The sequence below is a fragment of the Variovorax sp. GW821-FHT10C12 genome, from assembly GCF_059415405.1.
Window position 1 is genome coordinate 2558054 of the sequence record NZ_JBWKNE010000001.1, and the last position, 55840, is coordinate 2613893.

A 55840-nucleotide genomic window follows, 5' to 3' on the forward strand; every position below is an offset into this window, starting at 1 on the left:
TCGAACTCGATGGCCTGCCACTCGGCGTCGGTGTCGCGCGGCAGGTAGTCCATGCGCGCGGTGATCACGCTCACCGTGCCCGGCACCAGCTCCGCGGGCCGCGCGCGGCGGGTGCCGTGCGTTGCCATGTATTGCATTTCTCCATGGAACCCATGGGCCAGCCATTGCATCAGACCGTCTTCGGCGCTCGACAGATCGACGCCCGCGATTCCGATTTGGGAGAATCCGAGTTCCCGGGCCAAGGCCTGAATACGAGCAACGAGTGGATGGCTGACGATCACTTGCCGATTGTAGAAACGCGCACCCTGCGCTGGCAGGGCGAAGACGACACCGACGCGCTGGCGCGCGCGCTCGCCGCATCGCCCGCGTTGCGCGACGCATTCATCGCGCTGCAGGGCGACCTGGGCGCCGGCAAGACCACCTTCGTGCGCCACCTGCTGCGCGCGCTCGGCATCACCGGGCGCATCAAGAGCCCCACCTACGCGGTGGTCGAGCCGCACGAGGCGCCCGACGGGCTGGCCATCTACCACTTCGACTTCTACCGCTTCGCCGATCCGCGCGAATGGGACGACGCGGGCTTCCGCGACATCTTCGCGGGCCCGGGCCTCAAGCTGGCCGAGTGGCCGGAAAACGCCGCGGGGCGCACCCCACCTGCCGACCTAGCTATTAAAATAGAAGCAATGACCGACGACACCCGCAGCGTGACCCTCCTGGCGAACACCCCTCGCGGCAGCGATCTGCTGGCGTGCCTGGCCGCATGAAGGCGACCGGCCTGAAACGGCGCGTGCTGCTGCAAGGCGGCAGCATCGCGCTGATGCTCGGCGTGCACCAGATCGCGCGCGGCGCCAGCATCCTCGCCGTGCGCGTGTGGCCCGCCGCCGACTACACCCGCGTGACCATCGAGTCCGACGCCCGCCTCAACTCGCAGCAACTCGTGGTCGGCAGCCCGCCCCGGCTGGCCGTGGACATCGAGGGCATCGACCTGAACACCGAGCTGCGCGACCTGGTCGGCAAGATCAAGCCCGGCGACCCGTACATCAACGGCCTGCGCATCGGGCAGAACGCACCGAAGGTGGTGCGCATCGTGTTCGACCTGAAGCAGACCGTGCGCCCGCAGGTGTTCTCGCTGGCACCCGTGGCCGCCTACAAGCACCGGCTGGTGCTCGACCTGTACCCCGAGCAGGCCATCGACCCGATGGAAGCGCTGATCGCCGAGCGGCTGCGCGATGCGCCCAAGAACGGCAGCAGCACCACCACCACCGCCCCCAGCAACGGCCCGGTCGTCGCCACCGCCCCACCCACCCCCGCCGCACCGTCGCCGGCCCCCGCGCCCGTGCGCCCCGCCATGCCGCCCGTCGACCCGCTGGGCGACCTGATGGCGCAGCAGGCCGCGCGCCCCGCGCCCTCCGGGCCCGCGCCGGCCCTGCCCCCTGGCGGCATGCCGCTGCCACTGCCGCCGGCACCGCCGCCCGTGGTGGCTGCAGCGCCTCCTCCGGCGCGCCCCGTGACGCCGCCCGGACCGCCGCCGCGCGCCACGGCCAGCCGCACCGACCGCATCATCATCGTGGCGCTCGACCCCGGCCACGGCGGCGAAGACCCCGGCGCCATCGGCCCGAACGGCACGCGCGAGAAAGACATCGTGCTGCAGGTGGCGCACCGCCTGCGCGACCGCATCAACGCCGCCAGCGTCAACGGCAGCCCGATGCGCGCCTTTCTCACGCGCGACGCCGACTTCTTCGTGCCGCTGGGCGTGCGCGTGCAGAAGGCGCGGCGCGTGCAGGCCGACCTGTTCGTGAGCATCCACGCCGACGCCTTCACCACGCCCGCCGCGCGCGGCGCGAGCGTGTTCGCGCTGAGCCAGAGCGGCGCCTCCAGCAGCGCCGCGCGCTGGCTGGCCAACAAGGAAAACGACGCCGACAAGGTCGGCGGCGTGAACGTGGGCAACCACGAGGCGCAGGTGCAGCGTGCGCTGCTCGACATGAGCACCACCGCGCAGATCAACGACAGCCTGAAGCTCGGCGGCGCGATGCTCGGCGAGATCAAGGGCATCGGTGCGCGGCTGCACAAGGCGCAGGTCGAGCAGGCCGGCTTCGCGGTGCTGAAGGCGCCCGACATCCCGAGCGTGCTGGTCGAGACCGCCTTCATCAGCAACCCCGAGGAAGAAGCCAACCTGCGCCGCGCCGACTACCAGGAAAACCTGGCCGACGCGCTGATGCGCGGCATCCAGCGCTACTTCGCGCAGAACCCGCCGCTCGCGCGCAGCCGGCAGCTGTGACCTAGAAGCCCGCCACGCGGGCGACCCACGCGGCCAGATAAAGGCCGACGCCGAAGACCGCGTGCGTCACCATGCTCTGGAACCGCGCCATCGCCGGGCGCGGCGTGCGGCGCGCGGCAAAGCCCGCGCCCATCGCAGGCTGCATCACGCAGAACGGCACGAGCACCGTGCCGATGCCGACGATCAACGCAGGCACCAGCGTCGGCTGGCGCGCCCACGCCAGCCCCCAGCCCGCGAGCAGCACGGCCGCGAACGCGATGCCGAGCAGGTAGTGCGCTGTCCAGCCGATGACGCCCTCGCCCGCCACGCGCGGCGACTTGCCGATGGGGTCGTGAAAAAAGCGCCCACGCGTCAGGTGCACGAGCCAGCGGCCGACGAGCGCATAGTCCAGTGAGGGAATGCCGAACAGGCGCTGACGCAGCACGGCCCACAGGTCCATCACCACGGTCGCGCCGGCGCCGATCCACAGCGTGCGCAGCGCGCATTCAAGAACTTCAGACATGGCCACGCTCCCGAACCGGTGCGCGCGCCGCGATCATCCAGCAGGCCGCGACAAAGCGCACGTCGTCGCCCTGCACATAGGGCGCGAACGCGGCATGCAGCGTCTCGACGACCTGCGCGCGCGTCGCGGCATCCACCTCCTGCAGGACCAGCCCGACCGGCCCGAGCCGCGTGAAGTAGTCGGCCAGCGCCGTCGCGGGGAACGCGCACTCGACCTCGAAGGGCTGGATGTCGACCTCGCCCCATCCGCTCGCCTCGAGGATGCCCTCGACCCGCGCGCGGTCGGCAAACGCGAACTGGCCCGGTGCGTTCGGCAAGCGCGGCGGCAGGCCGGGCAGCAGCGGCGCGGCGGCGCGCTCGGCCGTGGTCATGAACGGGTTGTCGGCCCCGCCGCGCCAGGCGATGCAGCGCAGGGCCGCGCCGTCGGTCGCCGCGTGCCGCAGGTTCGCGAAGGCCCGCACCGGGTCGTCGAAGAACATCACGCCCAGGCGCGAGATGACCGTGTCGAACGCGGCCGGCTCGAAGGCGTGGCCCTGCACGTCGGCGCAGACGAAGCGGGCCGACGGGAGCACCTCGCGCGCAGCGCGGGCCTTCGCCGCCTCGATCATCGGCGCCGAGATGTCGACGCCGAGGCACTCGCCCGCCGGGCTGAGTTGCCGCGCCACGGCGAGCGTCGTGCGGCCGGTGCCGCAGCCCACGTCGAGCACGCGGCGGGCGCCCACGGCGCGCGCCGCGTCGCTCAGCCGCGCTTCGAGCGGCTGGAACATCGCGTCGAGCACGGCCTGCGTCCGGACCCAGGCGCTGCCGGCGTGGCCGTTCCACAGGGCGGCCTGCTCGGCATTGGCGGGAGATGTGTCGTCCATGATCGTTTTCCTTCAGGTGCCTTCAAGCGGCGAGAGCTAGACTGTGCCAATTCAAGTCGACTTGAAGTCAAGAGGGGCCGGCACATGGACATTTCGGAAGTCGCGCAACGCGCCGGCGTTCCCGCCTCGACGTTGCGCTTCTATGAAGAAAAAGGGCTGATCGCCTCGACCGGCCGGCACGGCCTGCGCCGCGTGTTCGCGCCCGAGGTGCTGGAGCGGCTGGCGCTCATCGCGCTGGGGCGCGCCGCCGGTTTCTCGCTGGAGGAAATCGGCCACATGTTCTCGCCCGAGGGCAAGCCGCGCATCGACCGGCAGGTGCTCGCGGACAAGGCGCAGGACCTGGACCGCACGATCCGCCAGCTCACGGCGATGCGCGACGGCCTGCGGCATGCGGCGGTCTGCCCCGCGCCCAGCCACATGGAATGCCCCACGTTCCGCCGCATCCTGCGGGCCGCGTCGTCGGGTGCGCTGGAAGCCCCGAAGAAGAAGGCGCCGAAGCCGCGCATCCCGTAGCCACACGTGCTTTCAGGCCTTGCGTCCCGCAACACGCGCCCTGTCCCACGCGGTGCGGCCCACGACCGCGCACAGGCAAGCGCGGCAGGCTCCTACACCGCGAAATGCATACTTTTGACCATGATGGGCCATCACTCTCGAAAGGTGGACCTCATGTTGAAGACACGTCTCTGGATCGCCGCTGCAGCTGCCACTTCGGTCATGACGCTGGCAGGTTGTGCGAGCGGTCCGAACCAGAACCTCGGCACCGGCATTGGCGCACTCGGCGGCGCGGCGGTGGGCCATGCGATCGGCGGCAACACGGGCAGCACGCTCGGCGGCGCGGCCATCGGCGGCATCATCGGCAACCAGGTGGGCCGCAACGTCGACGAGCGCAACTACTACAACCAGCAGCGCTACCCGCGCGGCAGCGGCTACTACCCGGACAACGGGCCGCGCTACTGATTGATCGTTCCAACCCTCAACGAAAAAACGCGCCCTCGGGCGCGTTTTTTCTTGGGGGGCGAGCCGGGAGCCGCTCAGGCCTGCGAGGCCGCCGCCCGCGCCTTCTCGGCCTTCGAGGCGCGCCACGCGCCGAAGATGGCCAGCAGGCCGGGTACGAAGATCAGCGCCCAGATGATCTTGTCCAGGTGCTGGCGCACGAACGGCAGGTTGCCGAAGAAGTAGCCCGCGGTGGCAATGCCCAGCACCCAGAGCAGCGCGCCGCCCACGTTGTAGGCCGTGAACTTCGCGCGGTTCATCTCGGCCACGCCGGCCACGAAGGGCGCGAAGGTGCGAATGAACGGCATGAAGCGCGCCAGCACGATGGTGATGCCGCCGTAGCGTTCGTAGAAGCTGTGGGCTTGGTCGAAGGCCTTGCGGTTGAAGAAGCGCGAGTTCTCCCACTGGAACACCTTGGGCCCGAAGTAGCGCCCGATCGAGTAGTTGCACTGGTCGCCCAGGATGGCCGCCGCGATCAGGATGCCGCAGGCCAGCGGAAAGCTCATGAGCCCGATGCCGCACAGCGCGCCGACGATGAACAGCAGCGAGTCGCCCGGCAGGAACGGCATGACCACCGCGCCGGTCTCGACGAACACGATCAGGAACAGCAGCGCGTAGACCCAGGGGCCGTAGGCGACCACGAAGGCCTCGAGGTGTTTGTCGACGTGAAGGATGAAGTCGACGAGAAAGCTGATGATTTCCATGGGCGCGGATTATCCTTGTTGGCATGTCGCACCTTTTCCGAATCACCCCATGATCCAGATCCGCGAAGCCCTCGATACCGACTGGCCCGCCATTTGGGCCGTCCTCGAACCGACGTTCCGCCGCGGCGACACCTACACCTACCCGCCCGATGTGACGGAAGAACTGGCCCGCCATTCGTGGATGAAGGTGCCCACCCTGACCTTCGTGGCCTGCAACGACGAAGGCGCCGTGCTCGGCACCTATGTGATCCGCCCCAACCAGCCCGGCCAGGGCGCGCACGTGAGCAACTGCGGGTATGTGGTGTCCGAGGCGGCGCGCGGCCTGCGCGTGGCCTCGGCGCTGTGCGAACACTCGCAGCAGCAGGCCCTGCGCATGGGCTTTCTGGCGATGCAGTTCAATTTCGTCGTCTCCACCAACGAGCGCGCGGTGCGGCTGTGGCAGCACATGGGCTTCGCCATCGTCGGCACCTTGCCGGGCGCATTCAGGCATCCGCAGCTGGGCTTCGTGGACGCCTTCGTCATGTACAAGCAGCTGCAGCCTTTCCCCGGCGCGGCATGAAGAAGATCGAGCCCCGGCTCCTGCAGGCCTTCGTCGCCGTGGCCCGCGAGGGCTCGGTGTCGCGCGGCGCGCAGCGCCTGTTCCTCACGCAGCCGGCCGTGAGCCTGCAGCTCAAGGAACTGGGCGCGCTGGTCGAGCTGGAGCTGTTCCAGCGCACGCCCACCGGCCTGCTGCTCACGCGCGACGGCGCGGCGCTGCTCAACCACGCCGAACATGCGCTCGAGAGCCTGAACGATTTTGCGGTGGCCGCCGAGCGGCTCAAGGGCGGCGTGCGCGGCTCGCTGCGCATCGGCACCATCCTCGACCCCGACTTCACGCGGCTCAGCCCCTTCCTCACCGAACTGGTGGCGCTGGCGCCCGAGCTCGAGACCGAGCTGCATCAGGGCACGAGCGGCGACGTGCTCGCCCAACTGCTCAACAAGGAACTCGACATCGGCTTCTACCTCGGCGACCCCGAAGCGACCGACCTGCCGCAGGCCAGCGCCGCCTCACGGCGCCACGACGGCGCGCTGTTCCATTCGCAGGTGCTGGCGCGCTTCAACTACCAGGTGATCGGCCCGAGCGGCTGGGCGCCGCAGGTGCTTGGCCGCGACTGGCCCGAGCTGGCCTACCTGCCGTGGGTGCTGGCACCGGCGACCTCCTCGCATTCGCGGCTTCTGGCGCCAGTGCTGCAGGCCCACAAGCTGGTGCTGAAGAAAGCCGCGCAGGCCGACCAGGAGATGTCGATGCTGGCGCTGGTGCGCGCCGGCGTGGGCATTTCGCTGGCGCGCGATGCGCTGGCGCTGCAGGCCAGCCAGCGCGACGGCCTGGTCATTGCCGACCGCGTGAGCATCGGCTGCGACCTGCGCTTTGTCTGCCTGGCCGGCGCGCTCAAGCGGCCGGAAGTGGACTGCGCATGGCAGGCGCTGTCGCGCGTCTGGCGACAGGCCTTCTGAACGATCAGGCGCGCGCCCGGCCGTCGCGCGCGGCCGCCGGCGCCGCCGCAGCCCCGCCCTTCTTCGCCACGCGCCAGCCCTTGGGCATGAGCGCCAGCATCAATGCGGCCAGCAGCGCCGCGCTGCCCAGCGTGTACAGCCCCGCGGCCGAGCCGCCGTGGTTCTGCTCCACGTAGGTCCGCAGGTTGGGCGCCACGAAGCCGCCCAGGTTGCCGATGGAGTTGACCAGCGCGATGCCCGTGGCAATGCCCAGGCCCGACAGCCGCTCCGACAGGAAGGCGTAGAAGATCGGCGTGCCCGACAGGTAGGTCGACGCGCCGATGGACAGCGCCGCGATCGCGAAGATCGGCGAGCCGTGCGCCGACAGGCACACGCACACGCCGAAGATCGTGTACAGCGTGGCCACGGTGACGCGGCGACGATCATGGTACCGGTCAGACCAGCGCGTGACGAAGTACACGACGAACAGCGCCAGCAGCCACGGGATACTGGTGACGAAGCCGACCAGCAGGCCGATCTTCTGGCCCAGGATCTGCCCCACCTGGGTCGGGAGATAGAAGATGAGGCCGTAGGCGGCGATCTGCACGATGAAGAAGTTCAGCGCGAAGAACATGACCCGCGGATTGCACAGCGTCTGCCACACGGTCTGCGGGCTGTCGGCCGACTTCTCCGCCGCTTCCTGGTCGAGCACGGCCTGCAGCGCGTTCTGCTGTGCACTCGTGAGCCAGGGCGCGTTGTGCGGCCGGTCGACGATGACGAAGAAGGCCACGATGCCCACGACCACGGCCATCAGGCCCTCGATGAGGAACATCCACTCCCAGCCCTTGAGGCCGCCGATGCCGTTCATGTCGAGCAGCGCACCGGAGATCGGCCCGCCAATGACGAGCGCGCCCGCAAAGCCGAACAGCAAAATGCCGTTGGCCTGCGCACGCACCTTGGCGGGGAACCAGTAGGTCAGCGTGAGCAGCACGCCGGGGTAGAAGCCCGCCTCCGCGATGCCGAGCAGGAAGCGCAGCACGTAGAAGGAAGTCTCGGTGGTCGCGAACATCATGGCCGAGGCCACGAGCCCCCAGGTGACCATGATCCGGCACAGCCAGATGCGCGGGCCGACGCGCGACAGGATCACGTTGCTGGGCACTTCGAAGATCGCGTAGCTCACGAAGAAGATGCCGGCGCCGAGCGCGAAGGCGCTGTTGCTCAGGCCGGTGTCGATCTGCAGCGCCTGCTTGGCGAAGCCGACGTTCACGCGGTCGAGGATCGACATGATGTACATGACGATCAGCATGGGCAGCAGGCGCCAGCGCGCCTTGTGGATGGCGCCTGTGACCAGCTCGCCGTAGGGACTCGTGGTTGTCATTGTTGTTGTCTCCTGAATAGGTATGTCTGTCTGGAAGCCGTGGAGGCTAGCCGCGTGCTAACCGCGTGCGATGGCGCCGTGGACCGGGTTCGTCACCGAACCCAGCCCGTCGATCTCGACCGAGACCACGTCGCCGCGCTTCAGGAAGCGTGGCGGCTTCAGGCCCAGGCCGACGCCCGCGGGCGTGCCGGTGAGGATCAGGTCGCCGGGTTCGAGCGTGATGGCGCGCGAGAGGTACGCGATGAGAAACGCGACCGAGAAGATCATCTCGCTGGTGTTGGACGACTGCACGGCCTCGCCGTTGACGAGGCAGCGGATGCCCAGCGATTGCACGTCGGCCACTTCGTCGCGCGTGACGACGGTGGGTGCGAGCGGGCAGAAGCCGTCGAGCGATTTGCCGCGCACCCATTGGGCCTCGCCCAGTTGCACGTCGCGCGCGCTCACGTCGTTGGCGGCCACGTAGCCAAACACGTGCGAGAGCGCGTCCGCTTCGCTCACACCCCGTGCGCGCGTGCCGATGACGACGCCGAGTTCGGCTTCCCAATCGACCTTCTCGGTGAAACCTTCGGGCCAGGTGATCGCGTCGCCATCAGCCGCCAGCGTGTTGCTGAACTTCGCGAACACGACGGGCTTCTCGGGAATCGCCAGGCCGGTCTCGATGCAATGGTCGCGGTAGTTGGCGCCGATGCAGATGATGTTTCTCGGTGCGAACGGCAAGGTGGGCTTGACGTCGGCAAGCGGGATCGGCTGGCCTGCGTCGCGCCAGGGCTGGCCTTCGACGATGTCCTGCATGCGGGCCGCATCGACGGGCTGCAGTGCGCCGTCCTTGATGTAGCCCACGCGGGGGCCCTGCGGCGTTTGAACGCTCATCCACTTCATGTCTGACTCCTTCTTTTGAATTGAAAAATTCTGGTTTGCGGGTGTTTGTTCAGGGCGTGTGCACAGGACATCGGGTACTCCCCTCCGCGAATGTCCCCCGCCTTCGGCTCCTCCTTGATTTCGCTGCGGGGAGCACCCAATGCCCTGCGCACGAGGGCACGCCGCCGGTTCGCGGCTGATCAACGACCGCTGCGAACAACGATCACGCTGATGGGGTGCCTTGCGCAGCGAAATCAAGGAGGAGCCCGAAGGGCGGGGGACATTCGCGGAGCAAGGTGCCCCGTCGGCGTGATCGCGCCCTGAACAGCAGCAGCCCTCAGTGGTTGCGACGCGGAATCCCGGCCGTCTGCGCCACCCGCTGGTACTTGGTCGCCGGTTTCAGCACCATGCCTTCGGACAGCGTGTCCACCATCGCGCGCTGGATCTCCTGCCACGGCGTCTGGCTCGCGGGAATCGGGTAGCCACCCTTCGCTTCGAGGTCACGGGCGCGCGCTTGCAACACCGCGTCGTCGACGAGCATGTTGACGGTGCGCTCCTTCAAATCCACGCGCACCTTGTCGCCGGTCTGCAGCAGCGCCAGGCCCGCGCCCGCGGCGGCCTCGGGCGAGGCGTTGAGGATCGACGGCGAGCCCGAGGTGCCCGACTGGCGGCCGTCGCCGATGCAGGGCAAGGCCGACACGCCGCTCTTGAGCAGGTGCGACGGCGCGCGCATGTTGACCACTTCCGACGACCCCGGGTGCCCGATGGGGCCGACGCCGCGCATGAACAGGATGCAGCTGGCGTCGATGTCCAGCGACGGGTCTTCGATGCGGGCTTCGAAATCTTCCGGGCCGTCGAACACGATGGCGCGGCCCACGAAGGCGTCGAGGTCGCCGGCCTGGCTCAGGTAGCGCGCGCGGAACTCGTCGGAGATCACGCTGGTCTTCATGATCGCGCTGTCGAAGAGGTTGCCCGACATCACGAGGAAGCCGGCGTTCTCGCGCAGCGGCTGGTCGAAGGGGCGGATGACGTCGGCGTCTTTCACCGGCGCGTCGGCGCAGTTGACGGCCAGGGTGTGGCCGTTGACGGTGCGCGCGTCGGTGCGGATCAGGCCGTGGCGGTGCAGCTCGGCCACGACGGCAGGCACGCCGCCCGCGCGGTAGAACTCTTCGCCGAGGTACTTGCCGGCGGGCTGCATGTCGAGCAGCAACGGCACTTCGAGGCCGACCTTTTCCCAGTCCTGGATGTTGAGTTCGACCCCGGCGTGCTTGGCGATGGCGATGAGGTGGATCGGCGCGTTGGTCGAGCCGCCGATGGCCGAGTTGACGACGATCGCGTTCTCGAAGGCCGAGCGCGTGAGGATGTCCGAGGGCTTGAGGTCTTCGCGCACCATGTCGACGATGCGCCGGCCGGTTTCGTAGGCCATCTGGCCGCGCTCGCGGTACGGCGCGGGAATGGCCGCGCAGCCGGGCAGGCTCATGCCCAGGGCTTCGGCCAGGGCGTTCATGGTCGAGGCCGTGCCCATCACGTTGCAGTGGCCGGCCGAGGGCACAGTGGAGCCCACGAGGTCGATGTAGCCGGGGAAGTCGATGCTGCCCTTGGCGAACAGCTCGCGCGCCTTGAACAGCGTGGTGCCGGTGCCGGTGCGCTGGCCTTCGTGCCAGCCGTTGAGCATGGGGCCGCCCGACAGCACGATGGCGGGGATGTTGGCGGTGGCCGCGGCCATCAGCGCGGCAGGCGTGGTCTTGTCGCAGCCGGTGGTCAGCACCACGCCGTCGATCGGGTAGCCGGTGAGGATCTCGACGAGCCCCAGGTAGGCCAGGTTGCGGTCGAGCGCGGCCGTGGGACGGCGGCCGTTCTCCTGGATCGGGTGCATCGGGAACTCCATCGCGATGCCGCCCATCTCGCGGATGCCTTCGCGCACCCGCAGCGACAGCTCGCGGTGGTGGCGGTTGCAGGGCGTGAGGTCGGAGCCGCTTTGCGCGATGCCGATGATCGGCTTGCCCGATTGCAGTTCTTCGCGGGTGAGGCCGTAGTTCAGGAACCAGGCCAGGTGCAGGACCGAGAGTTCGCTGTGTTCGGGGTTATTGAACCAGGCGGCGGAGCGCAGGGGGCGGGGTGTCGTCATGGCGTCGGCTTTCAGGGTGGTCGGCGAACGCGCGCGGCGGCCCCCTGCGCGACATGGCGGCGGGCCATGGCGGTGTCCTGGGTGTCTCCGGTGCGTTCTTGTTGTGCGAATACGTTGGCGAGAGGGAGCTTAGGTTTTCGCCTTCGCCAAAGCCAATGAGATCGGTTGAGGATCGGTATAAGCGCGCCAAATACACCTCCCGAACACCTCGATACCCTGTAGAAAGTCTGGTCCGCGCCCCCGCTTTTAGAATGTTTCCGGTGAGTGCCCTACCCTCCTCCCTCCCCCCCGCCGAACGCCGCCCGATCCGTGAACTCCCCGACGAGCTGATCAGCCAGATCGCCGCCGGTGAAATGGTCGAGCGCCCCGCCTCGGTGGTGCGCGAACTGCTCGACAACGCGCTGGACGCCGGCGCGCGCCAGATCACCGTGCGGCTGGCCTCGGGCGGCGTGCGGCTGATCTCGGTGGAAGACGACGGCCTGGGCATTCCGCGCGAGGAACTCACGGTGGCGCTGCGCCGCCACGCCACCAGCAAGATCGCCAGCTTGAGCGACCTGGAAACGGTCGGCACCATGGGCTTTCGCGGCGAGGCGCTGGCGGCCATCAACGCGATCGCCGAACTCAGCATCCTCTCGCGCTTCACCGGCGCCGACAGCGCCTACGTGCTCGACGGCGGCACCGGCGAGCTGCGGCCGGTGGCGCGCTCGGTGGGCACCACGGTCGAGGTGCGTGAGCTGTTCTTCGCCACGCCCGCGCGGCGCAAGTTTTTGAAGACCGACGCCACCGAGCTGGCCCACTGCATCGAGGCCGTGCGCCGCCATGCGCTGGCGCGGCCCGAGGTGGGCTTCTCGGTCTGGCACGACGGCAAGTTGATCGAACAATGGCGCGCCGCCGCCACGCCCGAGCAGCGGCTGGCCGATGCGCTGAGCGACGACTTCGTGTCGCAGAGCGTCTCCGTGCTGCGCGAAGGCGGCCCGGTGCGCGTGGTCGGCCGTGCCGGCATTCCCGATGCGGCGCGCTCGCGCAACGACCAACAGTTCTTCTACGTCAACGGCCGCTTCGTGCGCGACAAGGTGCTGTCGCACGCGGTGCGCAGCGCCTACGAAGACGTGCTGCACGGCCAGCGCCAGCCGGTGTACGTGCTGTACCTGGAGATCGACCCCGCGCGCGTCGACGTCAACGTGCACCCGACCAAGATCGAGGTGCGCTTCCGCGACGGGCGCGAGGTGCACCAGGCGGTGCGCCACGCCATCGAGGACGCGCTGGCCGCGCCGCGCGCCGGCGATGCACTGGCACCGGCCGATGCACCGCCGCAGCCCTTCTTCAAGCAGACCCCGCTGCCGCCGAGCGCGAGCTGGTCGCAGCCCGCGATCCCGTTCCAGGCGCGCGAGCGCGGCGCCGGCGACTTCGAGGCGATGTGGCCGCGGCGCTCCGAGGAGCAGGGGCACGCGCCGGTCACGGCCCCGTCGCAGTGGCAGACCGAAGCGCCCGCGATGTCGTTCCGCGCGCCGGTCGGACTGCCCGACAGCGAGGCCCCGATCCCCACGGCGGCTCCGGTCATGAACCAGGACACCTGGCCGCTGGGCCGCGCGCTGGCCCAGCTGCAGGGCATCTACATCCTGGCCGAGAACAGCCAGGGCCTGGTGATCGTCGACATGCACGCGGCGCACGAGCGCATCGTCTACGAGCGGCTCAAGACCCAGCTCGACGGCGCGGCCATCACGAGCCAGCCGCTGCTGATCCCGGCCACCTTCGCGGCCACGCCGCAGGAAGTGGCCACGGCCGAGGCCTGCGCCGAGGTGCTGCCCACGCTGGGGCTGGAGATCACGCCCTTCTCGGCGCGCACGCTGGCCGTGCGCGCCGTGCCCGGCACGCTGGCCGACGGCGACCCGGTGGAGCTGGCGCGCAGCGTGCTCGCCGAGCTGGGCCAGCACGACGCGAGCACCGTGGTGCAGCGCGCGCAGAACGAGCTGCTGTCGACCATGGCCTGCCACGGCGCGGTGCGCGCCAACCGCAAGCTCACCATCGACGAGATGAACGGCCTGCTGCGCCAGATGGAAGCCACCGAGCGCTCCGACCAGTGCAACCACGGCCGGCCGACCTGGCGCCAGCTGTCGATCCGCGAGCTCGATTCGCTGTTCATGCGCGGGCGCTGAGCCCGTCATCGGCGGCCACGCCGACATGCCGCAGCGTGACGGCGGCCAGCACCGCCAGGACCGCGATGCTGACGGCGCTGGTGGCTGCGGCGGCATTCAGTCCCGCGAGGAAGGCGGCTTGTGCCTGTTCGAGCACGCCAGCGGGCAATTCATGCGCGACCGCTGTAGCGCCTGCAAGGCTGTCCGATACCGCGCGCTGAAGCGCCACGGTCATGCCGTCGATCGGCTCGCCCATCCGCGTGCGATACACCGCCGTCGTCAGGCTGCCCAGCGTGGCGATGCCCACGGCCAGGCCCAGCTCCTGCACCGTTTCGGACAAGGCCGAGGCCGACCCGGCCTTCTCGGGCGGCGCAGCGCCCACCACCAGGTCGGTGCCCAGCGCGGCGATGGTGCCCAGCCCGAGGTACACGAGCGAGAACGCGGCCGTCACCAGCGCAATGCCATGCGGCGTGCGATCGAGCTGGCTCAGCATCAGGTAGCCCACGACCGACAGCCCCAGCGCGCCCGCCATCACATGGCCCGGCCGGATGCGCCGCGCGAGCAGCGGTGCCGTGATGCCGGCCGCCACCATGGCGAGCGCCGGCGGGCCCATCCACAGCCCGGCCGCGAGTGGTGACAGCCCTGCCACCAATTGCAGGTACTGGGTCACCAGCAGCATCGTGCCGCCGACACCAACGAGCCCCACCAGCAACACCACCAGCGCGATGCTGAACGCGCGGCTGGCGAACAGGTCGAGATCGATCAGCGGATGGCGAAGCCGCCGTTGCCGCCGGACGAACCCCAGCGCGAACGCCAGTCCGCCGACGAGCGCCAGCACGGCACCGACGCCAATCCCGTCCTTGGCGACCTGCTTTATGCCGTAGACCATCGGCAGCAACGCGAGCAGCGACAGCGCGACGCTGGGCAGATCGAGCCGCCCCAGCTGCGGCGCGCGGTACTCCGGCAGCAGGAACGGCGCCGCCACCAGCAGCAGCCCGACCACCGGCAGCGCGACCAGAAAGGCCGCGCCCCACCCGTGGTGCGCGAGCAGCAGGCCGCCCACCACCGGCCCGGCTGCCATGCCGAGCGCGAACATGGTCGCCCACAGCCCGATGGCCAGCGCGCGCTGGTGCGGATGCAGGAACATGTTGCTGATGAGCGCCAGCGTCGACGGCATCAGCGTCGCGCCCGCCACGCCGAGCACGGCACGCGCGGCGATCAGCTGGTTGGCGCTGGTCGAGGAGGCCGCGATCACCGACGCCACGCCGAACGCCGCCGCCCCCACCATGAGCAGCTTGCGCCGCCCGATGCGGTCGCCCAGCGTGCCCATCGTGACGAGAAAGCCGGCAATCATGAAGCCGTAGGCATCGACGATCCACAGCGCCTGCGCGCTCGTGGGGCGCAGGTCCAGGGCCAGCGCGGGCAGTGCGAGGTGCAGCAGCGTGAGGTCGAGGCCGAGCAGGAAGGTCGGCAGCGCCAGCAGCGCGAGCCCGGTCCATTCGCGGGCGCTTGCGCGGCCTTCGCGCCGCGCAGCGGGAGGGCTGTGGGAAAGGGAAAGTGAATCGCAAGGTGCGGTCAAAAGAGGCCTCCGTGTGCACGTTCGGGTTGCGGAAGCCCCATCTTCAGGACAAGATCATCACATTACAATTTAATTGTTTATCCTATTACTGGAGACAACAGCCTTGATCGAGCGCAGCCTCAGCCGCACCAAGAACGAGCTGTCGGAGTTCCTGACCCGGCACCGCCGCAAGCTCACGCCCGCCGATGTCGGCCTGCCCTCCCAGGGGCGGCGCCGCACGCCCGGCCTGCGGCGCGAAGAGGTCGCGGTGATGGCTGGTGTGGGGCTCACCTGGTACACGTGGTTCGAACAGGGGCGCGAAATCCAGGTGTCACAGAAATTCTTGCTCGGCGTGGCGCATGCCTTGAAGCTCGACGACGCCGAGTGCAGCCACCTGTTCCTGCTGGCCCACAAGCGCCCGCCGCCGCCCGAGGCCTATCAGCCGGTGTCGGTCACGCCCCACATCCAGCAGCTGATGGACGACCTGCCGACCCGCCCCGCCTACGTGTGCAACCTGCGCTGGGATGTCGTGGCCTGGAACGCGGCGGCCGAGGCGCTGTTCGGCTTCAGCACGCGCGAACCCGAAGTGCGCAATCTGCTGCGCATGGTGTTCGCCGACCCCGAACTGCGGCGCCGCCTGCCCGCCTGGCGCGACGATGCGCCCCGGCTGCTGGCGCAATTTCGTTACGACTTCGCCATCGCCCCCGACGATCCGGCCATGCTCGGCCTGGTCGCAGACCTGAAAGAACTCTCGCCCGACTTCCGCCGCTGGTGGGACACCCCCGACAGCGCGACCGCCCGGCGCGGCCTCGGATGCGTACGGATGGCCGACAGGACCGACACCGGGCCGTTGGAGTTTCACCACGAAACACTGGTCGTCGACGCGCACCGGCACCTGCGGATGGTGGTGTATTTCGTGCAGCCGGCACCGGGCTGAGCCCCGCGGCCTGCGGGGCAGATCGGCGCTGTCAGCGCCCATTTCGAGGGTTTTCGAGGGTTTTGCAGCGTCATCCACGGTGCGGGCACGCACGTTGCATGGTCTCGTGCCAGGCGCCGGCGAGCGCTGCACAGGGGGAATATGACTCGCGATGCCGACGCGTTTCAGAAAGCAAGCAGATGAACTTTCGGCCGACTTTCGCTGTCCCTCCACGCAATGATCAAACGCTGGCCCCTCCTCGCGTCCATCTTTTCGCTCTGTGCCCTGCTGGCCGCCGGCTGTTCGACCCTCGACGAACGCCAGCGCGAATGGATCTTCCAGCCCAGCGACCGCAGCTGGGGCAACTCGGCCCAGATGACCGAAGGCATGCAGGATGTCTGGATCGACTTTCAATCGTCCATCACCGGTGAACCGGCGCGCCTGCACGGCCTGTGGCTCGGCGGCGCCCCTGAAACCACCGAGACCCCCGTGCTGCTGTACCTGCATGGTGCGCGCTACAACGTGGCCGGCTCGGCGCCGCGCATCCAGCGCATGCACGAGCTGGGCTTCTCGGTGCTGGCCATCGACTACCGCGGCTTCGGCAAGAGCTCCAAGGGCCTGCCCTCGGAAGCCTCGGCCCGCGAAGACGCCCGCGCCGCCTGGACCTGGCTCGCCGCGCGCCATCCGCGCCAACACCGTTACATCTTCGGCCACTCGCTGGGCGGCGCCATCGGCATCGACCTGGCGGCCACGGTGAACGACGAGAGCGGCACCATCGTCGAGAGCACCTTCACCTCCATCGCCGACGTGGTCAGCAGCTTCAAGTGGGGCTGGCTGCCCTTCGGCCCCTTCATCACGCAGCGCTTCGAGGCGATCAACACCGTCAAGGACATCGGCGCGCCGCTGCTGGTGGTGCACGGCACCGCCGACAGCCTGATCAACCCGACGCTCGGGCGCAAGCTGTACGACGCGGCCACGGTGCCCAAGATGTTCGTGCTGGTCGAAGGCGGCTCGCACCACAACACCAACTCGGTGGGCGCGACGCAGTACCGCGCGGCGCTCTCGCAGCTGTTCCGCATGAAGCCCGAAGGCAGCAGCACCGTGGCGGACAACCGGCCGCAGCCGCGGCTGGTGTCGCCGCAGCCTTCGCAGCCGTCCTCGCCTTCTGCCGCGCTGTCGCCGCAGAGCGTGCGGGGCGAGGCGCAGACGCCCGCCCCCGCCGCCATCTAGCCCGGCTTTTCAGCCGGTTCCGTTCCCGCCCGCGTCAGGCTGAGGCCAGGTCGAACGGCAGCTGGCGCAAGGGCTTGCCCGTCAGCCGCGCCACGGCGTTGGCGAAGGCAGGCGCCAGTGGCGGCAGGCCCGGCTCCCCCATCCCCTTGGGCGCATCGGCGCTGGGCACGATGTGCACATCGAACTCGGGCACCTGCGTGATGCGCGCCACGCTGAAGTCGCCGAAATTGCCCTGCTGCACGACACCGTCCTTCAGCGTGATGGCGCTGCCCTGCAGGCAGGTCGACAGCCCCATCACCGCGGCGCCCTGCACCTGCGCTTCCACGCTGCGCGGGTTCACTGCCAGGTTGCAGTGCACGCCCGAGGTCACGCGGTGCAGCACGGGCTGGCCGTCCTTCACCGACGCTTCGACCACATAGGCCACCACCGACTCGAAGGACTCGTGCACGGCCACGCCCCAGGCGCGGCCCTCGGCCAACTTCTTCTTGCCGTAGCCGCTCTTGTCGACCGCCAATTGCAGCGCGGCGCGGTGGCGCGGGTGCTTGTCGCCGAAGAGGTTCATGCGGTAGGCCACCGGGTCCTGCTGGGTCGTGCGAGCGATCTCGTCGATCAGCGTTTCCATCACGAAGGCGGTGTGCGTGGAGCCCACGCTGCGCCACCACAGCACCGGCACGTTGACCTGCGGGTGGTGCACCGTGAGGCGCATCGGCACGGGGTACGGATCGCGCATGCCCTCGACGGCCGTGGCGTCGATGCCGTCCTTCACCATCATGCCGGCGAACACCGTGCCCGCGGTGATCGACTGGCCGACGATCACGTGGTCCCACGCGAGGATCTTGCCGCGTTCGTCGAAACCGATGCGTGCGCGGTGCAGGTGCATGGGGCGGTAGTAGCCGCCCTTGATGTCGTCCTCGCGGCTCCACAGCAGGCGCACCGGTGCGTCTTTCAGGCCGGCGGTGCGCGCGGCCTTGGCGATCTCGCAGGCCTCGACCACGAAGTCGCTCGAGCCCACGAAGCGCCGGCCGAAGCCGCCGCCCGCCATCTGCACGTTCACCTTCACCTGCGCGGGGTCGAGCTTCAGCGTGCGCGCCGCGGCCTGACCGTCGAGGTCGGCGGACTGCGTGCCGACCCACAGCTCGGCGCGGCCGTCCGACAGCTTCACGGTGCAGTTCTCCGGCTCCATGGGCGCGTGGGCCAGGTAGGGAAACACGAACTCGGCCTCGAGCTTGTGCGGCGCGCCGGCCAGCGGCGCCATGTCGGCGTCGAACTTGCGGTTGCCGGGGCGGCCGGCCAGTTCGCGGTACTGGGCCAGCTGCTTGTCGCTGTCGACCTTCTCCACCGCGTCGGTGTTCCACTGCAGCTTGAGCGCGTCGCGGCCCAGCTTGGCGGGCCAGTAGCCGTCGGCCACCACGGCCACGCCTTCGGCGCCGCGGTCCAGCGGAATGCGCAGCACGGCCTTCACGCCCTTGACGGCGCGCGCCGCGCTGTCGTCCACCGAGGCCAGGCGGGCACCGAACACGGGCGGATGCGCCACCACGGCCGTGAGCAGGCCGGGCTGCTTCACGTCGATGCCGAAGTCTTGCCGCCCGCTGCTCTTGGCGCGCGCGTCCAGGCGCGTGGTCGGGCGGCCGATGATGCGGAAGTCCTTCGGGCTCTTCAGCGTGACCGTCTCGGGCACCGGCAGCGCCATGGCCGCTTCGGCCAGTTCGCCGTAGCCCGCCTTGCGCCCGCCCGGGCCGATCACGGTGCCGGCCTGCGTGCGCAGCGTGGCCACGTCGACCTTCCAGCGCTGTGCGGCTGCCGACAGCAGCATGGCCCGCGCACGCGCGCCCAGTTCGCGGTACTGCGTGTAGCTGTTCTTGATCGAGTTGGAACCGCCGGTCAGGTGCATGCCGAACAATGGGTCGGCGTAGGCGGCATCGTTGGTGCCGCTGCGGCTGCGCACGAGGGCCCAGTCGGCATCGAGCTCCTCGGCCAGGATCATCGGCAGGCCGGTCTGCACGCCCTGGCCGAACTCGAGGCGGTTGATGGTGACCGTGACCTCGCCGTTGGGCGCGATCTGCACGAAGGCCGAGGGTTGTTGCGTCGGCTTGAGTGCGCCGCCGGCCTTGGCCGGACCGTCGGCCTGCGCCATGGCCATGTGGGGGAAAGCGCCGAGCACGAGGCCGCCGGCGCCGGCCATCTTCAGGAAGCTGCGACGGGGCAGCGTGGCGGCCGCGTCGGCGTCATCGGTCGCAGGCTGGGCCATCAGGCGCTGCAGCGCGCGCGGCAGGTCGTTGTAGTCGATGTTTGGCAGCATGTCGTCGGCTCCTTCAGGCGAGGGTCTTGGCCGCATCGGCCACGGCGGCGCGGATGCGGGCGTAGGTGCCGCAGCGGCAAATGTTGCCGGCCATGGCCGAGTCGATCTCGTCGGTGCTGGGCTGCTTGCCCTTGGGCAGCGACTGCAGGAAGGCGGTCGCGCTCATGATCTGGCCGCTCTGGCAGTAGCCGCACTGCGCGACGTCGTGCTTGACCCACGCGGCATGCACGGCCGCGCCCACGCGGTCGTTGCCGCCGGTCACGGCTTCGATGGTGGTGATCTTCTTGCCCTCGGCCGCGGCGATGGGCGTGATGCACGAGCGGATGGCCTGGCCGTCCATGTGCACGGTGCAGGCGCCGCACAGCGCCGCGCCGCAGCCGAACTTGGTGCCGGTCATGCCCAGCGTGTCGCGCAGGGCCCAGAGGATGGGGGTGCCGGGGTCGGCGTCGACCGTGTGGTCACGGCCGTTGACGTGGAGCGCGCTCATGTGGGTTTTCTCCGTGGGTAGGTGGGATGGGTCGGATTCACTTGGCGCCGTCGAGCACCCATTGCGCGAGCGCCTGCAGGTCCGCGTCGGGGACCTGGGCTTGCGCGGGCATGGGCATCGCGCCCCACTTGCCCGAGCTGCCGGCCTTCATGCTGGCCGCCAGCTGCGCGGCGGTGCCTTTGCCGTCGCCGTAGCGCGCGCCGATCTCTTTCCAGGAAGGGCCCACCACCTTCACGGCGGGCTGGTGGCAGGCCACGCACGCGTACTTCTGCGCCAGCGCGGTGCTGGCAAAGGCGGGCGCGGACCCGGCCATGCTCGCGCCGATGGCCAGTGCGGCCACGAGCGAGGCGGTGATGCGATGCGGATGTCGTTCGTCGTGGGTCATTTCTTTTTTCATCATCGTGGAGGGGAAGCACGGTCCTCGCGCCGCGCGCGGCAGGACTTCACGGCGGCCAGTGTCCGACGAAGCGCCCGCCGCCACTTGCCCAATCCGCGCGCGTTCTTGCCTGAAACAACGAGACTGCGCCGGAAACGCCAAGCGCATGAGATGCGCCCGCTAGACTTTGCGCAAGCACCCGAAAGGATTCAGATGGAAGTGCTACAGCCGACGCAGCCAGACGATTCGGCCGTCCTCGGTGCCCTGGCCGCGGCCGTCGGGCGCATTGCCCGAAACGACGGCGACCACGCCACCGCCATTCCCGAACTCTCGCTGCACCGTCGCAGCGCCGCGACCGAGCCCGTGCATTGCATCTACGGCTTCGGCCTGGGCATCACCGTCGGCGGACAGAAGCGCGCGGCGCTCGGCGACGAGATCTATGAATACGGCGCCGGGCAGTCGCTGCTGATCACGGCCGACCTGCCCGTGGTGGCGCACGTCACCCGCGCCAGCGCGGCGCAGCCCTTCCTGGGCCTCATGATCCGGCTCGATCCGCGCGCCATCGTGCAGGTGGCGACCGAGATGGCGTTGCCGCCACCGTCCAGGGAGCCCCACAACCAGCGCGCCCTGTCGCTGGGCGCGCTCGACCCGACGCTGCTGGGCACCGTCACGCGGCTCGTCGAGCTGCTGGCCGAGCCCCGGCTCGTTCCCCAGCTTGCGCCACTGCTGCAGAAGGAAATCGTCGTGCGCCTGCTCGCCGGGCGCCACGGCCCGCAGCTGCAGCGCCTCGTGACCGTCGGCTCGCCCTGCCAGCAGGTGGCGCAGAGCCTGGCGTGGCTCAAGATGAATTTCAGGAAGCCCGTGCAGGCGGACGAGCTGGCCGCGTCCGCGCACATGAGCCCGTCGACCTACCGCCAGCACTTCCGCGCCGTGACGGGCATGAGCCCGATGCAGTACCTGAAGCAGCTGCGCCTGCAGGAAGCGCGGCAGCTGATGCTGAACCAGAACATCGACGCGGGCACGGCCGGCGTGCGCGTGGGCTACGAAAGCGCCTCGCAGTTCAGCCGCGAGTACGCGCGCCTGTTCGGTGCGCCGCCGCTGCGCGACATCCGGCGGATGCGGGACGCGACCGCCGTCGCCTGAGCACTGCGTCGCAGGCAAGCCCCGGGCAGCCGCCCGGCGTCCCAGACAAGCCCCATGCAGCGGCCCGGCGCGTGCCATTTGCTACCCTCGACGCATGCCCCCCGCTTCCCCTGTTCCCCCGCGCTACATCGCGCTCGCCGGCCCCACCGCGTCCGGCAAGACCGCCGTCGCCCTGGCCGTGGCCCGGCTGCAGCCGGTCGAGATCGTCAGCGTCGACTCGGCGCTGGTCTACCGCGGCATGGACATCGGCACCGCCAAGCCCACCGCCGCCGAGCAGGCCGCGGTGCCGCACCACCTGATCGACATCCTCGATGCGCGCGACAGCTACAGCGCCGCCGCCTTCGTGGCCGACGCCACAAGGCTCATCGACGCCATCCGCGCGCGCGGCGCGCTGCCCCTGCTCGTGGGCGGCACCATGCTGTACTTCAAGGCGCTGTTCGACGGCATCGACGCCATGCCCGCCGCCGCCCCCGCCGTACGCGCGCGCCTCGATGCCGAAGCCGCCGCGCTCGGCTGGCCCGCCATGCATGCGCGGCTGGCGCAGGTCGATCCCGTCACCGCCGCGCGGCTCGCGCCGCAGGACAGCCAGCGCATCCAGCGCGCGCTCGAGGTGTGGGAAAGCAGCGGCCAGCCGCTGTCGAGCTTCCATGCGAGCGACACCAAGGCCGCCAAGGCCGTCGACGGCGGCGTGCTCGTGTCGCTCGAACCCGAAGACCGCGCCTGGCTGCACGGGCGCATCGCCGAGCGCTTCGACGCGATGCTCGCGGCCGGTTTTCTCGACGAGGTGAAGGCGCTGCGCGCGCGCGGCGACCTGTCGCCCGACCTGCCCTCGATGCGCTGCGTCGGCTACCGCCAGGCCTGGGAGATGTTCGACGCCTGCGGCGACGCACCGCCCGACGCCAAGGCGCTGGGCGAACTGCGCGAACGCGGCATCGCCGCCACGCGCCAGCTCGCCAAGCGGCAGATCACCTGGCTGCGCAGCATGCCGCAACGCACCGTGATCGCCTGCGACGCACCCGACGCGGTGCAGGCCGCCGTGCGGCACATCGCGCAGATCGCTGGTTCGGCGTCACCCGCATGACGCTGCACCTCTCCAACCTCGGCAAGCACTACGGCGATGCGCCCGTCTTCGAACACGTGAGCCTGCAGGTCGCGCCCGGCGAGTTCGTCGCCATCGTCGGCGAATCGGGTGTGGGCAAGTCGACGCTGCTCAACTGCATGGCCGGCCTCGACAGCTGGGACGAAGGCAGCGTGTCGCACAACGGCACCGACATCGGCGCGCTCGACGGCGAGGCCCGCGCGCTGTGGAGGCGCCAGCACGTGGGCTTCGTGTTCCAGGCTTTTCATGTGCTGCCGCACCTCGACGTGGCGCAGAACGTGTCGCTGCCGCTGATGCTCTTGGGCCGCCCGCGCGAAGACGCGCGCGTGGCCCACATGCTGGAGGCCGTCGGCCTGCCCGGCATGGGCGCGCGGCTGCCGCAGACGCTCTCAGGCGGCCAGCTGCAGCGCGTGGCCATCGCCCGCGCGCTGGTGCACCGGCCCGCGCTGCTGCTGGCCGACGAACCCACCGGCAACCTCGACCCATCGACCGCCGCGAAGGTGATGGACCTGCTGATCGGCCAGACGCGCGAGCACGGCGCCTCGCTGGTGCTGGTCACGCACTCCGAGAGCGCGGCGGCGCGCGCGGACCGGTTGCTGCACCTGACGGCGAGCGGTATCCGGGCCTGAAAAGAAAACTCAGCCGATCAGCGACGCGTAGCGCGACAGATCGACGTTCCCGCCGCTGATCACGATGCCCACGCGCTGGCCTTCGATGGCCTTCGCCGCAGCAATCGCACCCGCGAACGCGAGGCACCCCGTCGGCTCCACCACCATCTTCATGCGCTCCGCGAAGAAGCGCATCGCCTCGACGAGCTGCTCGTCGGTCACCGTGAAGATGTCGTCCACATCCCGCTGGATGATGCCGAAGGTGTACTCGCCCAGGTGCTGCGTCTGCGCACCGTCGGCGATGGTCTTGGGCGTGTCGATGTGCACGATCTTCCCGGCGCGCAGCGACTGCTGGCCGTCGTTGCCGGCCTCGGGCTCCACGCCGTAGACCTTGCAGGCGGGCGACAACGCACGCGCCGACAGCGCCGAGCCCGACAACAGCCCGCCGCCGCCCAGGCACACGAAGAGGTGATCGAGCGGGCCGGTCTCTTCGATGAGCTCCTTCACCGCCGTGCCCTGCCCCGTGAGCACGTCAGGATGGTCGTAGGGCGGAATCATCGTCATGCCGCGCTCCTGCGCGAGCCGCTTCGTCAGCGCCTCGCGGTCTTCGGTGAAGCGGTCGTACATCACCACTTCGGCGCCGTAGCCCTTCGTGGCCGCGACCTTGGCGGCGGGCGCGTCCTTGGGCATGACGATCACGGCCGGCATCGACAGCAGGCGTGCCGACAGCGCGATGGCCTGCGCGTGGTTGCCCGACGAGAACGCGATCACGCCGCCCTGGCGCTGCGCGGCATCGAACTTCGACAGCGCATTGAACGCACCACGGAACTTGAACGCGCCCATGCGCTGGAAGTTTTCGCACTTGAAGAAGAACTGCGCGCCCCAGCGCTCGTTGGCGGTGGTCGATTGCAGCACCGGCGTGCGGTGGGCATGGCCTTCGAGCCGCGCGGCCGCGGCGATGACGTCGTCGTAGGTAGGGAGTTGCATGGGTCGAGCTTAGCGGCGGCGCGCCGTTCCTTGCAGCCCCGATGGGTAAAAACCCTGGGATGCGCCCCGGCGCCAAACTCCGTACTCTGTATACAGAGTTCAGAAAAGGCCCACCATGCCCGCCCAGTTGCTCAGCATCGAAGTCGCCCCCGACCTCGTCGATCAGGTCTACCGCGCCCTGCTCGGCGCCATCAGCAGCGGCGCGCTCGCGCCGGGCGAGCGGCTCACGCAGGAGGACATCGCGGCGCGGCTCGCGGTGTCGCGCCAGCCGGTGCTGCAGGCGCTGCGGCTGCTCAAGAAGGACGGCTTCGTGCAGGACGCGCCCGGGCGCGGCGTGCTGGTGGCGCCGCTGGAGGCCGAGGCGATGCGCAAGGTCTACCAGGTGCGCGGCGCGCTCGACGTGCTGGCCGCGCGGCTGGCGGCGCAGCAGCGCTTTCGCATCGACCCGAAGCTCATCGAGCGCGGCCGGCGCGCGGCGCGCGGGCGCAATGTCGAAGCCATGATCGATGCCGACGTGGCCTTTCACCAGGCCATCTACGCCGCCTCGGGCAACCCGCTGATCGGCCAGAGCGCCGACCCGCACTGGCGCCACCTGCGCCGCGCGATGGGCGCGGTGCTGCAGGCCGAGCCGCAGCGCGAGTCGCTGTGGGACGAACACGAAGCCATTGCCGACGCCATTGCCGCCGGCGACGTCGAACGCGCCGCGCGCCTGAGCGACGAGCACGTCTCGCGCGCCAGCGACGCGCTGGCCGAGCGGCTCGCGCAGCAGCTGGCACGCACGGCATCCGCATCTGGAACCCCCACCCGAAAAGGAGACAAGGCATGAAGCTGACCCCCGAGCAACGCGCGCAGTTCGAGCGCGAGGGCTACCTCTTCTTCCCCGGCCACTTCTCGCCCGAAGAGACGAAGGTGCTGACCGAGGCGGTGCCCGACCTGTACAGCAAGCGCGCGGCCTTCAACGTGCGCGAGAAAGGCTCCGACGCTGTGCGCACGAACTTCGCGGCGCACCTCATCAGCGAGCCCTTCGCGCGGCTGGCGCGCCACCCGCGCATGGTCGAGCCGGTGATGGACCTGTTCGACGAGGCGGTCTACATGCACCAGTTCAAGATCAACGGCAAGATGGCCTTCGAGGGCGACGTGTGGCAGTGGCACCAGGACTACGGCACCTGGCTCAACGACGACCTGATGCCCACCGAGCGCGCGATGAACGTGGCCATCTTTCTGGACGAAGTGACCGAGCACAACGGCCCGCTGATGTTCATTCCGGGCAGCCACCGCAAGGGCGTGGTCGATGCGAAGCATGACCTCACGACCACCAGCTACCCGCTGTGGACGGTCGACAACGACCTGATCCGCCAGCTGGTCGACCGCGCCGGCGGCACGCAGGGCGGCATCGTCTCGCCCAAGGGGCCGGCCGGCTCGATGATCCTGTTCCACAGCTGCCTCGTGCATGCCTCGGGCAGCAACCTCTCGCCCTTCAACCGCGTGGCCGTGTACCTGAGCCTGTGCGCGGTCAGCAACCACATCCGCCGCCACCAGCGGCCCGAATACATCGCGCACAGAAACTTCGCGCCGATCGAGGTGCTGCCCGACGACTGCCTGCTGACGCCCTACCCCGTCGAGGTGCCGTGGAAAGACGGCCTGCCCGAGAGCGCGCTGCGCACCTCTCCCGACGTCATCGAAACCGTGGAAGCCTGACCGCCATGAGCCTGCACACCCGCCTGCAACAGCGCGCCGCCGAAGGCCGCCCCATCCGCATCGGCCTGATCGGCGCCGGCAAGTTCGGCGCCATGTACCTGGCGCAGATTCCGCGAACGCCCGGCGTGCAGCTGGTCGCCGTTGCCGACCTCTCGCCCGCCGCCGCGCGCTTCAACCTGGAGCGCGTGGGCTGGCAGGCCGAGCGCAGCAACGCCGGCTCGGTGCAGGAGGCGCTGAAGACCGGCGCCACCTGGATCACCGACGACTGGCAGGCCGTGACGCGCGAGCCCAGCATCGACATCGTGGTGGAGTGCACCGGCAACCCGGTCGCCGCGGTCGACCACTGCCTGGATGCCTTTGCGCACGGCAAGCACGTGGTCAACGTGACGGTCGAGGCCGACGCCTTCTGCGGCCCGCTGCTCGCGCACAAGGCGCAGCAGGCCGGCGTGGTGTATTCGCTGGCCTTCGGCGACCAGCCCGCGCTGATCTGCGACCTGGTCGACTGGGCCCGCACCTGCGGCTTTCCGGTGGTGGCGGCCGGGCGCGGCCACAAGTGGCTGCCGCACTTCACCGAATCGACGCCCGAGACCGTGTGGGGCAACTACGGCCTCACGCCCGAGCAGGCGAAGCGCGGCGGGCTCAACCCGAAGATGTTCAACAGTTTTCTCGACGGCTCCAAGCCGTCGATCGAGAGCTCGGCCGTGGCCAACGCCACCGGCCTGGGCGTGCCCTCCGACGGCCTGCTCTACCCGCCCGCGAGCGTGGAAGACATTCCCTTCGTCACGCGTCCGAAGAGCGAAGGCGGCGTGCTGGAACGCAAGGGCATGGTCGAGGTGATCTCGTCGCTCGAGGCCGACGGCCGCAAGATTCCCTACGACATCCGCATGGGCGTGTGGGTCACGGTCGAGGCCGAGACCGACTACATCAAGAACTGCTTCGAGGAATACAACGCCCACACCGACCCGAGCGGACGCTACTTCACGCTGTACAAGCGCTGGCACCTGATCGGGCTCGAGGTCGGCATGTCGGTGGCCAGCGTGGCGCTGCGCGGCGAGCCCACCGGCGTGGCCACCGGCTGGAACGCCGACGTGGTCGCCACCGCCAAGCGCGACCTCGCGGCGGGCGAGATGCTCGACGGCGAAGGCGGCTACACCGTCTGGGGCAAGCTGCTGCCGGCCGAGCGCTCGCTGCGCCTGGGCGGCCTGCCGCTCGGGCTGGCGCACAACGTCAGGCTCGTGCGCCCCGTGAAGAAGGGCCAGAGCCTGAGCTGGGCCGACGTGGCGATGGACACCACCACCGCCGCCTACCGGCTGCGCCAGGAAATGGAAGCGCTGTTCACGCCCGCTGTGCGCGCCCACGCGGCCTGAGCGCGACCTGAACGGCCCCGCGGCAGCGGGGCCTCTCGTTGCGCCAAACGGCGAACAGATCAAGAATCTTCTGCTCGGCACCGTTCCGGTGTCGAAATGACCGGTTGCGGGCCGTCATTGTGGTGAGCGCTCTTGCTCGGCAAGCTTTTCCTCACGGAGAAACACCATGCAGTACATGTTGATGTTCTACCAACCCGCCGCCGAATTCGAACAACGTGACGACCCCTCCTCGCAGGCCTACCGCGCGAGCTGGGTCGCCTATGCCGATGCGGTGCGCCAGTCGGGCGTCGCACTCGGCGGCCACGGCCTGCTGCCGCCCATGACCGGCACCACGCTGCGCGTGCGCGGCGACAAGCGCCAGGTGCAGGACGGCCCCTTCGCCGACACCAAGGAACAGCTCGGCGGCTACTTCGTCGTCGACGTGCCCGACCTCGACGCCGCGCTCGAATGGGCCGCGCGTGCGCCCTGCGCCGCCAGCGGCGGCGTCGAAGTGCGGCCGGTCTTCACCGCCACCGCAGCGGCGGGCGCGAGCCAGACGTGACCACTCCGGCGGCACACCACGCCGCCGAACGCGCGGCACGCGAGTCGTACGGGCGGCTGCTGGCCATCCTGTCCGCCCGCACGCACGACATCGCGGCCTCGGAAGACGCCCTGGCCGACGCCTTCGCCCGCGCGCTCGAGCGCTGGCCCGCCGACGGCGTGCCGGTGCAGCCCGACGCCTGGCTGCTGAGCGTCGCGCGGCACCGCAAGCTCGACGCCTGGCGCCACAGCCGTGTGCAGGACGACGCCACGCAGACCCTGCTGCTGCTCGCCGGCGAGATGGACGAGGCCGACCCTGATGCCGCCACCGTGCCCGACGAGCGCCTGCGCCTGCTGTTCGTCTGCGCGCACCCGGCCATCGACGCCGCCGCGCGCGCGCCGCTCATGCTGCAGACCGTGCTCGGGCTCGACGCCGCGCGCATGGCCGGCGCCTTCCTCACCTCGCCTTCTGCGTTGGGCCAGCGGCTGGTGCGCGCCAAGGCCCGCATCCGCGCCGCCGGCATTCCCTTCGAGTACCCGCAGGCGCGCGACCTGCCGCACCGGCTGCGCGACGTGCTCGACGGCATCTACGCCGCCTACGGCACCGGCTGGGACGACGTCGACGGCGCCGATGCCCTGCCGCGCGGCCTGACGACCGAGGCCATCGACCTGGGCCGCATCCTGTGCCGCCTGCTGCCCGCCGAGCCCGAGCCGCTGGGCCTGCTGGCGCTGATGCTGTTCTGCGAGGCGCGCACCGCGGCCCGCCGCACCGAGGCCGGCGCCTACGTGCCGCTCGACCAGCAGGACATCACGCGCTGGGACCACGCGCTGCTGGCCGAGGCCGAGCACCATCTGCGCATCGCGTCGGCCATGCAGTCGCTCGGGCCCTACCAGCTCGAGGCCGCGATCCAGTCGGCCCACTGCGAGCGCCGCGCGGGCGCCCCGGTGCCGCCCGAGGTGCAGGTGTCGCTGTACGAAGGCCTGCTCGCGCTGCGGCCCAGCATCGGCGCGCAGGTCAGCCTGGCGTGCGCGCTGGCGAATGCGCGCGGGCCCGAAATCGGGCTGCGCGCGCTCGATGCGATTCCGTCGGACGAGGTGGCGAGCTACCAGCCGTTCTGGGCCGCGCGTGCGCATCTGCTCGCGGCCGGCGGCGCGCGCGTGGCGGCGCGGCAGGCGTACGACCGGGCGATCGGGTTGAGCAGCAATGGGGCGGTGCGGGCGTACCTGCACGCGATGTCGGAACGGGCCTGAGGCGCTCAGTCCTGCGGCACAGCAACCCCCACGCGCCGCCCTTCGAGCCGGCTGCCGCCCTGCGTCAGCGTGACGCCATTCACCTCGCCACCCTCCCCACGCCGGAACACGAACTGCGCGCCGATGGCCGTCACCGCAAAACGATCCGGCCCGGTGGGCGTGAGGCCGTTGTAGCCCTTGCCCGACTCACGCGCCAGCAAACGCCCGTCGCGCACGGTGAAGCCCAGCACCTGCGCCTTGCCGACGCGGAACTCGCCCGCGTAGTCGGCCAGGCGCTTCGGATCGATCGGCACTTCGGTCGTCGGCACCGGGTAGCGGCTCTTGCCGATGGCGAGCATCACGGGCTGCAGCGGCGCGCGCTGGTTGCTGGCCAGCACGATGAGCGCCTCGCCGGTGTCGGGCGCCAGCAGCCAGAGCGTGCGGTAGCCCTCGGTGACGCCCGCGTGGTAGTAGGTGCGCCGGCCGGTCTCGGGGCCGCGCACCATCACGGCATAACCGATCTCGGCGCCCTCGTAGCGCGCGAGCGGCGTGAGCAGCCGCGCGGCGGCCGGGCCCAGCGGGCCGTGGGCGCCGGCGAGGATGGCGCGGCTGAAGGCCAGCATGTCGGCGGCGGTCGAGCGCAGCGCGCTGGCGGGCGCGTAGGCATGCATGTCGAAGCGGCGCTGGCGCTGGTCGCCCGCGAACGGCGGCGCCATGCGCGAGGCCTTGTCGCCGAGCGGGATCACGGTGTCGTTCATGCCCAGCGGCTCGGTGATGCGCGCACGCACCAGCTCGCCCCACGAAGTGCCGTAGCGCAGCGCCAGCAGCTGCCCGAGCAGCGCCATGCCGAAGTTGCTGTAGCGCGCCTCGCACGGCGCCGCGACGCCCGTGAGGTGGATGCGCGCGAGCGCGGCCCAGAACATCGGCAGGTCGAAGCTGCGGAACTGCTCGGCCAGCGCGGCGCCGCCGGTCACGCCGTCGGCCATCACGGGCAGGCAGCCGGTATGCGTGACGAGCTGCCGCAGCGTGATCGCGGCCACGGCGGGCGGCACGCCCTCGGCGTGGCCGGCCAGCAGCTTGCCCACGCTGTCGTCGAGCGCCACGTCGCCGCGCTCCACGGCCTGCGCCAGCAGCAGGCCGGTGAAGACCTTGGTGACCGAGCCGATCTCGAACATCGGCTGCTCCGCGCTGGCCGGCGCAATGGCGCGCGCCACCAGCGGCTCGGGGTTGTGGGCGATGCCGTAGGCGGCCTTGTCGCCGCGCAGCACGCCGACCACCAGCGTGCCGCGCTCGGCGCCGAGCGCGGTGCGGGCCAGCACGGCGGGATCGCTGGCGAGCGAGAGCGGTGCGGCCGGCGGTGCGAGTTGCGCACTCGCCGCGCCCGCCAGCCAGGGCACGAGAAGCCAGGGCGCCAGCCAGCGGCGGCACCAGGCGGAGGGCAGAAGCCGCATCGTCGGAATCCTCGGGCGTGAAGTCGTCATCGTCGAACAGACGCCATCCTGCCACGGCGGCCACAATGACCCCATGCGTGCATTGCTTTCGACCTTCTCCTGGCAGGAACTGCGCCACCACCCCTGGCGCAACGCGGCGGCCGTGCTGGCCGTGATGCTGGGCGTGGCGCTGGCGTTTTCGGTGCAGCTCATCAACGCCTCGGCGCTCGACGAGTTCTCCAGCGCGGTGCGCTCGGTGAACGGCCAGCCCGACCTCGAGGTGCGCGCCGCGCAGGGCAGCTTCGACGAGGCCGTGTTCGGCCGGCTCGCGCGCCGGCCCGAGGTGGCGCTGGCGAGTCCGGTGCTCGAGTTCCAGGCCCTGGCCCTGGGCCACGACGGGCGCCAGGTGCCGCTGCGCGTGATCGGCATCGATGCGCTCGCGCTGCCCACCATCGCACCCGCGCTGATGCCGCAGTCGGCCGCCGGCGCCGACCGCTTCGCGCTGTTCGCGCCCGGCCATGTGTTCCTCAACGCGGCGGCACGCCAGGCGCTGCAGCTGCCATTGCAGCCTGCGACCGGTGAAAGCCTGCAGCTGCGCAGCGGCGCCGCGTGGCAGCGCCTTGCGGTGTCGGGCCACGTGACGGCCGGTGGCGCGGCGCTGGCGGTGATGGACATCGCGGTCGCGCAGGAGCTGTTCGGCCCGCTCGGCCAGTTGAGCCGCATCGACCTGCGGCTGGCGCCGGGCACCGACCGCGCAGCCTTCGTGGCCGCACTCGAGAAGTCGCCCGATTGGCCGGCGGGCCTGAAGTTCGCCGAGCCGGGCGATGCGGCCGAGCGCGTGAGCAACCTGTCGCGCGCCTACCGCGTCAACCTCACGGTGCTGGCGCTGGTGGCGCTGTTCACGGGCGCGTTCCTGGTGTTCTCGGTGCTCGCGCTCAGCGTGGCCAAGCGCGCGCAGCAGTTCGCGCTGCTCGGCGTGCTGGGCCTCACGCCGCGAGGACGGCTGCGGCTGGTGCTGGCCGAATCGCTGGTGCTCGGGCTGATCGGCAGCGCCGCCGGCCTGGCGCTCGGCACCGCGCTCGCGGCCTTCGCGCTGCGCGTGCTGGGCGGCGACCTGGGCGGTGGCTACTTCGAAGGCGTGGCGCCCCGGTTGCACTGGAGCAGTAGCGCCGCGCTGCTGTATGGCGGGCTCGGCGTGGTGGCCGCGCTGGTGGGCGGCTGGTGGCCCGCGCGCGCCGCGCAGGCGCTGCCCGAGGCGCAGACGCTCAAGGGCCTGGGTGCGGCACCCGCGCAGGGCCGCCACCACTGGCTCGCACTCGGGCTCATCGGCGCGGGCGCGGCGCTGGCCAACCTGCCGGCCATCGGCGGCATTCCGGTGGCGGCGTACCTGTCGGTGGCCTGCCTGCTGGTGGGCGGCATCACCGCCCTGCCCTGGCTGATCGCGCTGCTGTACGACCGCGTGGCGCCGGCGTTTGCGCGGCGCGTGCTGCCGATGCTCGCCGTCGAGCGCGCGCGCCGCATGCGCGGCACGGCGGCCGTGGCGGTGAGCGGCGTGGTCGCGAGCCTGAGCCTGGCGGTGGCGCTCACGGTGATGGTCGCGAGCTTTCGCGAGTCGGTCACGCACTGGCTCGACGTGGTGCTGCCGGCCGACCTGTACGTGCGCGCCACCTCGGGCGGGCGCGGCAGCGGCAACAGCGGCGGCACCAGCAGCACCGACACCGCGACCTTCGCGCCGGCCTTCGTGCAGGCGCTGGCGCAGCTGCCCGGCGTGGCGCGCACCGGCACGCTGCGCACGCAGTCGCTGCAGCTCGACCCCGCACAGCCCGCCGTGACGCTGATCGCGCGCAGCCTCGAAGGCGGCGTGGTGCGCGGGCTGCCGCTGGTGGGCGAGGCGCTGCCGGTGCCGCCCGGGCAGACCGGCATCTACGTGAGCGAGCCGATGGTCGAGCTGTACGGCGCGAAGCCGGGCACCGCGTTTGCGCCGCTGTCCGATGCGATGCGCACGGCGACGCCGCAGGTGTTCTTCGTGGCCGGCGTGTGGCGCGACTACGCGCGGCAGTTCGGCGCCATCGCGATGGACGCGCGCGACTTCGAGCGCATCACTGGCGAGCGCGACGTGAGCGACGTCGCGCTGTGGCTCGCGCCCGGTGCGTCCGAAGCAGAAGTGCAGGCAGCCGTTCGCGCACTCGCCTCGCGCGCATCACGCGACGGCGCCGTGGAGCTCGCCTCGGTCGGCCAGATCCGCGCCACCTCGCTGCGCATCTTCGACCGCAGCTTTGCCGTCACCTACTGGCTGCAGGCCGTGGCCATCGCCATCGGCCTGTTCGGCATCGCCGCCAGCTTCAGCGCGCAGGTGCTGGCGCGGCGCAAGGAGTTCGGCCTGCTCGCGCACCTGGGCTTCACGCGGCGGCAGGTGCTGGCCGTCGTGGCCGGCGAAGGCGCGGCCTGGACCGCCATCGGCGCGGTGGCCGGGCTGCTGCTCGGGCTGGCCGTGTCGGTGGTGCTGGTGAAGGTGGTGAACCCGCAGAGCTTCCACTGGAGCATGGACCTGCTGGTGCCCTGGGTGCGGCTGCTGGCGCTGTGCGCGGCCGTGGTGGCGGCCGGCACGTTCACGGCGTGGATGGCGGGGCGCGCCGCGGCGGGGCGCGATGTGGTGCTGGCGGTGAAAGAGGACTGGTAGCGCCCGACATCCGCTGGACCCGTTCCACGGTCTCCTTCTCGCCAGCCGGGCGGCAGGTCTTCGGTGGCCTGGTGATCGGTGTCGCCAAAGGCCTGCCACTGGCCGTTGGCTACCTTGCGGGCCGGTTCGTCGGTCGCAACGCGCCCGGCCACGGCCCTTGATCGCGCGAACACGCCCTAGCCATCGCGGCTAGTGCGCCCGGCCCTGCGTCGCACGACGATCACTGAGGGAACGGATTTCGCCGTGACGCCTCCGGCGGATCGCTCCGTTCCGTCACCCAAGGAGATCGCGACATGCAGGTCGAACGCAGCGTCTATCGTGAGGACCACGAGACATTCCGCACCACGGTGCGCCGCTTTCTCGAACGCGAGTGCGTGCCCCACCAGGCCGATTGGGACCGCGACGGCCAGGTCAGCCGCGAGGTCTGGCTAAAGGCCGGCCGCGAGGGCCTGCTGTGCACCACGCTGCCCACCGAATACGGCGGCGGTGGCGGCGACTTCGGCCACGCGGCCATCATTGCCGAGGAGATCGCGCACGCCGGTGTCGGCGGCCTGTCGATCGGGCTGCATTCGGACATCGTGGCGCCCTACATCCACCGCCTGGGCACCGAGGCGCAGAAACAAAAGTGGCTACCGGGCATCTGCCGCGGCGAGCAGATCCTGGCGGTGGCCATCACCGAACCGGGCGGCGGCTCGGACGTGAAGTCGCTGCGCACCACCGCCGTGCGCGACGGCGACGACTACCTCATCAACGGCAGCAAGACCTTCATCAGCAACGGCTTCCTCAGCGACCTGGTCGTCGTGGTGTGCAAGACCGACCCGGCCGCCGGCGCCAAGGGCGTGAGCCTGGTCGTGGTCGAGACGGACCGCGCGGGCTTTCGCCGCGGCCGCAAGCTCGACAAGGTCGGCATGCGCGCCCAGGACACGGCCGAGCTGTTCTTCGACAACATCCGCGTGCCGGTGGCCAACCGGCTGGGTGAAGAAGGCAAGGGCTTCGCCTACCTGATGCAGGAGCTGCCGCAGGAGCGTTTCATGATCGCCGTCAGCGCCGCGACCAAGCTCGAGCGGCTGCTCCAGCAGACCCTCGACTACGTGAAGGACCGCCGCGCCTTCGACCAGACGGTGTGGGACTTCCAGAACACGAAGTTCAAGCTGGCCGACATCAAGGCCCAGGCGGTGGCGCTGCGCACGATGGTCGATTACTACCTCGCGGCGCACATGAGCCGGCGCCTCACGGTGGAAGAAGCCGCGATCGCCAAGCTGTTCGCCACCGAGACGCTGTGGAAGTGCATCGACGACATGGTGCAGCTGCACGGCGGCTACGGCTACATGCTGGAGTACCCCATCGCACGCGCCTTCGTCGACATGCGCGTGAGCCGCATCTACGGCGGCACCAGCGAAGTGATGCGCGACCTGATCTCGCGCAAGCTGTAGGCCGGGCAAGCCGGCATTCAAACAAGGAGCATCTTCATGATCGACAGGAACATCATCGGCATGGCTTTCCCACCCTTTGCCATCACCGCCGAAGCCGGGCAGCTGCGCTTCTTCGCCAAGGCCATCGGCGAGACCGATCCGGTCTACTTCGACGAGTCCGCCGCGCGCGATGCCGGCCACCCCACCTTGCCGCTACCGCCCACCTTCCTGTTCTCGCTGGAACTCGCGCGTCCGCCGAGCAACTGGCGCGAGGAAGCCGGCATCGAGCTGGCGCGCGTGCTGCACGGCGAGCAGTCTTTTACCTACCGGCGCATGGCCCATGCGGGCGACACGCTGCACTTCGACAGCCGGGTCACCGACGTCTACGAGAAGAAGGGCGGCGCGCTCGAGTTCGTCGTCATGGAAACCCGCGTCACCAACCAGCGCTCGGAGCACGTGGCCGACATCCGCAAGGTGCTGGTGCACCGCAATGGCTGAACACAAGGAACACCCGATGAAGACCCTGAATTTCGACGCCCTCGAACCTGGCGATACCTTGCCCCCACTGGCCCTCGCCCCGATCAACCGCACGACCCTGGCGCTGTTCGCCGGCGCATCGAACGACCACAACCCGATGCACATCGACCTCGACTTCGCGCAACGCGGCGGCATGCCCGACGTGTTCGCGCACGGCATGCTGTCGATGGCCTACCTGGGCCGCCTGCTGACGCAGTGGGTCGACCAGCGCAAGGTGCGCCAGTTCAACGCGCGCTTCGCCGGCATCACGCACCTGGGCCATGCCATCACCTGCACGGGCGAGGTCATCGAGAAATTCGAGGCCGGCGGCGAGGAGCGGGTGAAGGTGGAGATCCGCACCACCAACCAGGACGGCGAGGTGAAGATCCTGGGCGACGCGGTCATCGCGCGCTGACCTGACCCGACGTGGTCCCCGGCACCGGGGACCGCGCGATCGATCACTGCATGAAATTCGGCCCGGCCAGCTTGACCAGTTCGCGCGTGCGCACCGATTCACTTGCAATCATCGCGCTGAACGGCTCCCGGCCCGTGCCGGCAAACTCCCCACCGCTGATGCGCACCACCTGCTCGCGGAACGCCGGGTCGGCGGCCGCGCGCACCATCAGTGCCTCGAACTTGCCGGCAATCGGCGCCGGCGTCTTGGCACGGATCGCAAAGCCGATGAAGGTGAAGAGCGTGTAGTCGGCCACGCCGCCCTCCTGCACGGTGGGAACTCCCGGCATCAACGCATGGCGCTTGCCCGACGACACGCCCAGCCCGCGCACCTTGCCCGAGGCGATCAGCGGCGCCGCGCCGCCGACGTCGGTCAGCGCCGCATCGGCCACGCCGCCGATCACGTCGGCGATGGCCTGCGAGGCGCCCTTGTAGGGAATGGCGTTGAACTTCACGCCCGCCCGGCGCGCGAGGTCCAGCGCGCCCAGCCGGTACGAGTTGCCGTAGACACCGATGCTGACCGACCCCGGCGCCTTGCGGGCCGCATCGAGCAGGTCGCCCAGCGTCTTGAAGCGCGAGTCGGGCGATGTCACCAGCACGGCCGGAATGCGCACCAGGTCGAGCATCGGCGTCAGGTCTTCCACCTTGTAGGGCAGGTCCTTGATGACCAGCGGATTGATCACCATGGTGCTGTTGCTCACGAGCACCACCGAATGGCCGTCCGGCGGCGCGCCCAGCAGGTTCTGCGTACCAACGACAAGATCGGCGCCCGGCCGGTTCTCGACGAAGGTCGCCTGCCCCGAGACGGCCCTGAACTGCTCCGCCATCAGCCGCGTGAGCGTGTCCCCGCTGCTGCCGGGCCCGATGGGCACGATGAAGCGCACCGCGCGGGAGGGATAGGCCTCGTCGGCCTGGGCCTGCGAGAGCATGGGGACGGCCACGGCCAGGGCCAGCCACACGGCACCGATCTTCTTGTTCATGTCTTGTCTCCTTGGAGGGTCTTCACGTGAGCGCGAGTGCCGCAGCGCGCGCGGCCTGGTCGTTCGCGTCCTGCTGCGCCTGCATCTCGCGCCACAGGATCTTTCCGGTCGCGGTCTTGGGCAGGGCCTCGACGAACTCGACCAGGCGCGGCACCTTGTAGGCCGACAGGCGGGTGCGCGCCCATTCCGTGACCGCCTCCGGCGCCAGCGTGCCGCGCGCCGCCGGACGCAGCACGACGAAGGCCTTGACGGTCTCGCCGCGGCGCGCATCGAAGGCCGAGATCACGCAGGCTTCCTGCACCGCCGGGTGGCCGTACAACGAGGTCTCGATCTCTGCGGGCCAGATCTTCAGGCCCGCCGCGTTGATCATTCGCTTGAGCCGGTCGGTGACATAGAAATAGCCGTCTTCGTCGTGATGGCCGATGTCGCCGCTGCGCAGGAAGCGCTTGCCGTCGATCTCGATGGTCGCCGCCGCCGTGGCCTCCGGCTGGTTCCAATAGCCCTCGAACAGGGTCGGCGCGTGGATCACGATTTCCCCGGGGTGCGCGGGCCCCAGCTCCGCGCCCGAATCCGGATCGATCACGCGGGCATCGCAGTTGATGTGCGGCACGCCCGCGCACTGGCGCCGCGCCGCCTGGGGCGGGTTGATGTGCGAAGCGCCGCAGGCCTCCGTGAGACCGTAGCTTTCGATGAAGGACAGCCCCAGCCGCTCCTCGATCTTGCGGATCAGCGCCTCGGGCATGGCCGTGGCGCCGCCATAGAGGCGCCGCAGCGACGACAGGTCGCGCTGCGCGATGTCGGGCCGCGAGAACACCTCGGCCAGCATCGGCGTGACGGCGCACCAGGCGTACAGGCGCAGCCGCTCGATCAGCTCGACCACCGCGTCGCCATCCCAGCGCGACAGCAGCACGACGGTGCGCCCGACGTAGATCGCCAGGTTCATCACGTTCATGCCGGCCAGGTGGCTGGCCGGCAGCACCAGCAGCTCGGACTGGTCGGCCTGCTCCGACAGCCACTGCACGCGCTGCAGCGATGCATGGGCAAAGTTGCGGTGCGTCAGCATGGCGCCCTTGGGCTTGCCGGTGGTGCCCGAGGTGTAGGCCACCACGGCAAGGTCGCCGCCCCCGCCCTGCATCGGGGTCGGCGCGATGCCTGCCGCGAGCGCGCCGGAGAACGTGTGCAGCCCGGGGCCGGCCAACGGCCGCCGCGCTTCGCGCACGAACTCGGGAATCTCGAGGAAGGGCACATCCTGCGGCCTTCCGGCCAGCTCGCAGACCGCGCCGACCACGCAGCCGTCCAGGCGGTTGTCGTCGAGCAGGGACTGCGCCCTGTCCATCATGTCCTGCGTGGCGATCAGCACCCGCGCGCCGGAGTCGCTGGCGTAGTAGGCCACCTCCTCGGCGGTGCTCATGGCGTTCATCGCCACCACCACGGCATCGCATCGCAGCACCGCGTAGTAGGCGATGACGAACTGCGGGCAGTTCTGCATCAGCAGCAGCACGCGGTCGCCGCGCCGCACGCCCAGCCGCTGCTGCAGGTAGCCGGCCAGCGCCAGTGCATCCGCATGCAGGCTGCGGTAGCTGGTCGAGCGTCCGTAGTAGGAGATCGCGACCTTGTCCGGCGCGGCCTCGGCGCTTCTGGCGAGGTGGCTGAACAGGTTGCGATCGGCCACTTCCAGCGTCTGCGGAACGCCGGCGGGCCAGTGTGCGTAGTGGCGGGTCAACCGTGCCATGAAAGCTGCCTGAAGGCGTGCCTGGCTAGAAACCGCCGCGCCCGCCGCCGCAGATCAGCGTCTGGCCGGTGACGTAGTTCGACTCCGGAATGCAGAACATGTAGACCGAGCCCGCCGCTTCCTCGGGCGTGCCGGGGCGGCCCAGCGGAATCTCGCTGCTGGCGCGCTCGATGGTCTCGGGGCGCACGCCGATGCGGATTTCCTTGCCCTCGATCTGGATCGTCTTGGCTTCCTTCACGGGCTGCGTGAGCCGGGTCGCGATGAAGCCGAAGGCCACGCAGTTCACGTTGACCTTCATGCGGCCCCATTCCTTGGCCAGCGTCTTGGTCATGCCGACCAGGCCCGCCTTGGCCGCCGAGTAGTTGACCTGGCCCGTGCTGCCCTGCGTGCCCGAGATCGAGGAGATGTTCACCACCTTGCGAAACACCTCCTTGCCGTTCTCGGCCTCGGCCTTGCTCACTTCGCGGAGGTACGGCTGTGCGGCACGCAGCACCTGGAACGGCGCCTTCAGGTGGCAGTCCAGGATCGCGTCCCACTGCTCGTCGCTCATCTTCTGGATCACGTTGTCCCAGGTGTAGCCGGCGTTGTTGACGATGATGTCGATGGCACCGAAGGCGTCGAGCGTCGCCTTGACGAAGCTGGTGCCGAAGTCCGGCGCGGTCACGCTGCTGGCGAACGCGACGGCCTGGCCGCCGGCGGCGCGGATCTCGGCCACCACCTCTTCGGCCGGTGCGGCGTCGAGGTCGTTGACCACCACCTTGGCGCCTTCATGGGCGAGCTTCAGCGCGATGCACCGGCCGATGCCGCGTCCTGCGCCGGTGACCATGGCCACCTTGCCTTCGAGATTTCTGTTCATGCTTGCTTTCTCCTGTGGATGAATGTCAAAGGGCGGCCACCACGGCTTCGCCGAGGATCTTCACGTCGCCGTTCTGGTTGGCGCACTGCACTTCGACACGCAGGCGCGGCTCGCCTTCGTGCTCGAAGCGCTCGGTCACGCGGCCGGTGCACAGCGGAACGTCGTGCACCTGCGTGATGCCGGTGAAGCGCACATGCAGGCGCCGCAAGCGCTCCTGCCCCGCCCAGTTCGTGACCAGCCGCCCCACGTAGGCGGCCGACAACATGCCGTGCGCGAACACGTCGTCCAGGCCGGCGTTGCGGGCGAAGTCGATGTCGATGTGAATCGGGTTGTGATCGCCCGAGGCGCCGGCATACAGCGCCAGCGTGGTGCGGGAGATCGCGGGCAGCTGCAGCGCGGGAATGCTGTCGCCCACCTGCAGGTCTTTCAGTGCCGGGGTCGTCATGTGGTCATGCCTCCGCGAGCTGGCGTTGCACGAGGGCCGTGCGCAGGTCGGCGATGTGCACGCCGTCCTGGTTGGTCACGCGGGTCTGCTTCACCAGAAACTCGAGCGCCCCGCCCTTCTTGTCGTAGACGTCGACGATCTTCGGCTCGTAGCTCAGAACGTCGCCGGCATAGGCCTGCGCGTGGTATTCGTAGCTTTGCTCCGCATGCAGCAGGCGCTTCAGGTCGATGCGGGCCAGCTCCAGCAGCACGCGCGTCTGGAACAGCCGGCCTTCCAGGCACGACAGGAAGGTGGGCGGCACGCGCAGCGCGCGATGGCCGGCGTCGCGCGCTGCGGACGCGTCGAAGTAGGTCGCATCGGTCTCGCCGATGGCCTGCGCATACGAGCGCACGGCGCCCTCTTCGACGGTGAGGCTGCGCTTGCCGAGGGCGTGGCCGATGAGGTTGCGGTCGAGCATGTCGCCTCCCCGCTCAGTTGCGGCCGTACAGCGTCACCACGCAGGCGCCGCCGAGACCCAGGTTGTGCTGCAGCGCGAGCGTCACGCCGTCCACCTGCCGCTGGTCGGCCGTGCCGCGCAGCTGGTGCGTCAGCTCGTAGCACTGCGCGAGACCCGTTGCGCCCAACGGATGGCCCTTGGACAACAGGCCGCCCGACGGGTTGGTCACCACCCGCCCGCCGTAGGTGTTGTCGCCGTCCTCGACGAACTTCTCGCCCCCGCCCACCGGGCACAGGCCCAGCGCTTCGTAGGTCAGCAGTTCGTTCTGGGCAAAGCAGTCGTGCAGCTCGCAGACGCGGATGTCCGCGGGGTCGACGCCAGCCTTCTCGTAGACCTTGTGCGCCGCCGCCTGCGCCATGTGGAAACCGGCGTAGCTGATCATCGAGGGCGGATCGAAGGAGGCGACCGGGTCGGTGGTCATCGCCTGCGCAAGGATCTGCACGTCGCTGCGCAGGCCATGCTTCTTCGCGAACTTCTCGGACACGATCAGCGCGGCGGCCGCGCCGCAGGTCGGCGGGCAGGCCATCAGACGCGTCATCACACCGGGCCACATCACCTTGTCGTTCATCACGTCCTCGGTGCTGAGGACGTTCTTGAAGATCGCCAGCGGATTGGCGGCAGCATGCCGGCTGGCCTTGGCGCGAATGGCGGCAAAGGTCTGCATCTTCGTGCCGTACTTCTGCATGTGCTCGCGGCCCGCGCCGCCGAAGGTGCGCAGGGCCTGCGGCAGCTCGGGCACGTCGGCCGTGAGGTCGCTCACGATGTGCGAGACGCGGGCCCGCGTGCGCGGCCGGTCGTCCCAGTGCGACTTGAGCGCGCCGGCCTGCATCTGCTCGAAGCCCAGTGCCAACACGCAGTCGGCGTCGCCCAGCGCCACGGCCTGGCGCGCGAGGTAGAGCGCGGTCGATCCGGTCGAGCAGTTGTTGTTGACGTTGACGACCGGAATGCCGGTGAGACCGACTTCGTACAGCGCGGTCTGCCCGCAGGTCGAGTCGCCGTACACGTAGCCCACGTACGCCTGCTGCACCAGCTCGTAGCCGATGCCTGCATCGGCCAGCGCGCGGCGCACCGCGTCGGCGCCCATGTCGGTGTAACTCGGGCTCGCGCCGGGCTTGGCAAACGGGATCATGCCGACACCGCCGACCAGGACTTTTTCACTCATGGTTTCTCCAGTTCAGTAAAGGGGAAAGAAGGAAGGAAAGTTGCGGGCAGCGCTGCGCCTACAACTTGCGTGCGATGAGGTCGCGCATGACCTCGTTGGCGCCGCCCACCACGCGCGAGACGCGGTAGTCGGTGAAGGCGCGTGCGATGGGGTACTCCAGCATGTAGCCGTAGCCGCCGTGCAGCTGCACCATGTCGTCCAGGCACTTCCACAGCGCCTCGGTGGCGTACATCTTGGCGATGGCTGCCTCCTGCACGCTGAGCTTGCGGCGCAGGTGTTCGCCCAGGTAGTAGTCGACCAAGGTGCGCACGGCCACCGACTGCGCCTTGACGTCGGCCAGCTTGAACTTCGTGTTCTGGAAGTCCCACACGGTCTGGTTGAAGGCCCGGCGGTCCTTCACGTACTCGAGCGTGAGGCCGAGCAGGCGCTCCAGCGCAACAGCGGCATACAGGGCGATGATCAGGCGCTCCTGCGCCAGCTCCTGCATGAGGTAGGCGAAGCCCTGGTTCTCTTCGCCCAGGCGATTGGCCACGGGAACGCGCACGTTGTCGAAGAACAGCTCAGCGGTGTCGGCCGCGGGCTGCCCCACCTTGTCGAGCTTGCGGCCGCGGCGAAAGCCTGCGCGGTCGGCCTCGACCATGATCAGGCTCACGCCCTTGGCGCCGGCGGCCGGATCGGTCTTGCACACCAGCAGCACCATGTCGCAGCTCAGGCCGTTGCTGATGAAGATCTTGCTGCCGTTGATGACGTAGTCGTCGCCGTCGCGCACGGCGGTGGTGCGGATCGCCTTCACGTCGGAGCCGCCGCCCGGCTCGGTGATGCCCACCGCCAGAATCTGCTCGCCGCGGCAGATGCCGGGCAGCCACTTCTGCTTCTGCGCTTCGGTGCCCAGGCGCACGATGTACGGCGCAATGATGTCGGAGTGCAGCGAGAACCCCGCGCCCGACACACCCGCGCGGTGCACCTCTTCGAGCACCACCGCCGCATGGCCGAAGTCGCCGCCACCGCCGCCGTACTCGGCCGGCACTGTCACGCACAACAGGCCCTCGCGGCCGGCCTTGAGCCAGGTCTCGCGGTCGATCCGGCCGGCCTGGTCCCACGCCGCCTGGCGCGGCACGCACTCGCGTTCAAAGAAGCGCTGTGCGCTGGGCCTGAGCATTTCGTGGTCTTCGCGAAAGACCGTGCGATTCACATCCACTGGGAGCTCCTCTCGATGCGTCTGTTGATGGAACTGCGGCGTTGGGAAACTGGGCCGCCCTGGGGTTCATGATCGCCACTCGCCGCGCAAGATTCACTAGCCGTAATGGCGAGTCGGCGCACGCATTCAGTCCATCTTTGCGCCCGAGATCCGCACGAGCTTCTCGATGACCGGCCCGCTGGCTTCAAAGCCTTCGCGCGCCTCCTTGGCACTGTTGCCAACGCCGATCAGGCCGAAGACCTGGAACCGTGCCCTGAGCTGCACGGTTTGAATGGCCGCCCTCGCCTCCTTCTCCAGGCGGGCGAGCACGGGCGCCGGGGTGCCCGCGGCCACCATCATGGTCAGCCCGCCGATGATCTTGAACTCCGGGTCGCGAAAGCCGGCCTCGATCAGCGTCGGCACGCCCGGCAGGTCGTCGAGCCGCTGCTCGCCCACCACGGCCAGCGGCCGCAACTGGCCGCTCGCGACGTGCGGCGACAGGGAGCCGGCCGTGGCGAAGGCCCAGGGGATGTGCCCGCCGATGAGGTCCTGGATCATGGGCGCCTCGCCCTTGTAGGGCACATGCGACATGCCGAGTTGCCGTGATTCGCCGAGGTAGGAACTCATCAGGTGCCCGGACGAGCCCACGCCATAGGAGCCGTAGCTGACCTTGCCCTTGTTGGACCTGGCCCATGCAATGAACTCCGTCATGTTCCTGGCAGGCACATCCTTGTGCACTGCCAGCACCAGGCTCGCATCGCAGATGTGCGTCACGAAGGCGAGGTCCCTGCGCACGTCGTAGGGCACCTTCGAGAAGGTGTGGTGCGCGTAGTAGATGGGCGTGGTGTGCGTCACCAGCAGCGTGTAGCCATCGGCGGGCGCACGCGCGACAAGCTGCGTGGCCAGCATGCCTGACGCGCCCGGCTTGTTGTCGACGACGATGACCTGCCCCAGCGCCTTGCCCATCGCGTCGGCCAGCGAGCGTGCAATGGCATCCGACGCGCCGCCGGCCGGCGCGGGCACGACCATGGTGATGGAACGGGTCGGAAAGCCCTGGGCGAAGCCCGGAGCGCTGCACGCCAGGGCGGCGGCGAGCACGAAGGTCTGGATGCGGTGCATGGCGGGTTCCTCGCCGGACGCACGGTCCGGACAGATGGCAAGACGGACAGGTCGAACGCGAAAGGGCCGCCGGCGCGCTACTCCGGCTGAAGGCCCGTGGTCGTGATGTAGTGCTTCCAGCGCGCCTGGTCTTCGCGGATGGCCTTCGTGAACTCGGCCGAGGCCGCCGGGTAGGCCGCCGTGCCGCGCCGCGCGAAATGCGCCTGGGCTTCAGGCGACGCGACGAACTCCACGGCCAGCAGCGAGAGCTTGTCCACGATGGGCCGCGGCGTGCCGGCCGGCGCGAACAGGCCCAGCCAGCTCGTCAGGGTGGCATCGCCCAGGCCCAGTTCGCCCAGCGTGGGCACATCGGGCAGCGCCGCAACGCGCACCGGGCTCGACACCGCCAGTGCCCGGAGCTTGCCGCCTTCCACCTGCGGCACGGCCTGCGACACCTCCAGCATCGCGTAGTCGATGGTGCCGGCGAGCAGGTCGGGCAGCATGCCCGACGAACTCTTGTAGGGCACGTCCAGCGCCTGGACCTTCGCCAGGCCGTTGATCGCCGCGGTCATGACCTTGTAGCCCGATGTGCTGGTGCCATAGCTGAGCTTTCCGGGATGGGCGCGCGCGGCCGCCAGCAAGGCGTCCAGGCTGCGGTACGGCGACGTGGCCGGCACCGTCACCACGATGGGGACCACGGACATGCGCGCGATCGGCAGCAGGTCCTTGTTCGCGTCGTAGGGCAGGCTCTTGAACATGTAGGGGTTGGCGGCCACGGCGCTGGCCACCGCCAGCAGCAGCGTGTAGCCGTCGGGCGCCGCCTTGGCCACGTGGTCCGACGCCAGGATGCTGTTGGCGCCGGGCCGGTTCTCCACATAGAACGACTTGCCGGTCTTGTCGCTGAGGTACTTGGCGGCCAGCCGGGTGAAGTCATCGACCCCGGTGCCCGCGCCGCTGACCGACACGATGCGCACCGGCCGGTCGGGGTAAGCCGCGGGCTGCGCCGTCGCCGATGCGGCAAGGCCCAGCAAGGCCCCCCACAGGCTGAGCCGCAGGACCCGCCGGTGCAGGGTGGTGGCATCTTGCGAGTGCGTGAACATGGTCTTGTCTCCTGGTGAAAGTCGGAAAGCCGCAACGACGGGAACCGTCTGAAAACTCAATGCCTGCCGTACAGCGTGACCACGCAGGCGCCGCCCAGGCCCAGGTTGTGCTGCAGCGCCAGCCGCGCACCCTCGACCTGGCGTCGGTCCGCCGTGCCGCGCAACTGGTGCGTGAGCTCGTAGCACTGCGCGAGGCCGGTGGCGCCCAGCGGATGGCCCTTGCACAGCAGGCCGCCGGAGGGATTCGTGACGACACGGCCGCCGTAGGTGTTGTCGCCGTCCAGCACGAACTGCTCGGCACCGCCTTCGGGGCACAGGCCCAGCGATTCGTAGCTCAGCAGTTCGTTGTGCGCGAAGCAGTCGTGCAGTTCGACCACCGGGATGTCCCGCGGATCGACACCGGCCTGCTCGTAGACCGCACGCGAGGCGCGCTGCGCCATGTAGCTGCCGACGAAGCCTTTCATGGTCGGCGGCTCGAAGGACTCCTGCGGGTCCGTGACCATGGCCTGCGCCAGGATCGCGACGTCGGTGCGCAGGCCGTGCCGCCGCGCGAACGCGGGCGAACAGACGACCGCAGCCGCCGCGCCGCAGGTGGGCGGGCAGGCCATCATGCGGGTCATCACGCCCTCCCACATGACCTGGTCGTTCATGACGTCTTCGGTCGTCACGACCTTCCTGAACAGCGCCAGCGGGTTGTTCGCCGCATGGCGGCTGGCCTTGGCGCGGATCGCGGCGAAGGTGGACATCCGGGTGCCGTACTGGCGCATGTGCTCGCGGCCGGCGCCGCCGAAGGTCACCAGGTTGCGCGGGATCTCGCCGGCATCGCCGCACAGCGCGTCCTGGATCGGCAGCACGTCGCCGCGCGGGATCGGGCGATCCGGAAAGTTGGAGCGCGTGGCCCCCGGCTGCATCTGCTCGAAGCCCAGTGCCAGCGCGCACTCGACCTGTCCGCTCTGTACCGCGGCGCGCGCCAGGTAGAGCGCGCTGGAGCCGGTGGCACAGGCGTTGTTGACGTTGAACACGGGGATGGCCGTACGGCCCACGCGGTACAGCACGCCCTGCCCGCAACTGGTGTCGCCATAGACATAGCCGGCGAACGCCATCTGCAACTGCCCGTAGCCGATGCCGGCGTCGGCCAACGCCAGGCGCACGGCATCGCCGCCCATCTCAAGGTAGCTGGGGCCCGCGCCGGGCTTGGTGAAAGGCACCATGCCGACGCCGGCGACCAGAACGTTGTCAGTCATGCGGTTGTTCCTTCGCGATTCAGGAGGTGGACCGCCCGGCCGCCATGCGGTCCCAGTCGTAGCGGAAGGCGCCGTCGCGCGCGAAGTCGGCCACGGCCTGGGCGTGGTAGGGCGTCTGCATGGCCACGGCCTGCGCGCTGGCCTCGGCCGTGAACATCGCGGCGCAGTCGGTCTCGAAACTCCGGTTGACCAGGTTCTTGGTCATGCCGGCCGCCTCGCGCGGGCCTGCGCACAGGCGCTGCGCAAACGCCCTCGCCTCGGCCTGTAGCGCATCGTCCGCATGGACTGCATGCACGAGGCCCCAGGCCTGCGCCTCCTCTGCGCCCAGGCGGCGCGCCGTCAGCATCAGCTCCTTCGCGCGGGACAGGCCCACGATGCGCGGCAGCGTGTGCAGCAGGCCGAAGTCGGGCACGGCACCGAGCCGCGCGAACGAGGCGCAGAACACCGCACGCGTCGACGCGAGCACGAAGTCGGCCTGCAGGGCCAGGCCGAAGCCCGCGCCGTAGGCCGGCCCGTCGACCGCGGCGACGACCGGCACCTCGAGTTCGCGCAGGCGGGTCAGCCACTGGTGCGCCTTGCGCAGCCGGCTGCGCATGTAGTCCGCCGTCGCCACGTTCGGGTCGGTCAGCCGTTCGCGCATGAACTTGACGTCGCCGCCGGCCGAGAAACTGCCGCCCGAGCCGGTGATCAGCAGCACGCGGATCTCGCGGTCGCTCTCGACGCGCGCGATCACGTCGACGTAGTCCATCTGCAGTTCGGTCGACAGCGCATTGCGCAGCGCCGGGCGCTGGTGACTGAGTTCGGCGATGCCGCCTTCGATGCGCAACTGCGACGCGCGCAGGGTTTCGGTGGTGTCGTTCATGTCTGTGGCTCCTGGTTCAGTTCAGGCTTGGCATAGCGCTCGCGCAGCGCGCGCTTGTAGAGCTTTCCGGTGGGAAGGCGCGGCATCTCGTCGATGAAGTCCACCGAGCGCGGCAACATGTAGCTCGCGACCTTGCCGCGCAGGAAGGCGATGAGCGCTTCGGCCAAGGCCGGCGTGGGCGCCACGCCGGGCGCGGGCTCGATGACGGCCTTCACGGCCTCGCCCATCTCGGGGTCGGGCACGCCGATCACGGCGGCGTCCTGCACGCTGGGATGCAGGGCCAGCGCATCCTCGATGGCCTGCGGGTAGATGTTCACCCCGCCCGAAATGATCATGTAGAAGAGCCGGTCGGTCAGGTACAGGTAGCCGTCCGCGTCCAGGTGGCCGATGTCGCCGATCGCGGTCCAGTTCGGGTGCCGTGGATGCTGGGCCGCGCGGGTCTTGCCGGGGTCGCGGTGATAGTGAAAGGGCAGCTTGTCGCGCTCGAAATAGATCAGCCCGTCCTGGCCCGCCGGAAGCTCGTTGCCGTCGTCGTCGCAGATGCGCAGCACGCCCAGCACGGCACGGCCCACCGAGCCGGGGTGCGCGAGCGCTTCGCGGCTGTCGATGGAGGTCAGGCCGTTGCCTTCGCTGCCGCCGTAGTACTCCACCACGATCGGGCCCCACCAATCGATCATGCGGCGCTTGACCTCGGCGGGACACGGCGCCGCGGCATGGATGGCCACGCGGTGGCTGGACAGGTCGAAGGCTTCGCGGGATGCATCCGGCAGCTTCAGCAACCGGATGAACATGGTCGGCACCCACTGGCTGTGGGTGACGCGGTAACGCTCGATCAGCGCCAGCGACTCGACCGCATCGAACTTGGGCATGAACACCACGGTGCCGCCGAAGAAGTGCGTGTTGGTCGCATAGGACAGCGGGGCTGCGTGGTACAGCGGCGCCGTCGACAGGTAGACCGAACCGGCGTCGAACTTGTACCGGTGCATCATCATCAGGCGCGGGTCGGCCACGTCGTCGTCGAAGCGCGCACGGGCCGCCGCGCGCACGATGCCCTTGGGCCGGCCCGTCGTGCCGGAGCTGTACAGCAGCGTGCCGCCCACCCACTCCTCGGCCAGCCGCTGCGCCGGCGCGCCGGCCACGGCCTGCTCGTAGGACTCCCACCCGGGAATGACGCCGTCGATCATCAGCCGCCGCGCGCAGTGCGGCGTGGTGCCGGCCAGCTCGGCCGCGACACCGGCCATCGCGACCGAGGAGATCAGCACCTGCGCACCGCTGTCCTCCACGATGTAGGCCACCTCCCCCGCCGTCAGGAACCGGTTGACCGCCGTCAGCAGCAGCCCCGAGCGGAAGGCGGCCCAGGCCACCTCGAAGCAGCGCATGTGGTTCTCCAGCAGCATCGCGATGCAATCGCCGCGGCGCAGGCCCTGCGCGTGCAGCACCTGTGCGAGCCGGTTGGAGCGTTCGTCCAGTTCGCGGTAGCTGAGGCGCTCGCCGCTGCTGCCGTTGATGACGGCGGGCTTGTCCGGCGTCAGGGCGGCAAAGTCGCCAAGGTAGTTCGCCGTTTTCATGCGGAGCCTCCTCGCGCGGACCGGTGTCCGCAGTCCTTGTTCATGTCAGGCGTTCGACGCGTTCAGCTGGCCGCTCAGGTCGGCGTTCGGCGCCGCGCGCGCGACGAGGCCGGGCAACACCTCGCCCAGCTCGGCTGCGGTCCAGCGGCTGTCCTTCTGCACATGAGGACCGGCGCGCCACCCTTCGGCCACCGTGATGCGCCCGCCCTTGGCGCCGAACACCCGGCCGGTGACGGCGCCCGAATGCACGCTGCCCAGCCAGACGACCAGCGGCGCCACGTTCGCCGCGTCCAGCGGGTCGAACCCGGCGGCGCCGGCCGGTGCCTTGGGGTTGAGCTGGCCGCTCTTGAACAGGTCTTCCGTGAGGCGGCTCATCGCGGTCGGGTAGATCGCATTGACCGTCGCGCCATAGCGTTCCAGCTCGCGCGACGCGACGATGGTCATGTTGGCGATGCCGGCCTTGGCCGCGCCATAGTTGGTCTGCCCGACGATGCCGTACAGGCCGGACGACGAACTGGTGTTGACGACGCGCGCCATGCGCGGTCGGCCGGCCTTGGCCTCTTCGCGCCAGTACGCGGCGGCATGGCGCATCGGCGCGAAGGTGCCGCGCAGGTGGACGCGGATCACGGCGTCGAAATCGTCGATGTCCATGTTCACGAGCGTCTTGTCGCGCAGGATGCCGGCGTTGTTGACCAGCACGTCGAGCCCGCCGAACGCGGTGATCGCGGCCTCGATCAGCCGCCTGGCGCCCTCCCAGTCGGACACGTCGTCGGTGTTGGCCACGGCCTCGCCACCCATCGCGCGGATCTCGGCCACCACTTCCTGAGCCGGACCGTTCATGGCGCCCGTGCCGTCGGGCCTGGCGCCCAGGTCGTTGACGACCACCTTCGCGCCCTGGCGCGCGAATTCCAGTGCGTATTCGCGGCCGAGGCCGCGGCCGGCGCCGGTGATGACGACCACGCGGTCCTTGCAGAGCTGTTGCATCTCCATTCCTTTCGTTTCGCTGGGATCGATGTGCCGGACCGGGCGGTCCGCAGCGGCAGTCGCCTGACAGGCGCTGTCGCATGCATCGATGATGCGAAGCCGAAGGCCGCGAGCCACTAGCCGCGATGGCTAGCCGGTGTTCAGTGCGGCCTGGGGGTTTCCCGGACCAGCGAGAGATCGCGCATGCGCGCGACCGCTTCGTCGCGCTCGGCGACGCCCAGCTTGCTGTAGATCTTGCGCAGATGCCACTTCACGGTGTGGGGCGTGACGCCCAGCACGCGAGCGATTTTCTTGTTGGGCATGGCCTGCGCCACGAGGTCCAGCACCTCGCGCTCGCGCTCGTTGAGCAGGTCGACGGCCACGCCTTCGGCTGCGGCGCTCTTTGCCATGCGGACGGCCGCGCGTGCGCGTCGCGTGGCCGCGGCCGCGTCCAGCAGCCGCCGTGCGTAGAACGCAAGGACCGGGTCGAGCGCCGCATCCGCCAGCAGCGCATCGAGCAGCGACGGCACGTTTGCCGATACGTCCAGCAGGCTGCGTACGAGACCAAGCCGATGGCCCAGCCGCAAGGCTTCGATCGCCTGCTCGCGCGCGGGCCGCGGGTTGCCGCGCCCCGACTCCGCGATGGCCAGTTGCAGCCGAAGGGCCGCGAGGATGCGCAAGCGGCCGGCCGATTCGGTGCACGCCACGAGGGGCTTCAGGCAATCGACGGCGCCGTCGAAGTCGTTCCAGTGCAGGCACATGTCGGCGCGCGCGCGCTCGGTGATACGCCAGGTTTCGGCGGCCGTGCCCTGGCCCGCATCGGCATGGCGCACGTTCAGCACCTTGATGCGCTCGAACACCTGGTCGGCCTGGGCGGTCTCGCCTTGCTTGAGGTACAGGCGCAGGCGCAGGACCAGCGCATGCGCGAGCAGGCGGTCCAGGCTGTGGCGCACGGCGTAGTCCTCCAGGTGGTCCAGGTGGTCGAGCGCTTCGAGGCGCCGGCCCGCCAGCCAGTGCGCGCACGCCAGGACGACGAAGGCGCGCAGCACGGCATCGGGAATCGAGGCGCGCTCCAGCACCTCGATGCGAGGCTCGAGCAGGCTGCAGGCGGCCTCGAGTTCGTTCCACTCGTAGAGCACGTCGCTTTGCAGCCCCGCGGCCATGCTGGCCACGCCGATCCGGGCGGCGCCGTGCCCTTGCGCCTCCTGCAGGACCGCGCGGAACAGGTGCTCCGCCTCGGTCATGCGGCCTTCGAGCGCGAAGCTCATGCCGGCGAGGCAGCGCGCGATCAGGCCGCGCCCCGTCGAGACGCCGTGCTGCTGCGCGGCCTCTTCCAGCAGCGCGCGGGCCTCGGCGTAGGCATCGCGGTACATGTGCATCCAGGCCAGCAGGTGGTTGCGCCCGGCGAAGATGGCCTGCGCGTCGTCGGGAATGGCTTCGAGCTGCGGCGCGATCGCCAGCAGGGTCTCGGTGTCGTCGCGCTGAAGGGCCAGGCCGCCGCGCAGCAGCGTGAGACCCCGGCGCTGCAGTGCGTCCAGCGTGTCGAATTCCGCCTCCAGCTGCGAGATGCTGCCCTCGAGCGCTTCGATGTCGCGCGCATACAGGCGCAGGTAGGCCGCCACGAGCCGCAGCCCGAAGCGCGCCTGCACCTGGGTCGTCGGCAGCCGCCGCATGAGGCCGCCCAGCGAGGTCAGTTCGCCCCGGGCCAGCAGGTCCGGCGCGCAGGCCTCCACGATGTCGGCTGCCGCGTGCGCATCGCCCGCCAGCACCGCATGGCGCACGGCTTCGTCGAAGTGCCCGTGCGCCTCGAACCAGCGCCAGGCCGCGCCGTGCAGCGCACCGCGTTCCTCGCCCGGCAGCCTTTCCAGACGCGCCAGCAGGATCTCGCGCAGCAGCGGATGCACGCGATACCAGGTCTCGCGGTCGTGGCTGCTGACCTGGCTGATGAACAGGTTCTCGCTATCGAGGCGCGCCAGCCGCAACGCCATGTCCGCACCAGCGTGCGGCAGCACCAGCAACGCGGCGCACAGGGAGGCGCAGAAACGGTTGCACAGGGCCAGCCGCGTGAGCAGCGCCAGCTCATCGGGCGGCAGGTGCGCCAGCACTTCGCCTTCGAAGTAGCTGGCAAAGGCCTGCGCGTCGCGCACCTGCACCCGGGCATACGGGGCGCCGCGCTTGGCCTGCATGTCGACCACGAACAGCTGCAGGCCGGCCACCCAGCCATCGGTGAGCTCGTGCAGCACCTGCACGTCGCGCTTGTCGATGCTGGCCAGCTGCTCGCGCAGGAAACGCTCGGTTTCCTCGGCGGTGAAGCGCAGGTCGCGCAGGTCGAACTCGCTCACGAGGCCCTGGGAGCGCAGCCTCGCGAACGACAGCGGCAAGGCGGTGCGCGAAGCGAAGGCCAGGTGCAGCCGCGGTGGTGCGTAGTCGAGCAGCCATTGCAGCACCTGGAAGATGCGCGCGTCCTCCAGGTGCTGGAGGTCGTCGAGCATCAGCACCAGCTCCCGCGAGCGCGACGAGATGGCCTGCACGACCGTGATCACGGCATGCTCGAGCGCCGACTCGTCGCTGTCCCGCCCCATCAGCAGCGCCGCCTCGCGCACAGCGTCGGGATCGACCTCGCCGATGCTGGCCAGCAAGCAGTCGAAGAAGCGTGTCGGCTCGCAGTCTTCGGCGGACAGCGAGAGCCAGGCGACGTCGAAGTCCAGCGCCAGCAGGGCCTGCCGCCAGGCCACCAGCGTGCTGGTCTTGCCGCTGCCCGCGGGCCCCTGCACCACCACGCAGCGCTGGCGCCGGGCCTCCAGCAGCCGCGCCTGCAAGGCGTCGCGCGGCACCAGCCGGCGCGACGGGCGTGGCGGAAGCAGCTTGGTGCTGGCGACCGGTTCGATCCTGCGCTCCGGCACCGTCGCAAGGCTGGGGTTCAAGGATTCATCCATGGACACGAAGGAAGAGACTCCCCGCAGTATGGAGCGCCGATGCGCAAGTCAGCGTCGCGCGGTGCGCCATTCGGCGGCGATGGCGGCGAGGTCGGCGTCCGGCCGTTCCTGGGGCGCCCTGGGCATGGCGGGCACGGTGCGGCTGAAGCGCGGCGCCGGGGCCGGCTGCACCACGCCCTCGACCTCGACGAAAGTGCCGCGCGCCTTCATGTGCGCATGCTGCGGCGCCTCGGCAAAGGACAGCACCGGCGCAAAGCAGACATCGCTGCCTTCGAGCAGGTCACACCACTGTTGCCGCGTGCGCGACTTGAAGCGCTGCGCGATCTGCACCTTGGCCTGTGCCCATGCGCCGCGGTCGTGCTGGTCGCCGAGCGCTGCGGCATCGAGGTCCAGCTTCTGCAGCAGCTGCGCATAGAAGCGCGCCTCGATCGGGCCGACCGAGATCCATCCGCCGTCCTGGCATTCGTAGACCTCGTAGAACGGCGCGCCGGTGTCCAGGATGTTGGTGCCGCGGCGCTCGTCCCACAAGCCCGCGGCGTGCAGGCCGTAGAAGGAGGTGGCCAGCGAGGCCGCGCCGTCGACGATGGCGGCATCGACGACCTGGCCCTGGCCGGAGCTGCGCGCCTCCAGCAGCGCCGCGAGCACGCCCATCACCAGGTAGAGCGCACCGCCGCCCATGTCGCCGGCCAGGGCCAGGGGAATCGAAGGCGCCTGGTCTTTGCGGCCGATGGCGTTCAGCGCGCCGGTGAGCGCGAGGTAGTTCACGTCGTGGCCGGCCGCATGGGCGAGCGGACCGGTCTGGCCCCAGCCTGTCATGCGGCCGTACACGAGGCGCGCATTGCGCGCGAGACAGATCTCAGGACCGAGCCCGAGGCGCTCCGCCACGCCGGGCCTGAACCCCTCGATCAGCACGTCGGCGTTCTCCACGAGTTCCAGCACCTGTTCGACGGCCGCGGGCTGCTTGAGATCGAGCATCGCGCATTGGCGGTTGCGCAGCAGCAGGTTGTATTTGGCCGGGCGCTTGACGCCCAGGTCGGCCGCTTCGGTGCGATCGATGCGCAGCACCGTGGCGCCCAGGTCGGCCAGCAGCATGCAGGCCATGGGGCCCGGGCCGATGCCGGCAAGCTCCACGATCCTGATTCCTTGCAAGGGTCCCATTCGCTTGTCTCCTTCGATGCGTGGCGACTGCCGGCCACGCGGATTGGTGAAAACTCAGGCCAGGGCCGGCGCGGCCAAGCGCAGCCGGACGAAATCGAACAGCCCGTCGGTCTGCGCCAGCAGGGCCTCGCCCAACAGGCGCGCGCACTGCGTCTCCGTGCCCGGCACGGCGCGCCACTCGTGCAGGCGGCGCGTGTACAGGCCGAGCACATGTTCCTCGGTGATGCCGATGGCACCGAACACGGCGTGCGCGATGGCACAGACGCTGCGCGCCGCCTCACAGGCCCGCAGCTTCGCGGTAGCGGCCAGCAACGGATCGGGTTGCACGCCCGCAGCGCTGCATCCCAGTCGGGCGGCCAGCGTGGCTGAATGCGCCTGCTCGCCCAGCACGCTGAGTTCCTGCTGCACGGCCTGGAACTGCGCGATCGGCCGCCCGAACTGCTTGCGGTCGCGTGCGTAGTCGGTCACCAGTTCGAGCACGCGCGCCATGGCGCCCGCCATGCCTACGGCGTGCAGTGCATTGCAAAGCGCGACGGCATCGGCGCTGCCCGCATCGAAGCGCGCCACGGCAAGATCGGGCGTGTGCCACTGCAAGGTGGCCGAAGCCTGCGGGCGCCACGCACCCGGCGTGGCCGTTGCACGATCGCGCGGCAACAGCAGCCATTCGCCTTGCCAGCTCACGAGCACCTGCTGCGCGAGCGCGCCGCCGGGCACGTCGCGGCAAACGATGGAACCCGCGTCACCGGGAACACCCGGCGCGATCGCGATGGGGCCGGCGCCGCGCCGCTCGCCATGACCGGCCGTGGCCACCAATGCGCGCGCGACGGCGGTCTCACCGAAGGGAAGCGCCAGCCCGGCCTTGCCGGCGGCGAACACGGGCGCGAACAGCTCGCGCAGCGACAGGCCTGCGCCGCCCAGCGCTTCCGCCACGAGTGCATCGGTGTAGCCGAGCGCATCGATGGCCTGCCACAGCGCGTCGGTGGGCGCGCCGGCTTCGACGGCGCGCAAGGTGTCGTCGGTGCACAGTGCGCGCAGCGGGCGTTCGAATTCGTCAAGGAGTGTGTCGTCCATCATGTGTCCTTGTGTGCGGCGCTGCTAGCGAACGCCCAGCCCGCGGGCGATGATGCCGCGCATGATCTGGCGCGTGCCGCCGCGCAGGGAAAAGCTCGGCGCCAGTTGCGTCACGTAGGCCAGGGTCTGCAGCAGGCCGGTCGACGGCACCGGGTGGTGGGGCGCGTCGAAGGCTTCCTCGATCCATCCGGGTATCGCCTGTTCGAACTCGGTGCCCAGGTCTTTCACCAGCGAGGCCTCGAACGCGGGATCGAGCCCACGGCCCAACTGCTCCGCCACGGCCAGCGACATCGCGCGCAGCACCGCCATGCGCGCGGCGATGCGCCCCGCGATGACCTGCACGCCGGCGGCCGGCGCCGGGCCGCGGCGCAGTTCGGCGAGCCAGGCTTCGGCGAGCACCAGGCTGGAGTAGATGCGCTCGGGTCCGCTGCGCTCGAAGGCCAGTTCGGCCGTCACCTGTTGCCAGCCCGCGCCCTCTTCGCCGACCAGCGCATCGGCCGGCAGCTCGACGTCCTCGAAGAGCACTTCGCAGAAATGCCCGTCGCCGCTGAGATCGCGGATCGGCCGCACGGTGATGCCCGGCAGCGTCAGGTCAACCAGCAACTGCGACAGGCCCTTGTGCCGGTCTTCCGACGTTCCCGAGGTGCGGACCAGGGTGCACATGTAGTGCGCGCGGTGCGCATTGGTCGTCCAGATCTTGCGGCCGTTCAGGCGCCAGCCGGTGGCGGTGGGCACGGCCCGCGAGCGGACACCGGCCAGGTCGGAGCCGGTGTCGGGCTCGCTCATGCCGATGCTGGTGAAGAGTTCGCCGCGCGCGATGCGCGGCACGAAGAACGCGCGCTGCGCCTCGCTGCCGTAGCGCAGGATCAGCGGCGCGGTCTGCCGGTCCGCGATCCAGTGGGCCGACACGGGTGCGCCCGCGGCGAGCAGTTCTTCGAGCAGCACGAAGCGCGCGAAGCTGCTGCGCCCGGCGCCGCCATAGGCCTTGGGCAGCGTCAGGCCGATCCAGCCCTGGCGCCCGAGCGCGCGGCTGAAGTCGGCGTCGAACCCCATCCAGGAGCGCGCCCGCACGGCCGGCGCGACGCCGTGCAGCGCCGACTGCAGGAAGGCGCGCACCGGCGCGCGCAGGGCTTCGTCCTCCGGTGGAATCGCGACCAGCGAAAACGATTGCAGGGTGTTCAATGGTGTGTCCTCACAGATGCTTCATCGGGTTTTGCCCGCTTCGTTCGGGTGGATGCAAGCGCCATAATCCGCGTGGCTCCTGCACCGTTTGGCAGCCGCAGCGGGCCACCCGTTACTGCCGCACTCACCGAGACATTCGCCCCCATGGAGCTTCGCCAACTGCGGCAGGTCGTCGTCCTGTCGGAGACGCTCAACTTTCATCGCGCCGCAGAGCGGCTGCACATGGCGCAGCCGCCGCTGTCCACCTCGATCAAGAAGCTCGAGGAAGAACTCGGCGTGCTCCTGTTCGACCGGCTCTCCACCGGCCTGCGGCTCACGGCCGCCGGCGAAGCCGTGCTGCAGAACGCCAAGCGCGCACTCTTCTTCGTCGACGAGGTCCGCCGCGCGGCCCGCGACGGCGTGGCGGGCGAAGAGGGCCTGCTGCGCATCGGATTCGTCGGCTCGGCCACCTATTCGCTGATGCCGCAGATCGTGCGCAGCTTTCACCGCCAGTA

General features: G+C 70.0%; 52 protein-coding genes (2 of these 52 cut by a window edge). 22 read left to right on the top strand and 30 right to left on the bottom strand.

Going from position 1 to position 55840, the window contains the following annotated elements:
- Window positions 1-281, bottom strand: partial view of a tRNA epoxyqueuosine(34) reductase QueG gene (gene queG, locus AC07OH_RS12030; RefSeq protein ID WP_495300798.1) — the 5' end (the start) only. Its footprint begins 802 nt before the window's first position; 281 of the gene's 1083 nt are visible here — the first part of the coding sequence; the start codon lies at window positions 279-281; the stop codon falls past the left edge of the window.
- Here queG and tsaE point away from each other — a divergent pair.
- Together tsaE and AC07OH_RS12040 are read left to right on the top strand one after the other, a co-directional pair.
- Entirely contained in the window at window positions 267-761 is a 495-nt protein-coding gene (gene tsaE, locus AC07OH_RS12035) for a tRNA (adenosine(37)-N6)-threonylcarbamoyltransferase complex ATPase subunit type 1 TsaE (protein WP_056579690.1), read from the top strand. The genes queG and tsaE overlap by 15 nt on opposite strands.
- Window positions 758-2275, top strand: coding sequence for an N-acetylmuramoyl-L-alanine amidase (locus AC07OH_RS12040; RefSeq protein ID WP_495300799.1), 1518 nt, complete (start codon window positions 758-760; stop codon window positions 2273-2275). Before tsaE ends, AC07OH_RS12040 begins: the two co-directional genes overlap by 4 nt.
- A 1-nt stretch (window position 2276) precedes the next feature.
- Here the strand turns inward: AC07OH_RS12040 and AC07OH_RS12045 are convergent, their stop codons facing one another.
- The gene (locus AC07OH_RS12045; protein WP_495300800.1) at window positions 2277-2777 is read right to left on the bottom strand and encodes a DUF2938 domain-containing protein; all 501 of its coding nucleotides are present in this window, start codon (window positions 2775-2777) and stop codon (window positions 2277-2279) included.
- Window positions 2770-3639 (bottom strand): class I SAM-dependent methyltransferase, encoded by an 870-nt coding sequence (locus AC07OH_RS12050; RefSeq protein WP_495300801.1) that lies wholly within the window; start codon window positions 3637-3639, stop codon window positions 2770-2772. Before AC07OH_RS12050 ends, AC07OH_RS12045 begins: the two co-directional genes overlap by 8 nt.
- 84 nt (window positions 3640-3723) lie before the next feature.
- Here AC07OH_RS12050 and AC07OH_RS12055 point away from each other — a divergent pair, with 84 nt between their 5' ends.
- Together AC07OH_RS12055 and AC07OH_RS12060 are read left to right on the top strand one after the other, a co-directional pair.
- A complete protein-coding gene (locus AC07OH_RS12055; RefSeq protein WP_495300802.1) occupies window positions 3724-4152 on the top strand; it encodes a helix-turn-helix domain-containing protein in 429 nt (142 codons plus the stop codon).
- A gap of 153 nt (window positions 4153-4305) precedes the next feature.
- A complete protein-coding gene (locus AC07OH_RS12060; protein WP_223301444.1) occupies window positions 4306-4596 on the top strand; it encodes a YMGG-like glycine zipper-containing protein in 291 nt (96 codons plus the stop codon).
- A 74-nt stretch (window positions 4597-4670) separates the two neighbouring features.
- Here AC07OH_RS12060 and AC07OH_RS12065 read toward each other — a convergent pair whose 3' ends face one another.
- Complete coding sequence (locus AC07OH_RS12065) at window positions 4671-5336, bottom strand: DedA family protein (protein ID WP_489058699.1); 666 nt, start codon at window positions 5334-5336, stop codon at window positions 4671-4673.
- A gap of 49 nt (window positions 5337-5385) precedes the next feature.
- On the opposite strand from AC07OH_RS12065, the gene AC07OH_RS12070 reads away from it, so the two are divergent.
- The gene (locus AC07OH_RS12070) at window positions 5386-5895 is read left to right on the top strand and encodes a GNAT family N-acetyltransferase (protein ID WP_495300803.1); all 510 of its coding nucleotides are present in this window, start codon (window positions 5386-5388) and stop codon (window positions 5893-5895) included.
- A complete protein-coding gene (locus tag AC07OH_RS12075) occupies window positions 5892-6830 on the top strand; it encodes a LysR family transcriptional regulator (protein ID WP_369646462.1) in 939 nt (312 codons plus the stop codon). Before AC07OH_RS12070 ends, AC07OH_RS12075 begins: the two co-directional genes overlap by 4 nt.
- Before the next feature lie 4 nt (window positions 6831-6834).
- On the opposite strand, the gene AC07OH_RS12080 is transcribed toward AC07OH_RS12075, so the two are convergent.
- The 3 genes from AC07OH_RS12080 to AC07OH_RS12090 form a co-directional block, all read right to left on the bottom strand.
- Window positions 6835-8187, bottom strand: coding sequence for an MFS transporter (locus AC07OH_RS12080; protein WP_495300804.1), 1353 nt, complete (start codon window positions 8185-8187; stop codon window positions 6835-6837).
- A 57-nt stretch (window positions 8188-8244) separates the two neighbouring features.
- Window positions 8245-9066 (bottom strand): fumarylacetoacetate hydrolase family protein, encoded by an 822-nt coding sequence (locus tag AC07OH_RS12085; protein ID WP_495300805.1) that lies wholly within the window; start codon window positions 9064-9066, stop codon window positions 8245-8247.
- A gap of 316 nt (window positions 9067-9382) precedes the next feature.
- A complete protein-coding gene (locus AC07OH_RS12090; RefSeq protein WP_495300806.1) occupies window positions 9383-11173 on the bottom strand; it encodes an IlvD/Edd family dehydratase in 1791 nt (596 codons plus the stop codon).
- A gap of 260 nt (window positions 11174-11433) precedes the next feature.
- Here AC07OH_RS12090 and mutL point away from each other — a divergent pair, with 260 nt between their 5' ends.
- The gene (gene mutL, locus AC07OH_RS12095) at window positions 11434-13329 is read left to right on the top strand and encodes a DNA mismatch repair endonuclease MutL (protein ID WP_495300807.1); all 1896 of its coding nucleotides are present in this window, start codon (window positions 11434-11436) and stop codon (window positions 13327-13329) included.
- Here the strand turns inward: mutL and AC07OH_RS12100 are convergent.
- Window positions 13313-14887: an MFS transporter gene (locus AC07OH_RS12100; RefSeq protein WP_495300808.1), complete on the bottom strand. Its 1575-nt coding sequence runs from the start codon at window positions 14885-14887 to the stop codon at window positions 13313-13315. The genes mutL and AC07OH_RS12100 overlap by 17 nt on opposite strands.
- A 103-nt stretch (window positions 14888-14990) precedes the next feature.
- Here AC07OH_RS12100 and AC07OH_RS12105 point away from each other — a divergent pair, with 103 nt between their 5' ends.
- Window positions 14991-15803, top strand: coding sequence for a helix-turn-helix transcriptional regulator (locus tag AC07OH_RS12105; protein WP_495300809.1), 813 nt, complete (start codon window positions 14991-14993; stop codon window positions 15801-15803).
- Between the two features lie 216 nt (window positions 15804-16019).
- Window positions 16020-17012, top strand: a complete 993-nt coding sequence (locus AC07OH_RS12110) for an alpha/beta hydrolase (RefSeq protein WP_495300810.1) — start codon at window positions 16020-16022, stop codon at window positions 17010-17012.
- 34 nt (window positions 17013-17046) lie between these two features.
- Here AC07OH_RS12110 and AC07OH_RS12115 read toward each other — a convergent pair whose 3' ends face one another.
- From AC07OH_RS12115 to AC07OH_RS12125, 3 genes are read right to left on the bottom strand one after another with little or no spacing between them, the layout of a single operon-like run.
- On the bottom strand, window positions 17047-19311 hold the full coding sequence (locus AC07OH_RS12115) for a xanthine dehydrogenase family protein molybdopterin-binding subunit (RefSeq protein WP_495300811.1): 2265 nt from the start codon (window positions 19309-19311) through the stop codon (window positions 17047-17049).
- A 13-nt stretch (window positions 19312-19324) separates the two neighbouring features.
- Window positions 19325-19798: a (2Fe-2S)-binding protein gene (locus tag AC07OH_RS12120; RefSeq protein WP_070063074.1), complete on the bottom strand. Its 474-nt coding sequence runs from the start codon at window positions 19796-19798 to the stop codon at window positions 19325-19327.
- 37 nt (window positions 19799-19835) lie between these two features.
- Window positions 19836-20183 (bottom strand): c-type cytochrome, encoded by a 348-nt coding sequence (locus AC07OH_RS12125; RefSeq protein WP_307635475.1) that lies wholly within the window; start codon window positions 20181-20183, stop codon window positions 19836-19838.
- 204 nt (window positions 20184-20387) lie between these two features.
- Between AC07OH_RS12125 and AC07OH_RS12130 the strand changes: the two genes are divergently transcribed.
- From AC07OH_RS12130 to AC07OH_RS12140, 3 genes are all read left to right on the top strand, one after another.
- Window positions 20388-21317, top strand: a complete 930-nt coding sequence (locus AC07OH_RS12130) for an AraC family transcriptional regulator (protein ID WP_495300812.1) — start codon at window positions 20388-20390, stop codon at window positions 21315-21317.
- Between the two features lie 94 nt (window positions 21318-21411).
- Window positions 21412-22398: a tRNA (adenosine(37)-N6)-dimethylallyltransferase MiaA gene (miaA, locus tag AC07OH_RS12135; RefSeq protein ID WP_495300813.1), complete on the top strand. Its 987-nt coding sequence runs from the start codon at window positions 21412-21414 to the stop codon at window positions 22396-22398.
- On the top strand, window positions 22395-23045 hold the full coding sequence (locus AC07OH_RS12140; protein ID WP_495300814.1) for an ABC transporter ATP-binding protein: 651 nt from the start codon (window positions 22395-22397) through the stop codon (window positions 23043-23045). Before miaA ends, AC07OH_RS12140 begins: the two co-directional genes overlap by 4 nt.
- A 9-nt stretch (window positions 23046-23054) precedes the next feature.
- Here the strand turns inward: AC07OH_RS12140 and AC07OH_RS12145 are convergent, their stop codons facing one another.
- Window positions 23055-24011, bottom strand: a complete 957-nt coding sequence (locus AC07OH_RS12145) for a threo-3-hydroxy-L-aspartate ammonia-lyase (protein WP_495300815.1) — start codon at window positions 24009-24011, stop codon at window positions 23055-23057.
- 115 nt (window positions 24012-24126) lie between these two features.
- On the opposite strand from AC07OH_RS12145, the gene AC07OH_RS12150 reads away from it, so the two are divergent.
- From AC07OH_RS12150 to AC07OH_RS12170, 5 genes are all read left to right on the top strand, one after another.
- On the top strand, window positions 24127-24837 hold the full coding sequence (locus AC07OH_RS12150) for a GntR family transcriptional regulator (RefSeq protein ID WP_492736261.1): 711 nt from the start codon (window positions 24127-24129) through the stop codon (window positions 24835-24837).
- Window positions 24834-25709 carry a phytanoyl-CoA dioxygenase family protein gene (locus AC07OH_RS12155; protein WP_495270452.1) on the top strand — a complete coding sequence of 292 codons (876 nt, stop codon included), beginning with the start codon at window positions 24834-24836 and terminating at the stop codon, window positions 25707-25709. The genes AC07OH_RS12150 and AC07OH_RS12155 overlap by 4 nt, the downstream gene beginning before the upstream one ends.
- 5 nt (window positions 25710-25714) lie before the next feature.
- The gene (locus tag AC07OH_RS12160) at window positions 25715-27076 is read left to right on the top strand and encodes an NAD(P)H-dependent oxidoreductase (protein ID WP_495300816.1); all 1362 of its coding nucleotides are present in this window, start codon (window positions 25715-25717) and stop codon (window positions 27074-27076) included.
- A gap of 166 nt (window positions 27077-27242) precedes the next feature.
- Window positions 27243-27617, top strand: a complete 375-nt coding sequence (locus AC07OH_RS12165; protein WP_159271118.1) for a YciI family protein — start codon at window positions 27243-27245, stop codon at window positions 27615-27617.
- Window positions 27614-28846 carry an RNA polymerase sigma factor gene (locus tag AC07OH_RS12170; RefSeq protein WP_495300817.1) on the top strand — a complete coding sequence of 411 codons (1233 nt, stop codon included), beginning with the start codon at window positions 27614-27616 and terminating at the stop codon, window positions 28844-28846. Before AC07OH_RS12165 ends, AC07OH_RS12170 begins: the two co-directional genes overlap by 4 nt.
- A gap of 5 nt (window positions 28847-28851) precedes the next feature.
- Here the strand turns inward: AC07OH_RS12170 and AC07OH_RS12175 are convergent, their stop codons facing one another.
- A complete protein-coding gene (locus tag AC07OH_RS12175; RefSeq protein ID WP_495300818.1) occupies window positions 28852-30276 on the bottom strand; it encodes a serine hydrolase domain-containing protein in 1425 nt (474 codons plus the stop codon).
- A gap of 73 nt (window positions 30277-30349) precedes the next feature.
- On the opposite strand from AC07OH_RS12175, the gene AC07OH_RS12180 reads away from it, so the two are divergent.
- The 4 genes from AC07OH_RS12180 (at window position 30350) to AC07OH_RS12195 (ending at window position 35278) form a co-directional block, all read left to right on the top strand.
- On the top strand, window positions 30350-32935 hold the full coding sequence (locus tag AC07OH_RS12180; protein WP_495300819.1) for an FtsX-like permease family protein: 2586 nt from the start codon (window positions 30350-30352) through the stop codon (window positions 32933-32935).
- Between the two features lie 293 nt (window positions 32936-33228).
- Window positions 33229-34368, top strand: a complete 1140-nt coding sequence (locus AC07OH_RS12185; RefSeq protein ID WP_495300820.1) for an acyl-CoA dehydrogenase family protein — start codon at window positions 33229-33231, stop codon at window positions 34366-34368.
- 36 nt (window positions 34369-34404) lie between these two features.
- Window positions 34405-34845, top strand: coding sequence for a MaoC family dehydratase N-terminal domain-containing protein (locus tag AC07OH_RS12190; protein WP_354345040.1), 441 nt, complete (start codon window positions 34405-34407; stop codon window positions 34843-34845).
- 16 nt (window positions 34846-34861) lie between these two features.
- Entirely contained in the window at window positions 34862-35278 is a 417-nt protein-coding gene (locus AC07OH_RS12195) for a MaoC family dehydratase (protein WP_062482834.1), read from the top strand.
- A gap of 43 nt (window positions 35279-35321) precedes the next feature.
- Here the strand turns inward: AC07OH_RS12195 and AC07OH_RS12200 are convergent, their stop codons facing one another.
- The 17 genes from AC07OH_RS12200 to AC07OH_RS12280 all read right to left on the bottom strand — a co-directional run bounded on the left by AC07OH_RS12200 (window position 35322) and on the right by AC07OH_RS12280 (window position 55346).
- A complete protein-coding gene (locus AC07OH_RS12200) occupies window positions 35322-36296 on the bottom strand; it encodes a tripartite tricarboxylate transporter substrate binding protein (RefSeq protein WP_495300821.1) in 975 nt (324 codons plus the stop codon).
- 22 nt (window positions 36297-36318) lie between these two features.
- The gene (locus AC07OH_RS12205; protein ID WP_495300822.1) at window positions 36319-38028 is read right to left on the bottom strand and encodes an AMP-binding protein; all 1710 of its coding nucleotides are present in this window, start codon (window positions 38026-38028) and stop codon (window positions 36319-36321) included.
- A 25-nt stretch (window positions 38029-38053) separates the two neighbouring features.
- Complete coding sequence (locus AC07OH_RS12210) at window positions 38054-38884, bottom strand: SDR family NAD(P)-dependent oxidoreductase (protein WP_495300823.1); 831 nt, start codon at window positions 38882-38884, stop codon at window positions 38054-38056.
- A gap of 25 nt (window positions 38885-38909) precedes the next feature.
- Window positions 38910-39329: a MaoC family dehydratase gene (locus AC07OH_RS12215; protein ID WP_062474016.1), complete on the bottom strand. Its 420-nt coding sequence runs from the start codon at window positions 39327-39329 to the stop codon at window positions 38910-38912.
- Window positions 39330-39333: 4 nt separating this feature from the next.
- Window positions 39334-39786 carry a MaoC family dehydratase N-terminal domain-containing protein gene (locus AC07OH_RS12220; protein ID WP_495300824.1) on the bottom strand — a complete coding sequence of 151 codons (453 nt, stop codon included), beginning with the start codon at window positions 39784-39786 and terminating at the stop codon, window positions 39334-39336.
- 13 nt (window positions 39787-39799) lie between these two features.
- Window positions 39800-40987, bottom strand: coding sequence for a lipid-transfer protein (locus tag AC07OH_RS12225; RefSeq protein ID WP_495300825.1), 1188 nt, complete (start codon window positions 40985-40987; stop codon window positions 39800-39802).
- Between the two features lie 58 nt (window positions 40988-41045).
- The gene (locus AC07OH_RS12230) at window positions 41046-42185 is read right to left on the bottom strand and encodes an acyl-CoA dehydrogenase family protein (RefSeq protein WP_492736280.1); all 1140 of its coding nucleotides are present in this window, start codon (window positions 42183-42185) and stop codon (window positions 41046-41048) included.
- A 126-nt stretch (window positions 42186-42311) separates the two neighbouring features.
- The gene (locus tag AC07OH_RS12235) at window positions 42312-43283 is read right to left on the bottom strand and encodes a Bug family tripartite tricarboxylate transporter substrate binding protein (RefSeq protein WP_495300826.1); all 972 of its coding nucleotides are present in this window, start codon (window positions 43281-43283) and stop codon (window positions 42312-42314) included.
- 77 nt (window positions 43284-43360) lie between these two features.
- Window positions 43361-44362 carry a Bug family tripartite tricarboxylate transporter substrate binding protein gene (locus AC07OH_RS12240; protein ID WP_062474026.1) on the bottom strand — a complete coding sequence of 334 codons (1002 nt, stop codon included), beginning with the start codon at window positions 44360-44362 and terminating at the stop codon, window positions 43361-43363.
- A gap of 56 nt (window positions 44363-44418) precedes the next feature.
- Window positions 44419-45606, bottom strand: coding sequence for a lipid-transfer protein (locus tag AC07OH_RS12245; protein ID WP_495300827.1), 1188 nt, complete (start codon window positions 45604-45606; stop codon window positions 44419-44421).
- Between the two features lie 19 nt (window positions 45607-45625).
- Window positions 45626-46468 carry an enoyl-CoA hydratase/isomerase family protein gene (locus AC07OH_RS12250; protein WP_495300828.1) on the bottom strand — a complete coding sequence of 281 codons (843 nt, stop codon included), beginning with the start codon at window positions 46466-46468 and terminating at the stop codon, window positions 45626-45628.
- Window positions 46465-48036, bottom strand: coding sequence for an acyl-CoA synthetase (locus AC07OH_RS12255; protein WP_495300829.1), 1572 nt, complete (start codon window positions 48034-48036; stop codon window positions 46465-46467). The genes AC07OH_RS12250 and AC07OH_RS12255 overlap by 4 nt, the downstream gene beginning before the upstream one ends.
- Window positions 48037-48081: 45 nt before the next feature.
- Entirely contained in the window at window positions 48082-49020 is a 939-nt protein-coding gene (locus tag AC07OH_RS12260) for an SDR family oxidoreductase (protein WP_495300830.1), read from the bottom strand.
- A 140-nt stretch (window positions 49021-49160) separates the two neighbouring features.
- Window positions 49161-51923 carry a winged helix-turn-helix domain-containing protein gene (locus tag AC07OH_RS12265; protein ID WP_495300831.1) on the bottom strand — a complete coding sequence of 921 codons (2763 nt, stop codon included), beginning with the start codon at window positions 51921-51923 and terminating at the stop codon, window positions 49161-49163.
- Between the two features lie 60 nt (window positions 51924-51983).
- A complete protein-coding gene (locus AC07OH_RS12270; protein ID WP_495300832.1) occupies window positions 51984-53093 on the bottom strand; it encodes a CaiB/BaiF CoA transferase family protein in 1110 nt (369 codons plus the stop codon).
- 54 nt (window positions 53094-53147) lie between these two features.
- On the bottom strand, window positions 53148-54164 hold the full coding sequence (locus tag AC07OH_RS12275) for an acyl-CoA dehydrogenase family protein (RefSeq protein WP_495300833.1): 1017 nt from the start codon (window positions 54162-54164) through the stop codon (window positions 53148-53150).
- Window positions 54165-54188: 24 nt separating this feature from the next.
- On the bottom strand, window positions 54189-55346 hold the full coding sequence (locus tag AC07OH_RS12280) for an acyl-CoA dehydrogenase family protein (RefSeq protein ID WP_495300834.1): 1158 nt from the start codon (window positions 55344-55346) through the stop codon (window positions 54189-54191).
- A 144-nt stretch (window positions 55347-55490) separates the two neighbouring features.
- Here AC07OH_RS12280 and AC07OH_RS12285 point away from each other — a divergent pair, with 144 nt between their 5' ends.
- Window positions 55491-55840: the 5' end (the start) of a LysR family transcriptional regulator gene (locus AC07OH_RS12285; RefSeq protein WP_062474040.1), read on the top strand. Its footprint extends 574 nt past the window's final position; 350 of the gene's 924 nt are visible here — the first part of the coding sequence; it begins with the start codon at window positions 55491-55493; its stop codon lies beyond the right edge, outside the window.

Coding starts and splice junctions, on each gene's coding strand:
- AC07OH_RS12040 (WP_495300799.1), top strand. CDS start 758: ATGAAGGCGACCGGCCTGAAACGGCGCGTGCTGCTGCAAGGCGGCAGC.
- AC07OH_RS12225 (WP_495300825.1), bottom strand. CDS start 40,987: ATGAGTGAAAAAGTCCTGGTCGGCGGTGTCGGCATGATCCCGTTTGCC.
- AC07OH_RS12245 (WP_495300827.1), bottom strand. CDS start 45,606: ATGACTGACAACGTTCTGGTCGCCGGCGTCGGCATGGTGCCTTTCACC.
- AC07OH_RS12210 (WP_495300823.1), bottom strand. CDS start 38,884: ATGAACAGAAATCTCGAAGGCAAGGTGGCCATGGTCACCGGCGCAGGA.
- tsaE (WP_056579690.1), top strand. CDS start 267: ATGGCTGACGATCACTTGCCGATTGTAGAAACGCGCACCCTGCGCTGG.
- AC07OH_RS12205 (WP_495300822.1), bottom strand. CDS start 38,028: ATGGCACGGTTGACCCGCCACTACGCACACTGGCCCGCCGGCGTTCCG.
- AC07OH_RS12070 (WP_495300803.1), top strand. CDS start 5,386: ATGATCCAGATCCGCGAAGCCCTCGATACCGACTGGCCCGCCATTTGG.
- AC07OH_RS12270 (WP_495300832.1), bottom strand. CDS start 53,093: ATGGGACCCTTGCAAGGAATCAGGATCGTGGAGCTTGCCGGCATCGGC.
- AC07OH_RS12145 (WP_495300815.1), bottom strand. CDS start 24,011: ATGCAACTCCCTACCTACGACGACGTCATCGCCGCGGCCGCGCGGCTC.
- AC07OH_RS12175 (WP_495300818.1), bottom strand. CDS start 30,276: ATGCGGCTTCTGCCCTCCGCCTGGTGCCGCCGCTGGCTGGCGCCCTGG.
- AC07OH_RS12240 (WP_062474026.1), bottom strand. CDS start 44,362: ATGTTCACGCACTCGCAAGATGCCACCACCCTGCACCGGCGGGTCCTG.
- AC07OH_RS12090 (WP_495300806.1), bottom strand. CDS start 11,173: ATGACGACACCCCGCCCCCTGCGCTCCGCCGCCTGGTTCAATAACCCC.
- AC07OH_RS12125 (WP_307635475.1), bottom strand. CDS start 20,183: ATGACCCACGACGAACGACATCCGCATCGCATCACCGCCTCGCTCGTG.
- AC07OH_RS12250 (WP_495300828.1), bottom strand. CDS start 46,468: ATGAACGACACCACCGAAACCCTGCGCGCGTCGCAGTTGCGCATCGAA.
- AC07OH_RS12115 (WP_495300811.1), bottom strand. CDS start 19,311: ATGCTGCCAAACATCGACTACAACGACCTGCCGCGCGCGCTGCAGCGC.
- AC07OH_RS12060 (WP_223301444.1), top strand. CDS start 4,306: ATGTTGAAGACACGTCTCTGGATCGCCGCTGCAGCTGCCACTTCGGTC.
- AC07OH_RS12075 (WP_369646462.1), top strand. CDS start 5,892: ATGAAGAAGATCGAGCCCCGGCTCCTGCAGGCCTTCGTCGCCGTGGCC.
- AC07OH_RS12120 (WP_070063074.1), bottom strand. CDS start 19,798: ATGAGCGCGCTCCACGTCAACGGCCGTGACCACACGGTCGACGCCGAC.
- AC07OH_RS12235 (WP_495300826.1), bottom strand. CDS start 43,283: ATGCACCGCATCCAGACCTTCGTGCTCGCCGCCGCCCTGGCGTGCAGC.
- AC07OH_RS12050 (WP_495300801.1), bottom strand. CDS start 3,639: ATGGACGACACATCTCCCGCCAATGCCGAGCAGGCCGCCCTGTGGAAC.
- AC07OH_RS12185 (WP_495300820.1), top strand. CDS start 33,229: ATGCAGGTCGAACGCAGCGTCTATCGTGAGGACCACGAGACATTCCGC.
- AC07OH_RS12140 (WP_495300814.1), top strand. CDS start 22,395: ATGACGCTGCACCTCTCCAACCTCGGCAAGCACTACGGCGATGCGCCC.
- AC07OH_RS12165 (WP_159271118.1), top strand. CDS start 27,243: ATGCAGTACATGTTGATGTTCTACCAACCCGCCGCCGAATTCGAACAA.
- AC07OH_RS12045 (WP_495300800.1), bottom strand. CDS start 2,777: ATGTCTGAAGTTCTTGAATGCGCGCTGCGCACGCTGTGGATCGGCGCC.
- AC07OH_RS12110 (WP_495300810.1), top strand. CDS start 16,020: ATGATCAAACGCTGGCCCCTCCTCGCGTCCATCTTTTCGCTCTGTGCC.
- miaA (WP_495300813.1), top strand. CDS start 21,412: ATGCCCCCCGCTTCCCCTGTTCCCCCGCGCTACATCGCGCTCGCCGGC.
- AC07OH_RS12130 (WP_495300812.1), top strand. CDS start 20,388: ATGGAAGTGCTACAGCCGACGCAGCCAGACGATTCGGCCGTCCTCGGT.
- AC07OH_RS12190 (WP_354345040.1), top strand. CDS start 34,405: ATGATCGACAGGAACATCATCGGCATGGCTTTCCCACCCTTTGCCATC.
- AC07OH_RS12215 (WP_062474016.1), bottom strand. CDS start 39,329: ATGACGACCCCGGCACTGAAAGACCTGCAGGTGGGCGACAGCATTCCC.
- AC07OH_RS12160 (WP_495300816.1), top strand. CDS start 25,715: ATGAGCCTGCACACCCGCCTGCAACAGCGCGCCGCCGAAGGCCGCCCC.
- AC07OH_RS12260 (WP_495300830.1), bottom strand. CDS start 49,020: ATGCAACAGCTCTGCAAGGACCGCGTGGTCGTCATCACCGGCGCCGGC.
- AC07OH_RS12080 (WP_495300804.1), bottom strand. CDS start 8,187: ATGACAACCACGAGTCCCTACGGCGAGCTGGTCACAGGCGCCATCCAC.
- AC07OH_RS12065 (WP_489058699.1), bottom strand. CDS start 5,336: ATGGAAATCATCAGCTTTCTCGTCGACTTCATCCTTCACGTCGACAAA.
- AC07OH_RS12150 (WP_492736261.1), top strand. CDS start 24,127: ATGCCCGCCCAGTTGCTCAGCATCGAAGTCGCCCCCGACCTCGTCGAT.
- AC07OH_RS12195 (WP_062482834.1), top strand. CDS start 34,862: ATGAAGACCCTGAATTTCGACGCCCTCGAACCTGGCGATACCTTGCCC.
- AC07OH_RS12055 (WP_495300802.1), top strand. CDS start 3,724: ATGGACATTTCGGAAGTCGCGCAACGCGCCGGCGTTCCCGCCTCGACG.
- AC07OH_RS12180 (WP_495300819.1), top strand. CDS start 30,350: ATGCGTGCATTGCTTTCGACCTTCTCCTGGCAGGAACTGCGCCACCAC.
- AC07OH_RS12085 (WP_495300805.1), bottom strand. CDS start 9,066: ATGAAGTGGATGAGCGTTCAAACGCCGCAGGGCCCCCGCGTGGGCTAC.
- AC07OH_RS12155 (WP_495270452.1), top strand. CDS start 24,834: ATGAAGCTGACCCCCGAGCAACGCGCGCAGTTCGAGCGCGAGGGCTAC.
- AC07OH_RS12255 (WP_495300829.1), bottom strand. CDS start 48,036: ATGAAAACGGCGAACTACCTTGGCGACTTTGCCGCCCTGACGCCGGAC.
- AC07OH_RS12275 (WP_495300833.1), bottom strand. CDS start 54,164: ATGGACGACACACTCCTTGACGAATTCGAACGCCCGCTGCGCGCACTG.
- AC07OH_RS12220 (WP_495300824.1), bottom strand. CDS start 39,786: ATGCTCGACCGCAACCTCATCGGCCACGCCCTCGGCAAGCGCAGCCTC.
- AC07OH_RS12200 (WP_495300821.1), bottom strand. CDS start 36,296: ATGAACAAGAAGATCGGTGCCGTGTGGCTGGCCCTGGCCGTGGCCGTC.